38 protein-coding genes, 2 tRNA genes, 1 other RNA gene and 8 pseudogenes (2 of these 49 running past the window's edge) are annotated in these 57,671 nt (G+C 72.4%); 25 read left to right on the top strand and 24 right to left on the bottom strand.

Annotation, left to right across the window (positions count from 1 at the left end; all coding sequences use genetic code 11):
- Together OJ254_RS07800 and OJ254_RS07795 are read left to right on the top strand one after the other, a co-directional pair.
- A pseudogene (locus tag OJ254_RS07800) lies at positions 1–1,926 on the top strand (ABC transporter ATP-binding protein) (its annotated part extends 42 nt beyond the left edge of the window); the annotation flags it as partial.
- A gap of 480 nt (positions 1,927–2,406) precedes the next feature.
- Positions 2,407–3,486, top strand: a pseudogene (locus OJ254_RS07795) (SLC13 family permease); the annotation flags it as partial.
- A 132-nt stretch (positions 3,487–3,618) separates the two neighbouring features.
- Here OJ254_RS07795 and OJ254_RS07790 read toward each other — a convergent pair.
- Positions 3,619–5,043, bottom strand: a complete 1,425-nt coding sequence (locus OJ254_RS07790) for an aminotransferase-like domain-containing protein (protein ID WP_265361760.1) — start codon at positions 5,041–5,043, stop codon at positions 3,619–3,621.
- Between OJ254_RS07790 and OJ254_RS07785 the strand changes: the two are divergent.
- Positions 5,042–6,061: pseudogene (locus tag OJ254_RS07785) on the top strand (aminotransferase class V-fold PLP-dependent enzyme); the annotation flags it as partial. The gene OJ254_RS07790 and the pseudogene OJ254_RS07785 sit on opposite strands and share 2 nt — an antisense overlap.
- Positions 6,062–6,275: 214 nt before the next feature.
- On the top strand, positions 6,276–7,595 hold the full coding sequence (locus OJ254_RS07780; RefSeq protein ID WP_265361759.1) for an MFS transporter: 1,320 nt from the start codon (positions 6,276–6,278) through the stop codon (positions 7,593–7,595).
- A 146-nt stretch (positions 7,596–7,741) separates the two neighbouring features.
- Here OJ254_RS07780 and OJ254_RS07775 read toward each other — a convergent pair whose 3' ends face one another.
- Together OJ254_RS07775 and OJ254_RS07770 are read right to left on the bottom strand one after the other, a co-directional pair.
- Positions 7,742–8,443: a hypothetical protein gene (locus tag OJ254_RS07775; RefSeq protein WP_265361758.1), complete on the bottom strand. Its 702-nt coding sequence runs from the start codon at positions 8,441–8,443 to the stop codon at positions 7,742–7,744.
- A 197-nt stretch (positions 8,444–8,640) separates the two neighbouring features.
- Entirely contained in the window at positions 8,641–9,273 is a 633-nt protein-coding gene (locus tag OJ254_RS07770; protein ID WP_265361757.1) for an RNA polymerase sigma factor, read from the bottom strand.
- Positions 9,274–9,526: 253 nt separating this feature from the next.
- Here OJ254_RS07770 and OJ254_RS07765 point away from each other — a divergent pair, with 253 nt between their 5' ends.
- The 4 genes from OJ254_RS07765 (at position 9,527) to OJ254_RS07750 (ending at position 15,760) form a co-directional block, all read left to right on the top strand.
- Positions 9,527–10,324, top strand: coding sequence for a hypothetical protein (locus OJ254_RS07765; RefSeq protein WP_265361756.1), 798 nt, complete (start codon positions 9,527–9,529; stop codon positions 10,322–10,324).
- Between the two features lie 14 nt (positions 10,325–10,338).
- Positions 10,339–12,756: a glycosyltransferase gene (locus OJ254_RS07760; RefSeq protein ID WP_265361755.1), complete on the top strand. Its 2,418-nt coding sequence runs from the start codon at positions 10,339–10,341 to the stop codon at positions 12,754–12,756.
- Between the two features lie 328 nt (positions 12,757–13,084).
- Positions 13,085–15,217, top strand: coding sequence for a transglycosylase domain-containing protein (locus OJ254_RS07755; RefSeq protein WP_265361754.1), 2,133 nt, complete (start codon positions 13,085–13,087; stop codon positions 15,215–15,217).
- 126 nt (positions 15,218–15,343) lie between these two features.
- Positions 15,344–15,760, top strand: coding sequence for a hypothetical protein (locus OJ254_RS07750; RefSeq protein ID WP_265361753.1), 417 nt, complete (start codon positions 15,344–15,346; stop codon positions 15,758–15,760).
- A gap of 336 nt (positions 15,761–16,096) precedes the next feature.
- Here OJ254_RS07750 and OJ254_RS07745 read toward each other — a convergent pair whose 3' ends face one another.
- The 7 genes and pseudogenes from OJ254_RS07745 to OJ254_RS07720 form a co-directional block, all read right to left on the bottom strand.
- Complete coding sequence (locus OJ254_RS07745) at positions 16,097–16,528, bottom strand: hypothetical protein (protein WP_341483579.1); 432 nt, start codon at positions 16,526–16,528, stop codon at positions 16,097–16,099.
- Positions 16,525–16,884: a hypothetical protein gene (locus OJ254_RS07740; RefSeq protein ID WP_265361752.1), complete on the bottom strand. Its 360-nt coding sequence runs from the start codon at positions 16,882–16,884 to the stop codon at positions 16,525–16,527. Before OJ254_RS07740 ends, OJ254_RS07745 begins: the two co-directional genes overlap by 4 nt.
- Before the next feature lie 124 nt (positions 16,885–17,008).
- A complete protein-coding gene (locus tag OJ254_RS07735) occupies positions 17,009–17,884 on the bottom strand; it encodes a hypothetical protein (protein ID WP_265361751.1) in 876 nt (291 codons plus the stop codon).
- On the bottom strand, positions 17,881–18,651 hold the full coding sequence (locus tag OJ254_RS07730; protein ID WP_265365089.1) for an ABC transporter ATP-binding protein: 771 nt from the start codon (positions 18,649–18,651) through the stop codon (positions 17,881–17,883). The genes OJ254_RS07735 and OJ254_RS07730 overlap by 4 nt, the downstream gene beginning before the upstream one ends.
- A gap of 20 nt (positions 18,652–18,671) precedes the next feature.
- Positions 18,672–19,220, bottom strand: a complete 549-nt coding sequence (locus OJ254_RS30960; protein WP_341483792.1) for a hypothetical protein — start codon at positions 19,218–19,220, stop codon at positions 18,672–18,674.
- Between the two features lie 326 nt (positions 19,221–19,546).
- Positions 19,547–19,600, bottom strand: a pseudogene (locus OJ254_RS30955) (hypothetical protein); the annotation flags it as partial.
- A gap of 71 nt (positions 19,601–19,671) precedes the next feature.
- Complete coding sequence (locus OJ254_RS07720; protein ID WP_265365088.1) at positions 19,672–20,244, bottom strand: RNA polymerase sigma factor; 573 nt, start codon at positions 20,242–20,244, stop codon at positions 19,672–19,674.
- Positions 20,245–20,409: 165 nt separating this feature from the next.
- On the opposite strand from OJ254_RS07720, the pseudogene OJ254_RS07715 reads away from it, so the two are divergent.
- Positions 20,410–20,606 (top strand): annotated as a pseudogene (locus tag OJ254_RS07715) (site-specific integrase); the annotation flags it as partial.
- Between the two features lie 63 nt (positions 20,607–20,669).
- Here OJ254_RS07715 and OJ254_RS07710 read toward each other — a convergent pair.
- Positions 20,670–20,757: transfer RNA gene (locus tag OJ254_RS07710), tRNA-Ser, on the bottom strand.
- 131 nt (positions 20,758–20,888) lie between these two features.
- Between OJ254_RS07710 and ffs the strand changes: the two genes are divergently transcribed.
- The 11 genes and pseudogenes from ffs to OJ254_RS07655 all read left to right on the top strand — a co-directional run bounded on the left by ffs (position 20,889) and on the right by OJ254_RS07655 (position 33,862).
- Positions 20,889–20,987, top strand: an RNA gene (gene ffs, locus OJ254_RS07705) — signal recognition particle sRNA small type.
- Positions 20,988–21,074: 87 nt separating this feature from the next.
- Positions 21,075–23,603 (top strand): annotated as a pseudogene (locus tag OJ254_RS07700) (DNA polymerase III subunit gamma and tau).
- Between the two features lie 310 nt (positions 23,604–23,913).
- Positions 23,914–24,264, top strand: a complete 351-nt coding sequence (locus OJ254_RS07695; protein ID WP_261956522.1) for a YbaB/EbfC family nucleoid-associated protein — start codon at positions 23,914–23,916, stop codon at positions 24,262–24,264.
- 75 nt (positions 24,265–24,339) lie between these two features.
- Positions 24,340–24,939 (top strand): recombination mediator RecR, encoded by a 600-nt coding sequence (gene recR, locus OJ254_RS07690; RefSeq protein WP_006604196.1) that lies wholly within the window; start codon positions 24,340–24,342, stop codon positions 24,937–24,939.
- On the top strand, positions 24,932–25,609 hold the full coding sequence (locus tag OJ254_RS07685) for a DUF5063 domain-containing protein (protein WP_265361750.1): 678 nt from the start codon (positions 24,932–24,934) through the stop codon (positions 25,607–25,609). The genes recR and OJ254_RS07685 overlap by 8 nt, the downstream gene beginning before the upstream one ends.
- 312 nt (positions 25,610–25,921) lie before the next feature.
- Positions 25,922–27,193 (top strand): aspartate kinase, encoded by a 1,272-nt coding sequence (locus tag OJ254_RS07680; RefSeq protein ID WP_030813352.1) that lies wholly within the window; start codon positions 25,922–25,924, stop codon positions 27,191–27,193.
- The gene (locus OJ254_RS07675) at positions 27,190–28,344 is read left to right on the top strand and encodes an aspartate-semialdehyde dehydrogenase (protein ID WP_265361749.1); all 1,155 of its coding nucleotides are present in this window, start codon (positions 27,190–27,192) and stop codon (positions 28,342–28,344) included. Before OJ254_RS07680 ends, OJ254_RS07675 begins: the two co-directional genes overlap by 4 nt.
- A 547-nt stretch (positions 28,345–28,891) precedes the next feature.
- Positions 28,892–29,554: a SigE family RNA polymerase sigma factor gene (locus OJ254_RS07670; protein WP_265361748.1), complete on the top strand. Its 663-nt coding sequence runs from the start codon at positions 28,892–28,894 to the stop codon at positions 29,552–29,554.
- Between the two features lie 973 nt (positions 29,555–30,527).
- Entirely contained in the window at positions 30,528–31,397 is an 870-nt protein-coding gene (locus OJ254_RS07665) for a hypothetical protein (protein ID WP_265361747.1), read from the top strand.
- Between the two features lie 34 nt (positions 31,398–31,431).
- Complete coding sequence (locus OJ254_RS07660; protein ID WP_265361746.1) at positions 31,432–32,328, top strand: SURF1 family protein; 897 nt, start codon at positions 31,432–31,434, stop codon at positions 32,326–32,328.
- A 521-nt stretch (positions 32,329–32,849) separates the two neighbouring features.
- Positions 32,850–33,862: pseudogene (locus OJ254_RS07655) on the top strand (cation diffusion facilitator family transporter).
- 221 nt (positions 33,863–34,083) lie between these two features.
- Here the strand turns inward: OJ254_RS07655 and OJ254_RS07650 are convergent.
- Positions 34,084–35,877, bottom strand: a complete 1,794-nt coding sequence (locus OJ254_RS07650) for a S9 family peptidase (RefSeq protein ID WP_265365087.1) — start codon at positions 35,875–35,877, stop codon at positions 34,084–34,086.
- Positions 35,878–36,123: 246 nt separating this feature from the next.
- On the opposite strand from OJ254_RS07650, the gene OJ254_RS07645 reads away from it, so the two are divergent.
- The gene (locus tag OJ254_RS07645; RefSeq protein WP_265361745.1) at positions 36,124–36,957 is read left to right on the top strand and encodes a class I SAM-dependent methyltransferase; all 834 of its coding nucleotides are present in this window, start codon (positions 36,124–36,126) and stop codon (positions 36,955–36,957) included.
- A gap of 232 nt (positions 36,958–37,189) precedes the next feature.
- Positions 37,190–38,272, top strand: a complete 1,083-nt coding sequence (locus OJ254_RS07640; protein WP_265361744.1) for a hypothetical protein — start codon at positions 37,190–37,192, stop codon at positions 38,270–38,272.
- 115 nt (positions 38,273–38,387) lie between these two features.
- Here OJ254_RS07640 and OJ254_RS07635 read toward each other — a convergent pair whose 3' ends face one another.
- The 3 genes from OJ254_RS07635 to OJ254_RS07625 form a co-directional block, all read right to left on the bottom strand.
- Entirely contained in the window at positions 38,388–39,527 is a 1,140-nt protein-coding gene (locus tag OJ254_RS07635) for a cytochrome P450 family protein (protein ID WP_265361743.1), read from the bottom strand.
- A gap of 256 nt (positions 39,528–39,783) precedes the next feature.
- Positions 39,784–40,485 carry a TetR/AcrR family transcriptional regulator gene (locus OJ254_RS07630; protein ID WP_265361741.1) on the bottom strand — a complete coding sequence of 234 codons (702 nt, stop codon included), beginning with the start codon at positions 40,483–40,485 and terminating at the stop codon, positions 39,784–39,786.
- A gap of 220 nt (positions 40,486–40,705) precedes the next feature.
- Positions 40,706–41,173, bottom strand: coding sequence for a DoxX family protein (locus OJ254_RS07625; protein ID WP_265361740.1), 468 nt, complete (start codon positions 41,171–41,173; stop codon positions 40,706–40,708).
- Between the two features lie 250 nt (positions 41,174–41,423).
- Between OJ254_RS07625 and OJ254_RS07620 the strand changes: the two are divergent.
- Positions 41,424–42,640 (top strand): annotated as a pseudogene (locus tag OJ254_RS07620) (amidohydrolase family protein).
- 94 nt (positions 42,641–42,734) lie between these two features.
- Here OJ254_RS07620 and OJ254_RS07615 read toward each other — a convergent pair.
- The 5 genes from OJ254_RS07615 to OJ254_RS07595 form a co-directional block, all read right to left on the bottom strand.
- A complete protein-coding gene (locus tag OJ254_RS07615) occupies positions 42,735–43,247 on the bottom strand; it encodes a hypothetical protein (RefSeq protein WP_265361739.1) in 513 nt (170 codons plus the stop codon).
- A gap of 246 nt (positions 43,248–43,493) precedes the next feature.
- Positions 43,494–44,255 (bottom strand): glycosyltransferase family 2 protein, encoded by a 762-nt coding sequence (locus OJ254_RS07610; RefSeq protein WP_265361738.1) that lies wholly within the window; start codon positions 44,253–44,255, stop codon positions 43,494–43,496.
- A 5-nt stretch (positions 44,256–44,260) separates the two neighbouring features.
- Positions 44,261–45,049, bottom strand: coding sequence for a GntR family transcriptional regulator (locus tag OJ254_RS07605; protein ID WP_265365086.1), 789 nt, complete (start codon positions 45,047–45,049; stop codon positions 44,261–44,263).
- Positions 45,050–45,363: 314 nt separating this feature from the next.
- A complete protein-coding gene (locus OJ254_RS07600) occupies positions 45,364–49,536 on the bottom strand; it encodes an nSTAND1 domain-containing NTPase (RefSeq protein WP_265361737.1) in 4,173 nt (1,390 codons plus the stop codon).
- 630 nt (positions 49,537–50,166) lie between these two features.
- Positions 50,167–52,536, bottom strand: coding sequence for an LAETG motif-containing sortase-dependent surface protein (locus OJ254_RS07595; RefSeq protein ID WP_265361736.1), 2,370 nt, complete (start codon positions 52,534–52,536; stop codon positions 50,167–50,169).
- A 208-nt stretch (positions 52,537–52,744) separates the two neighbouring features.
- On the opposite strand from OJ254_RS07595, the gene OJ254_RS07590 reads away from it, so the two are divergent.
- Positions 52,745–53,446 (top strand): DUF6333 family protein, encoded by a 702-nt coding sequence (locus OJ254_RS07590; protein ID WP_341483772.1) that lies wholly within the window; start codon positions 52,745–52,747, stop codon positions 53,444–53,446.
- Between the two features lie 533 nt (positions 53,447–53,979).
- Here the strand turns inward: OJ254_RS07590 and OJ254_RS07585 are convergent.
- The 3 genes from OJ254_RS07585 to OJ254_RS07575 all read right to left on the bottom strand — a co-directional run bounded on the left by OJ254_RS07585 (position 53,980) and on the right by OJ254_RS07575 (position 56,039).
- Positions 53,980–54,054: transfer RNA gene (locus OJ254_RS07585), tRNA-Pro, on the bottom strand.
- Between the two features lie 11 nt (positions 54,055–54,065).
- Positions 54,066–54,794: an integral membrane regulator gene (locus OJ254_RS07580; RefSeq protein ID WP_265361735.1), complete on the bottom strand. Its 729-nt coding sequence runs from the start codon at positions 54,792–54,794 to the stop codon at positions 54,066–54,068.
- 318 nt (positions 54,795–55,112) lie between these two features.
- The gene (locus tag OJ254_RS07575) at positions 55,113–56,039 is read right to left on the bottom strand and encodes a metallophosphoesterase (protein WP_265361734.1); all 927 of its coding nucleotides are present in this window, start codon (positions 56,037–56,039) and stop codon (positions 55,113–55,115) included.
- Between the two features lie 217 nt (positions 56,040–56,256).
- Between OJ254_RS07575 and OJ254_RS07570 the strand changes: the two genes are divergently transcribed.
- Entirely contained in the window at positions 56,257–56,721 is a 465-nt protein-coding gene (locus OJ254_RS07570; protein ID WP_265361733.1) for a GatB/YqeY domain-containing protein, read from the top strand.
- Positions 56,722–56,969: 248 nt separating this feature from the next.
- On the opposite strand, the gene OJ254_RS07565 is transcribed toward OJ254_RS07570, so the two are convergent.
- Positions 56,970–57,671, bottom strand: partial view of a transglycosylase domain-containing protein gene (locus tag OJ254_RS07565; RefSeq protein WP_265361732.1) — the 3' portion only. 1,494 nt of this gene lie beyond the right edge of the window; the window shows 702 of its 2,196 coding nt (coding positions 1,495–2,196); its start codon lies off the right edge, out of view; the stop codon is at positions 56,970–56,972.

Genomic DNA, 57,671 nt, shown 5'->3' with positions numbered 1-57,671 from the left:
AAGCCACCGGCCCCGGCGCCGACCGAAGCCTTCGCATCACCACCGGCGGCGTCGGCACCGCCATGGCCCCAACCGGCCCCGGAACGCGCGTCCGTTGAGGGCGGCCCGGAACGGGAACCCCCGGACAGGGAGCCCGCGACCGAAGGACTCGGCCGCGGTCTGTGGGGCCCGCTGGCCGACCCCGCCATCCGCACCCGGCGCGTCGGGCTCAAGGAGTCGCTCCGCCGCTTCTGGCCGCTGACCAAGGGCGACCGGCGCTGGCTGCTCCTGGTCTGCCTGTGCGCCGTCGCCGCCGCGCTCACCGAGACCGCGGCCATCCTCCTCTTCGCCCAACTCACCGACCACGCCCTGCAGAAGGGCTCGGTCAGCGCCTTCTGGCAGCCGGCCGGGCTGTGGCTGACCGTGGCCGTCATCGGCGCGGTGGTGGGCTACCTCGGCAACTCGCTCGCCGCCTGGACCGCCGAGCGTTTCGTGATGCGCCTACGGGCCCGGGTCTTCGCCCATCTCCAGACGCTGCCGCCGCACTTCTTCCAGCGCAACCGGCGCGGTGACCTCGTCGAGCGGCTCACCGGTGACGTCGACGCCATCGAACAGCTGGTGGTCTCCGGGCTCGTCCAGGCGGCCACCGCCCTCTTCGGCGTCATCTTCTACGCCGGCGCGGCCCTCTGGCTGCGCTGGGACCTCGCGCTGGCCACGTTCGTGCTGGCACCGGTGTTCTGGAGCGCCACCCGCCGCTTCACCGGCCGGGTCAAGGAGGTGTCCCGCCGCGAGCGCGCGGCGGACGGCGCGATCACCTCGGTCGTCGAGGAGGGCCTGGTCAACGTCGTGCTCACCCAGGCGTACAACCGCCGGCACGAGGAGGAGAAGCGGCTGGACCGGCAGGCCCGCGCCTGGTTCCGGGCCTCGGTGACCAGCGCCCGCCTCAACGAGCTGTACGAGCAGATCGTCGAGCTGCTCGAAACGCTCTGCGTCCTGGCGATCATCGGCCTCGGCGCGTGGGAGATCTCCGCCGGCCGGATGACCCTGGGCCAGCTGCTCGCCTTCGCCGCGTTCATCGGCTACCTCTACCCGCCCATCCGCTCCCTGGGACAGCTGGGCCTCACCGCAACCGAGGCCACCGCCGGCTCCGAGCGCCTGCTGGAGATCCTCGACGCCCGCCCCGCGGTCACCGACCCGCCGCCGTCCCTCGTCGCCCCGCCGCGCTTCACCCGCGCCCTCGGCGAGGTCGAGGTCCGGCACGTCAACTTCCACTACCCCGACAGCCCCGACGAGGTCCTGCACGACCTCTCCTTCACCGCGGTCCCCGGCGAACTGCTGGTCCTCACCGGCCCCAGCGGCGCCGGCAAGTCCACCCTGGCCGCGCTGCTGCTGCGGTTCTACGACCCGGACACCGGCACCGTCCGCCTCGACGACATCCCCGTCCACCAGATGCCGCTCGCCCAGCTGCGCCGCAACATCACCCTGCTCCCCCAGGACACCCTCGTCCTGCACGACACCATCGAGGAGAACATCGGCTGCGGCCGCCCGCACGCCACCCACCAGGACGTGGTCCGCGCCGCCCGCGCCGCCGACGCCGACACCTTCATCTCCGCCCTCCCGGACGGCTACCGCACGGTCATCGCCCCGGGCACCGCCCGGCTCTCGGGCGGCCAGCTGCAGCGCGTCGCGATCGCCCGCGCCATGCTGCGCGACGCCCCCGTCCTCGTCCTCGACGAGCCCACGACGGGCCTGGACATCCTGGCCACCCAGCGCATTCTCGCCCCCCTGCGGCGCCTCGCGGAGGGCCGCACCACCCTCGTGATCTCCCACGACCTGGACCTCGCCACCGACGCCGACCGCATCCTCGTCCTCGACCAGGGCCGCCTCGTCGAATCCGGCACCCACCCCGAACTGCTGGCCCACAACGGCCTGTACTCCACGCTCTTCCACGCCCACCCGCCGGCCACAACGGGCAGCCGGCGCCGCCGCACCGCCTGGCGGGACAGCCGGGGGCGGGGCCCTGGCACGGCTGAGATGCGGGGGCGGGAGCGGCGCCACGGCGTCAGGAAGCGCCCGCCACCGCGGCGGCGCGGGCGGGGGAGCGGCACAAGGGCGCGGCCGGTGCCGGTGCCGGCGGTAGGGGCAAGGGCGCGGTACGTGCCGGAAGGGGCGGTCGGTTTCGGTGTCGGCACCCCGACCCGGTTCCATGGTTGGCCGCGTCCCCCTCCCGGACCACGGGACGGAGAGGACCCAACGGGCCGACAGGGCCCACCGGGCCGACAGGGCCCACCGGGCCGAGAGGGCCCACCGGGCCGAGAGGGCCCACCGGGCCGAGAGGGCCCACCGGGCCGAGAGGGCCCAGCGGAGCGAGAGGCAGACCACCCCCTGAACAAGCAGTACGCCCTGCCCGCGCTCACCGGCCCGCCCATGCTGCCCGCGCTCCCCGCGGAGATCCTCTCCGTCGCGCTGCTGGTCCTGGTGCTGGTGTGCGCCGTGGCCCGGCCCTTCCGGCTGCCGGAGGCGGCGGTCGCGGTGCCCGCCGCCGTAGTGGTCGTCGGCACCGGGGCGCTCTCCCTGGCCCACGCGCACGAGGAGGCCCGGCGCCTCGGCTCGGTGATCTGGTTCCTCGCGGCCGTACTGGTGCTCGCGCGGCTCTGCGACGACGAAGGGCTGTTCCGCGCGTGCGGGGCCTGGACGGCGAGGGCGGCGGCCGGCCGGCCCCGGCGGCTGCTCGCCGCGGTCTTCGGCCTGGCGTCCGCCATCACCGCGGTGCTCAGCCTCGACGCGACGATCGTGCTGCTCACCCCGGTGGTCCTCGCCACCGCCGCGCGGATGGGCGCCCGCGCCAAGCCGCACGTCTACGCCTGCACCCACCTCTCCAACACCGCGTCGCTCCTGCTGCCCGTCTCCAACCTCACCAACCTGCTCGCCTTCGCCGCCAGCGGCCTGAGCTTCACCCGCTTCGCGGCGCTGATGGCCCTGCCCTGGCTCGCGGCCATCGCCGTCGAGTACGCGGTCTTCCGCCGCTTCTTCGCCACGGACCTCGACGCGGGGGTCACCGACCCGGACGCGGGGGGCACGGACCCGGACGCGGCGGCCACCGCCCTCGACGTGACGGCCACCGACGTCGACGCGGCGGCCACCGCCCCGGGCGCGCAGACCGCCGTGGAACCCCCACTACCGCTGTTCCCGCTGCTCACCGTGGCCGGCACGCTGGCGGGCTTCCTCCTCGCCTCGGCCGTGGGCGTGGACCCGGCCTGGGCGGCGACCGCCGGCGCCCTGCTGCTCGCCGTACGCGCCCTGATACGGCGGCGCACCACCGCCCTCGGCCTCCTCAGGGCCGCCTCGCTGCCGTTCCTCGCCTTCGTCCTCTCCCTGGGACTCGTGGTCCGCGCGGTCGTCGACAACGGCCTGGCCGCCGGCCTGAGCCACCTGGTCCCGGGCGGAACCCCCGGCGGACACCCCACCGCCCTCCCCACCCTCCTGGCGCTCGCCGCACCCGCCTCGGCCTCCTCACGGTGCCCGCCGCGCTCACCCTCACCCTCGCGGTCGTGGCTCTGTGGGGGGCACTGCACTTCTCCTGACCGGGCGGGCCGCGGGAGACCGCAGGAGACCGCAGGTCACCGGCCGTTCCGCGGCTCACCCTTCCTTCGGGCCGAGGTCGGCGAGTGCGGCTCCCAGCCGTCGTGCGCCCTCGGTCAGCTCGGCGTGATCGGCGGTCGCGGCGAAACCGAGACGCAGGTGGGCCGCGGGCGGCTCGGTGGCGAAGTAGCGACTGCCGGCGCTGACGGCGACGCCGCGTTGCCGCGCGGCGCCGGTGAGGACGGTGTCGTCGACGCCCGGTGGCAGGCGAACCCACAGGTGCAGCCCGCCCGTGGGCAACCCGGCCAGGGTCGCACCGGGAACCTCCTGGGCGACCGCGGCGGCCAGTACGGCGCACCGCTCCCGCAGCGCCGTACCGAGAGAGCGGACGTGCCGCTCCCAGGACGGGGAGCTGAGCACCTCCAGCGCGGCCTCCTGGAGCGGGCGGGTGACGAAGAAGTCGTCGACCAGGCGCACCGCCCGCATGCGCTCCATGACCGGTCCGCGGGCCACCAGCGCCCCGATCCGCAGGCTCGGGGCGGCGGGCTTGGTGAGTGAGGTGACGTGCACGACCGTGCCGTCGCGGTCGTCGGCGACCAGCGGCCGCGGCACCGCGCCGCCGTGTCCCAGGTGCCGCGCGAAGTCGTCCTCCAGGACGAACGCGCCCGAGGCGCGCGCCACATCGAGGATCTGGTGGCGCCGTGCGGGCTCCAGCACGGCGCCGGTCGGGTTCTGGAAAGTGGGCTGGCAGTAGAGCAGTCGCGCGCCGGTCATCGCGAACGCGTCGGCCAGCATGTCGGGCCGCAGGCCGTCGGCGTCGAGCGGTACCGGAACCGGCCGCAGCCCCGCGGCGCGGGCGGCGGCCAGCGCCCGGGGATAGGTGGGGGACTCCACCAGGACCGGGCTGCCGGGCCCGGCGATGGCCCGGAACGCGATCGACAGGGCACTCTGTCCGCCGGCGGTGACGAGCACGTCCTCCGGCGCCACGCTGCCGCCGACGATCCCGGCGAACACGGTGCGCAGCGCCGTCAGGCCGCCGGCCGGGGCGCGGTCCCAGGCGTCCGGACGGCGGGCCGCCCGCGCGAGCGCCGCGCTCAGGGCCCGGGTGGGCTGGAGCGAGCGGTGCACGTAGCCGCCGTCCATCGTGATCGTCCCGGCCGGTGGCGGGCCGAGCGGGTCGGCGATCAGGTGGGTGTCGACGGCGCGGTCGGTGAGGGCGACCGTCTGCCAGTCGGTGTCCGGGCCGCCGCCGGCCGCGTCGCGCAGCCGGTGGCGCTGCGCCGCGAACGTCCCGCTGCCCGGACGGGTCACCACCGCGCCCTCGGCGGCCAGCGCGGCGATGGCCCGCGCCACCGTCGCCGGGCCGACCCGGTACTCCTTGATCAGTTCCCGGCTGCTCGGCAGCCGGTCGCCGGGCGACATCCGGGAGACCAGCGTACGGAGACTGTCGGCCAACTCCCCAGAAGTGCTACCGTCATTCATGAGAGATCACAATAGCGCTTCTGGTTCGGGTCAGGAAGCACTTCAGCTCGACGTCGCCGCTCTGCGGGCCGAGACCCCGGGGTGCCGCCGGGTCATCCACTTCAACAACGCGGGCTGCGGACTGATGGCCCTGCCCGTGACGGACGCGATGATCGGCCATCTCAACCTCGAAGCCCGGATCGGTGGTTACGAGGCGTCGGCCGCCCGGGCCGCCGAGGTCCGCGGCTTCTACACGGAGATCGCCGCCCTCATCAACACCGCGCCCGGCAACATCGCCTTCGCGGGCAGCGCCACCCACGCCTACGCCAACGCCCTGTCCTCGATCCCGTTCGAGGCCGGCGACACCATCCTCACCACCCGCGACGACTTCATCTCCAACCAGATCGCCTTCCTCTCCCTGCGCAAGCGGTTCGGCGTACGTATCGTCCACGCGCCCAACGCCCCGGAGGGCGGGGTCGATGTGGCGGCGATGGCCGCGCTGATGCGGACCCACCGCCCCCGCCTGGTGTCCGCCACCCATGTCCCCACCAACTCGGGACTGGTCACACCCATCGCCGAAATCGGCCGCCACTGCCGGGAGTTGGACCTGCTCTACCTGGTCGACGCCTGCCAGTCGGTGGGCCAGTTCGGCCTCGACGTGGCGGAGATCGGTTGCGACCTCCTCACCGCCACCTGCCGCAAGTTCCTCCGCGGCCCGCGCGGCTCCGGATTCCTGTACGTGTCCGACCGCGTCCTGCGCGCCGGCTACGAACCGCTGTTCATCGACATGCACGGCGCCCGCTGGACCGAGCCGGGCGGCTACCGGCCCGTGGAGACGGCGGCCCGGTTCGAGGAGTGGGAGTTCCCGTACGCCACGGTGCTCGGCAGCGCCGCCGCGACGCGCTATGCCCGCAAGGTGGGCATCGAGGCCATCGAGCGGCGCACTCCGGCGCTCGCGGCCCGGCTCCGCGACCGGCTCGCGCCCATCCCCGGGGTGCGCGTGCTCGACCGCGGCCCGCGCCTCGCCGCGCTCGTCACCTTCGGCGTGGCGGGCTGGCAGCCGCAGCCGTTCAAGGCGGCCCTGGACGCCCGCGGCATCAACTCGGCGCTCAGCTTCCGGGAGTTCGCGCAGTTCGACTTCGGGACAAGGACGTCGACTGGTGCCTGCGCCTGTCGCCGCACTACTACAACACCGAGGAGGAAGTGGACCACGTCGCGGACGCGGTCGCGGAGCTCGCCGGCCAGGGACGGCGATGACCGCCACACAGGCCCGCACCGGGGAACCGGCCACGGAAAGCCTCTGGCGCAACGGCGACTTCCTCAGGTTCTGGTGCGGCGAGACCCTCTCGCTCCTCGGTACCCAGGTCACGAACCTCGCGCTGCCGCTGACCGCGCTCAACGCCTTCCACGCCACCGACGAGCAGCTGGGCGTCCTGCGGTTCCTGCAACTCGTCCCGTACCTCGGGCTCGCCCTGGTCTTCGGGGTGTGGGCGGACCGGTCCCGACGGCGCCGCCTCATGCTCGGCGCCAACCTCGTCCGGATGCTCCTGCTGGCCCTCGTCCCCGTTCTGTACTGGACGGACGCGCTCGGCCTGGTCCCGCTGCTGGTGATCGCCTGCACCGTCGGCGTCGCCTCGGTGCTGTTCGACGTGAGCTGGATGTCGTACGTCCCCACGCTCGTACGCGACCCCCGCCACTACGTCGAAGCCGGCGCCAAGATGGGGATGAGCTCATCGGCGGCCGATGTGGCGGGGCCCGGGCTCGCGGGCGTCCTGGTCGGCGCCCTGACCGCACCCGTGGCGCTGATCGTCGACGCGTTCTCCTATCTGGTGTCGCTGATCTCGTTGCTGCTCATCCGCACGCCCGAGCCGCGCCCCGAACCGCCGGCCGCACGACGGCACCTGCCGACCGAACTCCGGGACGGCTTGCGCTGGGTACTGAGGAACCCGGTCCTGCGGTCGCTGGCCCTGATCGGGTTCTGCTGCAACTTCTCCATGATCACCGTGTGGACGATGTTCCTGCTGTACGGAACGCGCGACCTGCACCTGGACTCGACGACTCTCGGCGGCATCCTCGCCACCGCCTCCGTGGGCGGCCTGATCGGCGCGGCGATCTCCCGCAAGGTCATCCGGCGCTTCCGGCTCGGCCTCGTCTACCTCGTCGCCCAGTCCGCCCTCCTCATCGGCCCGGCGCTGATCGCCCTGGCCGCCGGCCCCAGACCGGTGATGCTGGGGATGTTCGTCCTCTCCTTCTTCACCACCTACCTCGGACTCGGCGTCGCCGGCGTCCTCATCGTCAGCCTCCGCCAGGCCAGTACCCCGCCGTCGATGATGGGCCGGATGACGGCGGCCTTCCGCACCCTGCTGTTCGGCGGCGGCGCCCTCGGCGGCCTGGCCGCGGGCCTCCTCTCCGGCCGGATCGGCGCCCACGGCGCACTGGCCGTGGCGGCAACCGCCTCCGCCGCCGTCCTGATCCCCCTCGCCCTGTCCCCGGTGACCCGCCTACGCGACCTGCCACCACCACCGGAAGACCCCGGTGCGCCGCCGCGAGCGGACGAGCGGGCCGCCGGCTGAGAACGAGAACCACGAAGGGCCCGACCGCAAACCGGTCGGGCCCTTGGGCTGCTGCTGGGCAGGCGCGGAGAGCCGCCGTCACCCCGCGATCCGGGCTCCGAACTCCGGCCACCCGCTCGTCGGCAGACCGACCGTTCCCCGGGGGGCTACTGGTGCTTCCCGCCGCCGCTCCCCTCGCTCGGCTGGCCGTTCCCGGTCGGGTTGTGCGTGCTGCCGGGGTTGGCGTCGGGCGTGGCGTTGCCGCCGGCGTTCCTCGCCGCGCCGTTGCCGGCGTTCGCGGCGCCCTTGCCGGGTTTGCCCGTGCCGGCCGGCCCGCTCGGCGCGCCCGTCGCCCGCGTCAGCTGCGCGGAGCAGTACGCGGCGACCTTGTCCTTTCCGCCGGCGGCCGCGACGAGCCGCTTCCAGGCCGTCGCATCGAGGGCTTTGCCGTGCCCTTCGACCTGCTTGTAGGCGCGGCAGTGGGCCTCGGTGTCCCGGGCGCGGGAGAGGCGGTCCGTGGGGCCGGGGCGGCCGGAGGGCGACGGCGAGGCCGTACCGCCCGGCCGGCTCGGGGCCACCGCAGAGGGGTGCGTGCTCCCCCGACCGGTACCGGCACCGTCGGTGGACGAGCCGGCCGAACCGACGGCCGCGACCGCGACACCGCCCAGCGTGAGGCCGGCGAACACCACGCCGAACGTCAACCGTGCCGGGCGCCGGACCCGCCGCTCCTCGCGCGGCCGCCAGTCGTCCCGGCGCCGGGTCCGTGCCCGGCGCCCGTCCGTGCCGTGACCGGCCGCCCGGAAGGCGGCCAGGGCCCGCTGCTCGGCCTCGGGATCGGGGCGGTGCGTGCGTAGGGCGGCGCCCAGCACCGTTTGCAGCGTCGCGGAGTCAGGCGCGTCCGGCGGGCCGGACACGCTGCCGTCAGGGTGCCCATGCCGGTGACGGGCCGGTGCTCCGTCGCCGCTCAGCCGTTCACCCATGTCCGCTTCCGTTCTCGTCCGACCGTTTCGATCCGTCGAGGTGCCGGGCTCGACGCCTTTCGGCCGTCCACTGTCGCCCTCGTCGTTCATTCCGACTTCCCCAGCGTTCGGGAAGCCCCATCCGTCACACCCTCGTCCGCCTCGCCGCCGACACCCAGCTGGCGGGCGAGACGCTTCAGGCCCCGGTGGGCGGCCGTGCGCACCGCTCCCGGGCGCTTGCCGAGGATGCGTGCTGCGGCAGGACCGTCCAGACCCACGACGACCCGCAGGAGCACCGCCTCGGCCTGGTCACGCGGCAGTCGGCGGACCAGCTCCAGGGCGTGCTCGGTGGAGAGGGATTCCAGGGCCTGGTCATGGGTGTCGTGCGGTCCGGGCAGGTTCAGCACGTCCTGTTCGGTCCCGCCGGCCCGGGGCCGCACGCGCTGGCGGCGCAGGTGGTCCAGTGCCCGGTGCCGGGCGATGGCCGCGGTCCAGCCGCGGAACCCGGCCCCGTCCCCCTGGAAGCGTCCGAGGTCGCGGGCTATCTCCAGCCAGGCGTCGGAGGCCACGTCCTCCGCGTCCGCACCGACCAGCCCGTGCAGATAGCCGAGCAGGCCCGGCTGCACGAGCCGGTAGGCCACCGCGAAGGCGGCCTCGTCGCCGTCCTGGGCCTGCGCGACCGCTGTGCCCAATTCCCCGTCGTACGTCTTCGCGCGCCGGGGTTGCCCTGCCTGGCCCAAGACTGTCCTCGTTCGCACCGGGTTCATTGCGGGTCCGTGTCGGCCTCCGTGCTCCGGTCGTCACGGCGGTTCCCATGGTGAACAGCGTCCGCCCTCACAAAAGTGTCACGACGTCCAGGGGTCCTTCACGTCGCTGCAGCGTGGGCAGGGGTGTAACACTTCCGGCCGCGTGCGCTCTCTTCATGCGGGCGACCGCGTCGGTCGGCCAGGACAGGGGACACGACTCGTGCGGTGGACGGACGGAAGCGGAGCGGTGTACGGCGAGGATCCGTACGGCGGCGCCGGCTACAGCTATGCCTATGGCCACGAGCCTGCCTATGGCCACGAGCCCGTCTACGGCCACGAGCCCGCCTACGGGGGCGCGTACGGAGGGGGCGTCACGGGCGTCACCACCGGCACGGCCGCCCCGCCGGCCTGGAACGAGGTAGCGCCCGCGCCGTGGACGCACCGGACGGCGCAGGCCACGACGGCATGGGACGACTACCCGCACGGTGACGTCCTGACGGCCGAGCTCCCGGCGTTCGGCACGGACCAGCTCCCGGTGTCCGACACAGCGCAGTTCCCGGTGTTCGACGCGCCCGATCACCCCGTGCCGGCACCCGACGAGCCCCAGAGCGAGTCGGCGCGGCCCGTCTTCGTCGACTCCTCGGGGCGACGCCAGCGCCGCGTGCTCCGCGCCGCCCGGCTGCTGGTGATCCCCGCCGGCGGCTATGTCGCCGTGCTGATCAGCACGATGCTGGGCGGCCCCAGCATCAGCTCTCCGTTCGTCCCGCACGCGGACTCCGCGCACTCGGCCAGGCCCACGGCGACCGCACCCGACCCCTCGACCGGCACCGGACACCCGGCGCGGAGCGCGAGCCCCACCGCGACGGACTCCGGCACCGCGGGGCGGAAGACCCCCGGCCCCACCGGCCGGCCGACAGCCTCCGCCGGCCCGGTGGCCCCGTCCCGGCCCACGGCCGCGCCGTCCACGACCGCCGCCCCCACCAGGGCCGCCACCCCCGCCCCCAAGGGGCGTGCCCTCGGCTCGTCCCACAAGCCCGTGAAGTGACCCAAGGCCCCGACGTGACCGACCGCCGACACCGCAACGCTCCTGCCCGCCGCCACGGCCGCACCCGCCGGATCACCCCCCGCGCCCACTGGCTCCTGCTGAGCGTGCTCGTGGTGACCCTGTCGACGGCCCTCCTGCTCCAGGGCTACACCCACCACATGTTCAAGATCACCTCGGACGCCGTGACCGGTGCCCGGGGACGGCACGAGGCGGTGCCCGGTCGGGTGACCCACGGCGGCCCCGTGATCGCGGACGCCGCCACCTCCGCGCACACCGCCCGGGTCAAGGACCGCACCCTCGCCCTCACCTTCGACGACGGCCCCGACCCCGTCTGGACGCCGCGCATCCTGGACGTACTGCGCCGCAACCACGTGCACGCGACGTTCTTCGTCGTCGGGACCCAGGTCGTGGCCCACCCGGAGCTGGTCCGCCGGATCGTCGCCGAGGGCCACCAGATCGGCATCCACACCTTCACCCATTCCGACCTGGCCCACCTCGCCCCCTGGCAGCGTTCCCTGGAGCTGCGGGAGACGCAGCTGGCGGTGGCCGGCGCCGCGGGGGTCACCACCGCACTGCTCAGGCCGCCGTACTCCTCGGAGAACGACGCGCTGAACGACGCCGACTGGTCCGTCCTCCGGCAGGCGGACACGGCCGGCTACGTCACGGTGCTCGCCACCCGGGACGCCGAGGACTGGCAGCGCCCCGGAGTGCACCGTGTCCTCGCCCACGCCACACCCCACGGCCACGCCGGGCAGATCGTGTTGATGCACGACGGCGGCGGTGACCGCTCACAGACCGTCGCCGCGCTGGGCGCCCTGATCCCGAGGCTCAAGGCGCAGGGCTTCCGGTTCGCCACGGTCGGCGCCTCGGTCGGCATGGCCGCGCCGGTCCGGCCCGCCGGGCCCGGCGACCATCTGCAAGGCGTGGCCCTCATCGGGCTGCTGCAGGGGGGCGACTGGACCGTGTGGATGCTCGGCGTGCTGATGTACGCGGCCGGAGCGATCAGCGTGCTGCGCGCGGCGGTCGTGCTGATCGCGGCCCGCCGGCACCGGCGGCTGCGGACGGGCCCCCGCGGCCGGTCCTGGGGGCCGCCGGTGACCGAACCGGTCAGCGTCATCGTGCCCGCGTACAACGAGAGCGCCGGGATCGAGGCGGCCGTGCGCTCACTGCTCGCCTCGGACCATCCGGTGGAGATCATCGTGGTGGACGACGGTTCCACCGACGGCACCGCCGACCTGGTGGAGTCGCTCCACCTGCCGGGGGTGCGGGTGATCCGGCAGCAGAACGCGGGCAAGCCCGCCGCGCTCAACACGGGGCTCGCCGCCGCCGCGTGCGAGCTGGTGGTCATGGTCGACGGCGACACGGTCTTCGAATCCGACACCGTCCGCACGATCGTGCAGCCCTTCGCCGATCCCCGGGTGGGCGCCGTCTCGGGCAACGCCAAGGTCGTCAACCGCGGTGGCCTGCTGGGCCGTTGGCAGCACATCGAGTACGTGGTCGGTTTCAACCTCGACCGCCGCCTGTTCGACCTCGCCGAGTGCATGCCGACCGTCCCTGGGGCGGTCGGCGCGTTCCGCCGCCGGGCGCTGCTCGCCCTCGGCGGCGTCAGCGACGTCACCCTCGCCGAGGACACCGACCTCACCATGGCGCTGTGCCGCGCCGGCTGGCGCGTGGTGTACGAGGAGGGCGCGGTGGCCTGGACGGAGGCGCCCGCGTCACTGAACGCCCTGTGGCGGCAGCGGTACCGCTGGTGCTACGGAACCCTGCAGGCGATGTGGAAGCACCGTGGCGCCTTGGTGCAGCGCGGCGCTGCCGGGAAGCTCGGCCGCCGCGGCCTGGTCTACCTCCTCCTCTTCCAGGTCCTGCTGCCCCTGCTCGCCCCCGTCGTGGACATCTTCGCCCTGTACGGGCTGCTCTTCCTCGACCCGGTCCGGATCATCGGGCTCTGGCTGGCCTTCCTGCTGCTGCAACTCCTGATGGGCCGCTACGCGTTCCACCTGGACGGGGAACGGCCCGGCCCGCTGTGGAGCCTGCCGTTGCAGCAGTTGGTCTACCGGCAGCTGATGTACCTGGTGGTGATCCAGTCCGTCTTCACCGCCGTTTCGGGCTCCCGCCTGAGATGGCAGCGGATGGAGCGGTACGGCAGCCTGCGGGCCCCGGCGGGCGCCGAGGCGCCCGGCCACGGTCTGCCCGGGCAGGATCCCGCCCCCGTGCAGCCGGCGCCGTACGAGGCCCTGCCGCAGCCGGCGCCGTACGAGGCCCTGCCGCAGCCGGCGCCGTACGAGGCCCCGCCGCAGCCGGCGCCGTACGACCCCTTCCACCAGCCGGAGGTGTACGCCGACTTCCACCGGCCGGCACCGTACGACCGCTTCCACCGGGCGGAACCCCACGACGTCCCTCCGCAGCCCCCACCTCACCACGGCTACCGGTAACCCCCACCCCCATCGATTTCCGGCAGCCCGCACCACACGACATCACGCACTCGCACCGAGTCGCACCGAGTTCTACCGAGTTCTACCGAGAGGACCGTGATCCGAGCCCATGAGCGGACACCGGCGCCGACCGTCGCAGCAGTCCCGTGGCGGCACGCCTGCCGAGGGCGTCCGCACCACGGGCCACCGCCCCTCGCGGCACCGGCCCCACGGACCGGGCACGTCACGCCGTGCCCGGAGAACGGCGCCGGAGAAGGGGCCGGAGAAGAGACGGTGGATCGACTACCCGCACCGGGGCAGGACGGGCCCGCGCCGCTGGCTGCCGTCGATGCGGCAACTGCTGGCGCTCTTCCTGTTCTTCTTCGGCGGCACGGCGGCGGCCGTCGGCTATGCCTACGCCACGGTCACCATCCCCGACCCCAACCCCTCGACCCTGCTGCAGAACAACGTCTACTACTGGTCGGACGGCAGGGTCCTGGCGACCGACGGCAGCGTGAACCGGCAGAACGTCCCGCTCTCCCAGGTCCCCGCCGACGTGCGGTGGGACTTCATCGCCGCGGAGAACGCCTCCTTCTACACCGACCCGGGCATCGACCCGCAAGGCGTCCTCCGCGCCGTCGTCCACATGGCCGAGGGCGGCACCGTGCAGTCCGGGTCGACGATCACCCAGCAGTTCGTCAAGAACACCTACCTGGACCAGTCGCAGACGGTCTCGCGGAAGATCAGGGAACTGCTGATCTCCACCAAGATCGGCGCCGCCATGAGCAAGCAGCAGATCCTCCAGGGGTATCTGAACACGTGCTTCTTCGGCCGGCAGGCCAACGGCATCCAGGCCGCGGCCCGCATGTACTACGGCCTTCCGGTGCAGAAGCTCAATGCGAGCCAGGGCGCCTTCCTCGCCGCGGCGGTCAACGAGCCGAGCCTCTTCCAGCACGCGGACTCCGACCCCACGGCCCGGGCGAAGGCGCGGGCACGCTGGTCCTGGGTGCTCGACCGGATGGTGAAGATCGGCAAGCTGACGCCGGGCGAGCGGGCACGGTACGCGGCCGCGGGATTCCCGGCACCCAGGAAGTGGACCCTCGGCTCGGGTCTCCCGGGCCAGACCGGCTACCTGGTCCAGCTCGCCCGGTCGTACGCCGAGGCACACGACCCGACGATCACCGACAGCAGCCTGAGCAGGGGCGGTTACCAGATACACACCACCTTCGACAGGAAGCGGACCGCGGAGCTGGCCCGGGCCGTCGCCAAGGTCCGCGCGCAACGCCTCGACCCCGCCCACCGGTCGGTCGACCGGGACGTCCAGGTCGGCGCCGCCTCCGTCGACCCCACGACCGGCAGGATCCTCGCCGTCTACGGCGGCCCCGGCTACGCCCACGCCCACTACTCGGACAACGCCGACACCTCCGGCGTCCCGGTGGGCTCGACGTTCAAACCCGTCGTCCTCGCCGCCGCGCTCCAGCACCGGGCGGTCCTGCGACCCGGCAGGCCCCCGGTGCCGATCACCCCTGCCAGCAAGTTCAACGGTGACGACGGCATCAAGATCAAGGACCGGCAGGGCGACTACGTCACCGACGACAAGGACCCCACCGGCCTCCTCCACCAGCACAACGACACCCCCCGGCGGTGGGGCTACATCTCCCTGCGCAAGGCGATGGAGCAGTCGGTCAACACGCCGTACGTGCAACTGGGGGAGGACGTCGGCCACCGGAACGTGGCGGGGACGGCGCAAGCCCTCGGCCTGCGCCGCAGCAGCCTCGCCGCCCCCAGTGCCGGCTTCTACATCGGTACCTCGACACCGAGCGCCATCCGCATGGCGGGTGCCTACTCGACCTTCGCCGCCTCCGGTATGCGGGCCACCCCCTACTCGGTGACCAAGGTGACCCACAACGGCTCCGCACTGCCCGGCTTCACCGCCCCCGCCCCCGTACGGGCACTGCCGCCGGCCGTCGCCGACAACGTGACCGACGTCCTCCGGGGCGTGATAGCCCGGGGCACCGGCACCAAGGCCAGGGCCCTCGGCAGGACGGCCGCGGGCAAGACCGGTACCACCGACGACTACCACTCGGCCTGGTTCGTCGGCTACACCCGCCAACTGGCCACCTCCGTGGTCCTCTTCCGCGAGGACGCGTCCCACCCCCAGCTCCAGTCCCTGGTGGGCGTCGGCGGCCTGCAAAAGGTGTTCGGCGGCGACATCCCCACCGAGATCTGGACCCGGTACATGAGCGACGCCCTCGCCGGCCTCCCCGACACCCCCTTCCCCGCCCCCGCCCCCCTCGGCCACGGCGCCGACGAGCCGGGCCTCCCCACACCCTCCCCGACCACCACCCCCGCCAGGAAGGGCGGAAAGGCCGGCACGCCCGACAGAACCGGCAAGCACGGCAAGGGAGCGACCACCGCTCCCACCCCCACGCCGTACGCACCGACAACGAGCCCCAAGTGCCGCCACCACAAGTGCCGGTGACCGCGAGCGTGCACTCTCTGGTGCCCGTTTCCACGCCCGGGTGTCAGTGGCTGCTGTTAGCGTCCGGCCGTTCTGGAGGGCTGGATGGGGAGGGATCGCATGGGCGCGTCGGGGTGGAACTATTCCGTGCCGTATCAGGAGGATCTCGTCGGGGCATTCGAGGGGCTGCGACGGACGGTCTTCGAGAAGCGGGAGTACTACTGGGGCCCTGGTGCCGACTGGTGGCCGGAGGAGGAGCGGCTGCCGTGGCCGAAGACCATGGACGAGCTGTGGGAGCACGAACTCGTCCAGCACGACGGGACGCACTCGATCCTCGACATCTTCCGGATCATCGGGCCGGATGAGGAGCCGGACTACGGCACCCTGAAGCAGGTGACCGAGGAGGAGGCGCTGCGTGTCCTGGGCACGCGGAGGCCCACCCGGGCTCACGTGCCGCGCTTCGAGGAATTCGACTACTGGCGCTGGTACGGCCGGTGCGCCGTGCTCCACGACGATGAGGGCGCACCGCAGGAGATCTACTTCTGGGGCTACTCCGGCGACTGAGCCGACCCACCGGACTGCAGCCGGCAAAGTCAGCGGGCGGGCCGTGCAAACGGCCCGCCCTCTGGGCCGCCCCGCGCCATGGAACGGGCCGCCCCGCGCTCTGCGTCTCGACCCGGCCGCTGGTGCGCAGGCGGGGTCAGTCGTGGGGGCTCTCCGGCCACGACCCCCGCACGGCATAGAGCGCTCCGCCCACGAGGAAGGCGCCGGCTGCGACTGCCCATGCGGCGGACTGCGGCCCCGGTTGCACGGGCCAGGCCCAGATCGTGGCGGCCCGGCCGGGGACGCCCTCGCCTGCCAAGGACACCGCGCCGAGATACGCGACCGTCGGCAGCCAGCTCAGCCGGGGCCGATCACCGTGGCGGCCGCCGCAGTGATCCCCACCGCCCCTGCGAGGTTGCGGACCATCACGGGGGCGCCGAACTCCTGCGTGTGCCCTGGCACGGCGAGCGCAAGTGTGCCGGCGGCGAGGGTGGTCAGTGCCAGCAGATGGGCCAGCCGCCGGGGTCGCGCGGGGCGCGCGGCCGTCCGGTCCAGCTCCGCGGAGTGCTGACGCAGGCTGGTGCCGATCGCCGCCGCGGCGAGTATCGGCGCGAGTACCACCAGCGGCACGTGCCGGAACGGGTCGGTGGAGGCGTTCAGCCGGTGCGCGCAGACGGCGGCCAGGAGCGCGGTGCCGAGGAGCGTGGCCACGGTGAGCGGCAGGGCACGCGAGCGGCAGTAGAGGACGAGTCCGTATGTCGGTGAGTAGGCGGCTGTTCTGGGCCTCACAGGGTGGGCACCCCGCTCACGTCGCAGCGGCCGGCGGTCGCGAAGTAGCGGCCGAGCCATGCGCGCCGCTGGTCGTCGCGCATGGCCGACAGGTGGGACAGCGCCCGTGCGCCGGCTTTGGCGTCGGCGGCTGCCGTCGCGTCGCCCCACTCGCGGGCAGTCTCCTGCACGGTCTGCCGTCTGCGCTCACTGAGGCTGTTGGAGACCAGCCAGTCCCGTACGGCGTCGTCGGTCCGCTGGGTCGGGAAAGTGTCGCAGTCGCGCGACGTCAGCGCTGCCGCGGCCTCCCACGCGAACTGCTCCGGTTCGGCCAGCGCGCCACGGACGACGCTCTGACCGAGGTAGAGCGTGGGCAACTCCACCTCGCCGCTGCGGGGGCACGGTGCAGGTCCTCGAAACGGGTGGGGGCGTTCGCCACTCCGTCGAGCCGGCTGGTGATCCCCGACAGGGCGCGCGAGACCTCCGGCAACAGGCCGCGGTTCAACGCGTTGACGCACACGCGCGGAGACGAGTCGTTACACACCTGCGCCTTCCCGGCGGGATCCAGGTGCCACATGTCCTCGCCCGTCCGCATGAGGGCACGGCCGCGGCGGCCGCGACGGCCAGGGCAGGCAGCGCGGCGTACCAGTGACGGCGGGCGGCGTACGAGATGACGGCTGCAGTGGCGAGACCGGCCGTCCACGCTGCCATCGCCAACGGCTGCCACCAGACCGGCAGTGCGTCGCCACCGCCGCCGTGGGTCGTGGCCGGGCTGAGGAAGCGGAGCGCTGACTTCTGGTGTGTGGGCAGCGCGAGTGCCACATAGGCGAAGCCGGCGACGGCCAGCGCGGCCAACCGCCACCGCACGAGCCGTCCGACGACCATTCCACCCGTCGTCATCGCGGCCAGGAACATCGCGTCCGCTGCCGGCAGGGAGGCGTGCGGCCGGCCTGACGAGACGTACGGCCAGGTGGCCGCCAGTGTCCCGGCCGCGACGAGTACGAATCCGGCGAGAACGCCGAGTACCACCGGCGCCGCCGACACCAGGAACTGCGCGAGCGGGCCCCTGGTGCCGGAGACCCGCAGCTCCGTCGTGCGTGACCGGTGCTCCCGGCCGCCCTGCCAACACCCGGCGGCTGCGGCCAGGGGACCGCCGAGCAGGACGGCCGCGCTATGCAGTTGCAGCTGCGTGTGGCCCCAACTTCCCTGCCAATAAGCTGCCTTGGCTGCCAGTGGCGGAGCGAGAGTGAGGAACGCCGCGAGCGCGGCCCAGCGGGCAGGGCCGCTGTGCACCTCGGCGTACAGCGGGTGGTGAGTGCGGCGCTCCGGCTGCGGGGTGCCGGCGACGGACGGCCGGGAAAGGGTCGGCGTGCTCATCGGCGTGCTCCTGCGGTGGTTGCCGCCTCGGCGCGGTGGCCGCGCAGGGCTGCCGTGTAGCCGCGCTCCATGGCGTTGCCGCCGATTGCCGCGCCGTCCACGCTCTCGCCGAGCTCGGCGAGTGAGGTGGGCGTACCGCGATAGGCCACCTGTCCGGATTCGACGAGGGTCACCTCGGTGCACGCCGCGGCCACGTCCTCCACCAGATGGGTGGAGACGACAACCGTGCTCTCGCCGCCCAACTCCTGGAGCAGTGAGCGGAATTCGACCCGCTGTTCAGGGTCCAGTCCGGCGGTCGGTTCGTCGAGCAGCAGCACGGCCGGATCGTTGACGATGGCCTGCGCGATACCGACCCGCCGCACCATGCCGCCCGACAGCGTCTTCACCTTGGCATCGATGCGGTCCGTGAGCCCGACCCGCGCGACGGCACGCTCGACCGCCGCCCCGGCCTCGGCGCCCGGCATCTCCTTCAGCCAGGCCACGTACGCGACGAACTCCCGCACGGTGAAACCGGGGTAATACCCGAAGTCCTGTGGCAGGTAGCCGAGTCTGCGCCGGGCCGCCGCCAGCTCTCGGTGGCCGGACAGGTCGTGACCCAGCAGTTCCACGCGTCCGCCATCAGGGCGGGCGACCGTGGCCAGTACCCGGATCAGGGAGGTCTTGCCGGCGCCGTTCGGGCCGAGCAACCCGTGCACTCCGGGGCCGAAGTCGAGGTCGATGCCGTCAAGGGCGACGGTCCTGCGGTGCCGGACGGTCAGTCCGGTGATGCTTATGGTGGCCGTGGTGGTCACGGATTCTCCAGACGGTCGAAACGCAGGCCCCGGCCGGAGCCCGGGCTGAAGTCGAAGGAACGGCGGCGCAGGGCGAGCACACCCGCGCAGAGCGCGGCGGCCACGGCCCAACCACCTTGTACAGAGCCCCCGGAGAGGTACTGCGCCAGCTGCTCGGCGAGCGCGGTCACCGGGAGAGTCCTGCCGTCACCGCCACTGTCTCCCCCGCCGTCGCCGGACACCGAGAACACGGGCAGCAGTACTGCGAACGTCCAGCCTGCGGCGACGATCCCAGTGGCGGTCCGGCACCCGACGTACGAGCCGAGCGCGAGAGCTCCCAGCGCCAGCGCCAGCGCCGGCAGTAGCCAGGCCGCGGCGCCGGGCATCCCTGGGGGGCCCGGCAAGAAGGCGCCCACTGCCGTGAGCAACGGCAGGCTCACCCCGAGAACAGCGGCGGTCCTGGTAAGGAGAAGACGCAGGCCGCCGGACGGCGTCGTGGCGCTGATCTCGTACATCGGATCGGCACGCGGCCCGTACGAGAGCGCGACGCCGGCGAGCGGCAGCACGGGGGCGAGCGCGAGCAGCAGGGACGCGCGCCGTCGAACCCGGCTCCGTAGGCCAGTCCTGCGGCTGCGGCACACACCAGCAGCAGCGCGACGACCCACGGTCCCCGCAGTGCCGGCCCGGCGGCCCAGAGCGCGCGGCCGAGTCGACGGGTGAGGGAGGGAGAGGGGTGGCGGGCGGCGCCCGTGGCCTCGTGCGCCTCCGCTTCCGCAATCGCGAGCAGCACCGATCCCCGTATCTCTGCCAGTACCGCCGTCGCGCCTCCCGTCGCGCCGACCGCCCTCGACACCGTGGTCGCGCACGGGGTGCATGCCTCCAGATGCCTCTCCAGGGACCACGCGGCGGGCTCGGGGAGGGACCCGTCCGCGTAGCGCGCGCTCATCACCGCGTCCACATGCCATGCCGAGGCGGCGGCATCCCGCCCCCTCCCACCCGGGTGTTCGTCTTTCCACGTCATGCGAGGTCTCCCAACGGCATGCCACCATCGGACAATTGAGACAAGAGGGTGCGGAGTTCGCGGCGGGCCCGCATTGCCCGGGTCTTCACCGTGCCCTCGGGTATCCCGAGCAGAAGCGCGGCTTCGCGTGTGGTGAGCCCGTCGACGACGGTGGCGCGCAACACCTCGCGCAGCTCCGGGGAGATCCGGTCGAGAGCGGTGCCCACTTCCCCGTACTCAAGCCCGGCCAGGACCCGGTCCTCGGCGGACGGCGCGGCCGCCACCGGCTCGTACTCGACCCGCTCGGCCCGTGCCTGGGCTCGCTGCGCGTCCACCAGCCGCCGCGCCGCGATCACCCACAGCCAGCCGCCGCACTCACCGCCCCGGTAGGTACCGGCGGACCGCCACACGGTGACAAAAGTGTCCTGAAGGACCTCGCGCACGGTCTCCGGATCCCCGCACCGCCGTGTCAGCCGCGCGTGCAGCCAACCGGCGTGCCGGTCGTAGAGCGTGGCCAGCGCAGCCTGATTCCCCCGGGTCACGGCACGCAGCAGCACCGCGTCGTCATCCCGGTCTCGGTCTGCCCCCATGGGGCGGAACAGTCTCACGCCCCCTCTATCGCTCGGCGGACCGCACCTGGTTCATGAGGCACGCGGAAAAGGGCGCTGAACGAGGACTTACCTCCGCATCCGGAAGAACCGCCTGCGTCCGAAGTGCGAGCACGGCCGCGGTGACAGACGCGCCCGGAGGCCCGGCTGATGCTGCTGGGCGTCCCGGACCGGGGCGTCGACCAGATCATGGGGTGGGAGCCGGGCGGCGCCGCGAGGATGCGCGCGGTACCTCCACGTGCCGGACCACCTGCTCAAGGAGGTGGCCCAGAAGATCGGAACGGCGATCTGGGGAGCCCCGGAAACAGCCCTTGTGGACAAAGACGCAGGACAACGAGGGCTGAGGAACGTCGAAGGGCCCCACCGCGAACGGTGGGGCCCTTCGACATCGTGCCCGGTGAGAGCACTGGCGGAGGATACGAGATTCGAACTCGTGAGGGGTTGCCCCCAACACGCTTTCCAAGCGTGCGCCCTAGGCCACTAGGCGAATCCTCCGCCGCAAACAATACAAGACGTTGGGGAGTGCTCGCGAACATGATCCGGGGGCGGGGGCCGGGAGGGGGGTGGATGAGGGTCGGCGCGGGGGACGGGTTCGTGGGTTGGGGGTGGGATCCGCTAGGGTGGGTCGCAGCCCCTCACGTGGCGCTATCTGACTGAACTCCCCCAGGGCCGGAAGGCAGCAAGGGTAGGTCGGCTCTGGCGGGTGCGTGGGGGGCGCTTGCGTTTGGGGCGCCTGCGTTTGCGGGGCAGGTCGATCGGGGGAGGGCGATCGGGCCGGTCGATTGTCGGTGGGGGCCGATATCGTCGTAAGCGTGTCGTCCCTTGCGCTGTACCGCCGCTACCGCCCCGAGACCTTCGCCGAGGTCATCGGGCAAGAGCACGTGACCGATCCGCTGCAGCAGGCGCTGCGGAACAACCGCGTCAACCACGCGTATCTGTTCAGCGGTCCGCGCGGCTGCGGCAAGACGACCAGTGCGCGGATCCTGGCCCGGTGCCTCAACTGTGAGGAAGGTCCCACTCCGACGCCCTGCGGGACGTGCCAGTCGTGCGTGGACCTGGCCAGGAACGGGCGGGGCTCGATCGATGTGATCGAGATCGACGCGGCGTCCCATGGTGGTGTCGACGACGCGCGTGAGCTGCGGGAGAAGGCGTTCTTCGGGCCGGCCAGCAGCCGCTACAAGATCTACATCATCGACGAGGCCCACATGGTGACCTCGGCGGGCTTCAACGCGCTGCTGAAGGTCGTCGAGGAGCCGCCGGAGCATCTGAAGTTCATCTTCGCCACGACCGAGCCCGAGAAGGTCATCGGGACGATCCGGTCGCGGACCCATCACTATCCGTTCCGGTTGGTGCCGCCGGGGACGCTGCGCGAGTACCTGGGACAGGTCTGCGGGCAGGAGGACATCCCGGTCGAGGACGGTGTGCTGCCGCTGGTCGTACGGGCCGGGGCCGGGTCCGTGCGGGACTCGATGTCGGTGATGGACCAGCTGCTCGCCGGGGCGGGTGCCGACGGTGTGACGTATGCCATGGCCACGGCCCTGCTCGGGTACACCGACGGCTCGCTGCTGGATTCCGTCGTGGAGGCGTTCGCCGCGGGGGACGGGGCGGCGGCGTTCGAGGTCGTGGACCGGGTCATCGAGGGCGGGAACGACCCCCGGCGGTTCGTGGCCGATCTGCTGGAGCGGCTGCGGGACCTGGTGATCCTCGCGGCGGTGCCGGACGCGGGGGAGAAGGGGCTGATCGACGCCCCCGCGGACGTCGTGGAGCGGATGACGGCGCAGGCCTCGGTGTTCGGGGCGGCGGAGCTGAGCCGCGCCGCCGACCTGGTCAACACGGGGCTGACGGAGATGCGGGGCGCGACCTCGCCGCGGCTCCAGCTGGAGCTGATCTGTGCGCGGGTGCTGCTGCCCGCGGCGTACGACGACGAGCGGTCGGTGCAGGCGCGTCTGGACCGGCTGGAGCGGGGCGCGGGCGCGGCGCTGCTGGGCGGAGCGGGCGCGGGCGGCCCCGGTGGCATGCCCGGCGCCCCCGGTGCGGGTCCCGGAGGTGAGCCGGCGCCCGTCGCGGCGTCCGGTGGCGGGCCCGCGGCCGGGTACGTACCGGGTCCGGAGGCGCATCCGCCGATGCCGGCGCCCGGCGGCCCGTCGGGGCCGGCTGCCGCGCGTGCCGCGGTACGGGGCACGGGGGCGCCCGCCGCTCCCTCGGCTCCTGCTGCCGCCCCCGGCGCCGGTTGCCCCGGCCGCGGGTGGCGTACAGGGCGGCGAGGGCGCGGCCCCGCCGGCCGGTGGGCCGGCCGCCGGCCGTGAGGGTGGTCCGGCGCGGCCCGGGCGTGGCCCGGCGGGACGGGCCGGGGCGGGGCGGGCACGGCTGCCGGCGCCGGTCCTGGTGGCGCCGCCTCCGGTGGTGAGGCGCCCGGTGGCGCGGCCAACGGCAGTGGCGCGGGCAACGGCGGCGAAGCCGGCCAGGGCAGTGGCACCGGTGGTGCGGCGCGGCAGCCCGGGGGCTGGCCGACGGCCGTGGCGCCGGGGCAGGGCGGCGGCCAGGTGCCGGCGCCGCAGGCCGGCAGGACCCCCGCGGGGCCGCCGGCCGCGAGCGGCCCGGCGGGTGGCGCGCCCGGTGGGGCTTCCGGGCCCGGACCGCAGGCCGGTGGGCCGGCTCCGGGGGCGGCGCAGGGTGCCGCCCAGGTGCGCCAGATGTGGCCGGACATCCTGGAGGCGGTGAAGGCCCGCCGGCGCTTCACCTGGATCCTGCTGAGCCAGAACGCCCAGGTCTCCGGCTTCGACGGCACGACCCTGCAGATCGGCTTCCCCAACGCCGGGGCCCGCGACAGCTTCGCCAACGGCGGCAGCGAGGACGTGTTGAAGGACGTCCTGGCCGAGCGGTTCCAGGTGCAGTGGCGGGTCGAGGCGATCGTCGACCCGTCCGGCGGCGCCAATCCGCCGGCCGGTGGCGCACCCCGTAGCGGGGGCGGCGGCTTCGGCGGGGCGCCGGCGCAGCCGTCCGCACCCCAGGCACCGTCCTCGCAGGGCGGCCCGGCGGCGTCCGGCGGGGCGTACGGCCAGGGCGGCGGCCCGGCCGGTGGGCCCGGCGGCGGTGCCGGTGGTGGCGGTCAGGGCGCCCGGATGGCGCGGGAGGCGGTGGCCCCGTCCGCGTCCGCGGGCGGCGCCTCGGGCGCACCCGCCGTGGAGCCCTCGTACACCCCCGAGCCCCCGCCGATGTCGATCGAGTACGACATGCCGGCCGAGGACGACCCCGACCTCGTCGACTCCGCGCTGAGCGGGCACGACCTCATCGTCCGCGAGCTGGGCGCGACGGTGATCGAGGAGTTCACCAACGAGTAGGGCACCCACGGCCCAGGAGTGGTTGACCGACGAGTGGTTCAACAACGAGGGTCCGGCGATGCGTGGGCCGGAAAAGGCCCGGGAGAGGGCAGGGAAAGGGACGGAAATCGGCGGCAGAAACCGCGGGAGAAACGGCGGGGCGCACGGCGGGAAGAGCGGTGCGTAGGGGGCGGTGACGGTGCGTGGCCGGAAGGGCGGGCGTACACCGGACGTACACGTGTGCTCCTCCCTGCGGCGTAGGGCGCCGGGGCGTCGAAACACGTAGGCTCGGGCTACCGCACAATCGTTGTCGTATGGCAGGAGTCACGTCGTGATCCCCGGTGGTCAGCCCAATATGCAGCAGCTGCTCCAGCAGGCCCAGAAGATGCAGCAGGATCTTGCGGCCGCCCAGCAGGAGCTGGCGGAGACGCCCGTGGAGGGTTCCTCGGGCGGCGGCCTGGTCAAGGCGACGGTGACCGGCTCCGGTGAGCTCAAGGGCCTGGTCATCGACCCCAAGGCGGTCGACACCGACTCCGCGGAGGAGACGGCCGAGACGATCGCCGACCTCGTGCTGGCGGCGGTCCGCGACGCCAACGCCAAGGCCCAGCAGCTCCAGCAGCAGAAGCTCGGTCCGCTCGCCCAGGGTCTGGGTGGCGGCGGCATTCCCGGCCTCACTTTCTGAGGAATCCCCGGTCTCCCTTTCTGAGGAGTAGCCAACTAGCGTACGCAGCACGGCAGAAGAGAGAGAAGACGTTCCGTGTATGAAGGCGTGGTCCAGGACCTGATCGACGAGTTGGGCAGGCTGCCCGGCGTCGGTCCCAAGAGCGCGCAGCGGATCGCCTTCCACATCCTTCAGGCCGAGCCGACCGATGTCCGCCGGCTCGCGAACGCGCTGATGGAGGTCAAGGCGAAGGTCCGGTTCTGCAGCGTCTGCGGCAACGTGGCGCAGGAGGAGCAGTGCCGGGTCTGCCTGGACCCGCGGCGTGACCCGGCGGTCATCTGTGTCGTGGAGGAGCCCAAGGACGTCGTGGCGATCGAGCGGACCCGCGAGTTCCGCGGCCGCTACCACGTCCTCGGTGGCGCGATCAGCCCCATCGAGGGCGTCGGCCCCGACGACCTGCGGATTCGGGAACTGCTGGCCAGGCTCGCGGACGGCACCGTCACGGAGCTGATCCTGGCCACCGACCCGAATCTGGAGGGCGAGGCCACGGCCACGTATCTTGCCCGCATGATCAAACCCATGGGTTTGAGGGTGACGCGACTGGCGAGCGGTCTGCCGGTCGGCGGCGATCTGGAGTATGCCGACGAGGTCACGCTCGGGCGGGCCTTCGAAGGGAGGAGACTTCTCGATGTCTGATGCCACGCTGCACAACGCGCGACAGAACCCGGACGACTTCGCCGTTTCGATCTCCGACTCGATCGAGAGCTTCATCGTCGCGGTCACGGAGGTCGCCAAGGGGGACGAGCCGGACAGCGCGGTGCCCTTCCTCCTCCTGGAGGTCTCCCAGCTGCTGCTCACCGGCGGCCGCCTGGGCGCGCACGAGGACATCGTCCCCGAGGAGCGCTACGAGCCGGACACCGGGCCGGAGCCCGATGTGGACGAGCTGCGGGAGCGTTTCGCCGCCCTGCTCGACCCGGTGGACGTGTACTCCGAGGTCTTCGACCCGTACGTGCCGCGCAGCGAGCCGGTGGCCTGCCGGATCTCGGACGATCTGGCGGACATCATCACCGACCTGCGGCACGGGCTGGCGCACTACCGCGCCGGGCGGATCGTCGAGGCGTTGTGGTGGTGGCAGTTCTCCTACCTGACCAACTGGGGCCCGACCGCCTCGGCCGCCCTGCGGGCGCTGCAGTCGCTGGTCGCCCACGTACGCCTGGACCAGCCGCTGGACGAGCTGGACGGGCTGGACACCGACAGCGGCGTCAACGGCGACGGTGACGAGGAGCGGCTCGCGGAGGAGGCCGGGAAGGTCATGGCCGCGGAGATCGCCGGGCCGCTGGGGCTCCGGGAGCTGCGGGGCACCTGAGCCCGCGGGAGCCGGGCCGCCGGGCCGGCGGCTGTGACCTGGGTTACCTTTCCGTGTGTACCGGCCCGTAGCGGGCATGTGCTCGCCGAGCGGGCGCGACGGTGCGCCACGCGGAACCGACCGGCGGGAGATCACGCGGTGGGCCGGGCGTCTCCCGACGTACGGCAGGGACGGTCCGTCTCACGGACGCGTCTCACCATGTGATAACGGCAGGGCGGACTCCGCTTGCTCGTTAGACTGAGCCGACCGCAGTACCCCCATGTCCGGGGGTCCGGGAGGAAACTCCCGAAGAGACAGTTGCGAGGAGCGCACGTGGGCCTTGTCGTGCAGAAGTACGGCGGCTCATCCGTTGCGGATGCCGAGGGCATCAAGCGCGTTGCCAAGCGAATCGTCGAGGCCAAGAAGAACGGCAACCAGGTTGTCGTGGTGGTTTCGGCGATGGGCGACACGACGGACGAGCTGATCGATCTCGCGCAGGAAGTGTCCCCGATTCCGTCGGGGCGCGAGTTCGACATGCTGCTGACCGCCGGAGAGCGGATCTCCATGGCCCTGCTGGCGATGGCGATCAAAAACCTCGGTCACGAGGCGCAGTCCTTCACCGGTAGCCAGGCCGGTGTCATCACCGATTCCGTGCACAACAAGGCGCGGATCATCGATGTCACCCCGGGCCGTATCCAGGCCTCCATCGACGAGGGCAACATCGCCATCGTCGCCGGTTTCCAGGGCGTGTCCCAGGACAAGAAGGACATCACGACGCTGGGGCGCGGTGGCTCGGACACCACCGCGGTGGCGCTGGCCGCCGCGCTGAACGCCGACGTCTGTGAGATCTACACCGATGTGGACGGTGTCTTCACCGCCGACCCGCGGGTCGTCAAGAAGGCCCGGAAGATCGACTGGATCTCCTTCGAGGACATGCTGGAGCTCGCCAGCTCCGGCTCCAAGGTGCTGCTGCACCGCTGCGTCGAGTACGCACGCCGTTACAACATCCCGATCCACGTCCGGTCGTCCTTCTCCGGGCTGCAGGGCACGTGGGTCAGCAACGAACCGCAAGGGGACCAGCCGATGGAGCAGGCAATCATCTCGGGCGTCGCACACGACACCTCCGAGGCGAAGGTCACGGTCGTCGGAGTCCCGGACAAGCCGGGCGAGGCCGCGCGCATCTTCCGTGCGATCGCTGACTCCGAGGTCAACATCGACATGGTCGTGCAGAACGTGTCCGCCGCGTCGACCGGTCTGACCGACATCTCCTTCACCCTTCCCAAGGCCGAGGGCCGCAAGGCCGTGGCGGCCCTGGAGAAGACCCGCGCCGCGGTCGGCTTCGACTCGCTGCGCTACGACGACCAGATCGCCAAGATCTCGCTGGTCGGCGCGGGTATGAAGACCAACCCGGGCGTCACCGCGACGTTCTTCGAGGCGCTGTCGAACGCCGATGTGAACATCGAGCTCATCTCGACCTCCGAGATCCGCATCTCGGTCGTCACCCGCGCCGATGACGTCAACGAGGCCGTGCGCGCCGTGCACACCGCCTTCGGTCTCGACTCGGAGAGCGACGAGGCCGTGGTCTATGGCGGCACCGGTCGATGATCCCGGCCGAAGCGGGCCGTCCGTCCCTCGCTGATACGGCGGGGGCGGAGGCCCGCACGGCCCGTGAGCCGGCCGGCAAGCCGGATCTCGCCGTCGTCGGCGCCACCGGCGCCGTCGGCTCGGTCCTGCTCGGCATCCTGTCCGAGCGGGCCGACATCTGGGGCGAGATCCGGCTGATCGCGTCTCCGCGCTCGGCAGGCCGCAAACTGACCGTACGGGGCGCCGAGGTCGAGGTCGTCGCGCTGAGCGAAGAGGCCTTCGACGGCATCGACGTCGCGATGTTCGACGTCCCGGACGAGGTCGCCGCGCAGTGGGCGCCGGTCGCGGTGTCCAAGGGCGCGGTGGTCATCGACTCCTCGCGCGCGTTCCGGCGGGACCCGGACGTGCCGCTGGTCGTCCCGGAGATCAACGCGCACACGGCCCGGGTGCGCCCGCGCGGCATTCTCGCCGGCCCCGGCTGCACCACCCTCGCGATGATCGTCGCGCTCGGTGCGCTGCACGCCGAGTACGGGCTGAGCGAGCTGATCGTCTCCTCGTACCACGCCGCCTCCGCGGCCGGGCGGGCCGGCGCCGAGACGCTGCGGGCCCAGCTGTCCGCGGTGTCCGGTACGGACCTGGGGGCCACGCCCGGTGACGTACGGCGGGCCGTCGGCGACACCCTGGGGCCGTTCCCGGCGCCGCTCGCGCTCAACGTCGTGCCCTGGGCCGGCACCCTCCAGGAGGACGGCTGGTCCTCGGAGGAGCTCGACGTCCGTCACGAGTCCCGCAAGGTCCTCGGACTGCCGGAGCTGCCGGTCGCCGCGACCTGCGTGCGGGTGCCGGTGCTCACGACCCACTCGCTGACCGTCCACGCCCGTTTCGAGAACGAGGTCACGGTCGGCGGCGCGCACGAGATCCTGGCGGCGGCACCCGGCGTCGTGCTGTGCGACGCCCCCGAGGAGGACGAGTACCCCACCCCGTCCGACGTCGTCGGCACGGACCCCACCTGGGTGGGACGCGTACGGCGCTCCCTGGACGATCCGCGGGCGCTGGAACTGTTCGTGTGCGGCGACAACCTCCGCAAGGGCGCGGCGCTGAACACGGCCCAGATCGGGGAGTTGGTGGCGGCGGAGATGCGGGGGCCGCGGGCGGAGCGCGGGGCGCGGGGGTAGGTGGCACTGGGGCTCGTGCGGGCCCCGTCCGGTGCTTGTGTGGGGCCTCTCCGAGGTGGGCGGCCGTGCGGTGCCTGTGTGGCTGGCTGTGTGGTGCCTGAGGTCTTTGGTTTCTTTGTTTTCTTTGGGTTCTCTGGGTTGGGGCCGGTTCCGGTGGGGGTTGTTGCTCGGTTCTGTGAGGGGTGACTTGGCGGGATTGGCCGTCGCGGGCCGACCGTCTGGGGGATACTTTGAGGGACGTGTGAAGATCCTGTGAGCGAATCGCTGGTCCGTACCTCTTGATCTGGGCTGACGATCTGTTCGACCATTCGCTCCCCGCCACACTGCAACCGGCAGTTCGGCGGGGAGCGTCTTTGTGGCCATCCCGGGGGAGGGGCGGTCCGGGACGCCTGCGGGTCTGCACGTGTGAGACCTCGGGTGTCGGGGCGAACTCATCGGGATAAATGGGGCATTCGGGAAGAGCTGGTACGCATGAGGGCATTTGATGCATCGTCAAAAGCGGTGCCTTGCGCGTACAACCCTTATGGGGGAAGCGTGTCCAACAAGCGTGGCAGAGGTACTCGGTTTCACCATCGCCCCAGCGGGCGCGGCAGGCGCGGCAGTGCGTCCGCAGCGGCCCCGCGCAGCCGGGGGCATGCCAGTGATCGCACCCTGGCCCACCACGCGTCCCGCGCAGATTCCTTCTCAGCGTGGGGACACTGACGACGCGATGGCCGTGGGCACCACAGTCGACCACCTCACCGAGACCTACCGCGCGCACTACCGCTCCCTGCTCGGTCTCGCCGCACTGCTCCTCGACGACACCGCCTCCTGCGAGGACGTCGTACAGGAAGCCTTCATCCGCGTGCACTCCGCGCGCGGCCGGGTGCGCGACCCCGAGAAGACCCTCGCCTACCTCCGGCAGACGGTCGTCAACCTCTCGCGCTCCGCGCTGCGTCGGCGCATCCTCGGCCTCAAGCTGCTCTCCAAGCCGATGCCCGACATGGCCAGTGCGGAGGAGGGCGCGTACGACCTGCTGGAGCGGGACCAGCTGATCAAGGCGATGCGCGGGCTGCAGCGCCGCCAGCGCGAGGTGCTGGTGCTGCGCTATTTCGCCGACATGACCGAGGCACAGGTGGCGCAGACGCTGGGCATATCGCTCGGCTCGGTCAAGGCGTACGGGTCGCGGGGCATCGCGGCGCTCCGCGTCGCGATGGAGACTCCGGCATGAGTGGCAACAGGTTCGGCCGGTACGGGCCGTTTGGCGCGGGTTCTTTGGGGGGCGTGACCGGGTCGTTGGGGTCTTCGGCTGGGTCTGTCGGGTCGGTTGGGCCCATGGGGCCGGTCGGTTCGGTTGGTTCGGTTGGTTCGGTTGGTTCGGTTGGTTCGGTTGGGCCCATGGGGCCGGTTGGTTCGATCGGTTCGGTTGGCTCGGCCGGTTCTGAGGGTGGGCTGGGTGGCGTGCCCGGGGGGCGCGCGGTTCCGGGCTGGGCGGCGGGGCGTGCCGGTGTGGACGACGCCTCGTACCGCACGCGCGGCGCGTCGGCCCATGGGCCGCAGGGGCTGTACCTCGTACGCGAGGCACACGACGGTGGCCGGGCGCGCGGCGGCGGCCGGGCGCACGGCGGCGGTCAGGGCGGCTCCGCGAGTCACGGGAGCCGCGAGAGCCACGAGACCCGGGAGCAGGAGCCTCGCGGAGGGCATGAAGGCCGCGAGCTCTGCGCGAGCCGGGAGACCCGCGAGAGCCATGAGTACGACCGGGGAGTGCGTGATCGCGAGACCCGGGCCCGCGAGGCCGAGGCGGGTGAGACGCGGTCCCGTGGGGGCGAGGCCGGTGCGACCCGCTCCCGTGGGGGCGACCGCGACAACGATGCCCATAGCGGCGGAGCGTTCGACGGTCCTGTCTCCGGGGGCCCGGCCTCCGCGGGGCCGGCCTCTGCGAGCTCTGCCTCCGGGGCAGCGGGGGCGACGGTGACGGGGATGACCACGGCCGTAGCCATCCCACCGGCGGTGGATTCGGTGGCGGCTTCGGCGACGAGGACGATCTGAGGCGCCTCCTGCAGTCCAGCGTCGACGGCCTCGAACCGTCCCCGGACGCCCTGGACCACCTGCGCCGCGCCGTACCGGCCCGCCGCCAGCGCCGTCGGCACGTCGTCGTCGGCGCGGCCGCCGCACTGCTGCTCGGCGGTACGTCGATCCCCGCCATGCTCCACGTCGTCAACCTCGCCGACGGCTCCCCCGACCGGCCCGCCAACGCCGCGAGCAGCCAGCGCGCCCACGACGCCGACGGCGGCACGCACGGCGAGGGCACCGAGCAGGCCGGGCCGCGCCCGACCGACCAGGGCGGCGCCAGGCCGGGCGGGGGCCAACCCGCCGGCAAGGGCAAGGCCGCGGAGAAGAACGGCGCCGGTCATGGCGCGGGTGCCGGCACCCCCGCCCCGGACGAGACCATGGATGTCACCTCGCCGGTCTGCGGGCGTGATCAGCTCGGACAGGGAACGAGCAAGGTCGGCCAGGCGGACGCCGACGGCCGCGTCTACGGTGCGTTCCGGGTGGTCAACACCTCCACCACACCCTGTTCCGTCCAGGGCGGCGGGACCGTCGTCCTGGCTTCCGCGCAGGGGTCCACGAACCCCGACCACATCCACGTCGTCGACCACACCTCGGGTGACGAGGCCACCGGCCTACCTGATCCGGCCACCACCCCCGACCAGCTGGTGCTCAAGCCCGGCGAGGCGTACGAGGTGAAGTTCGCCTGGATCCCGCAGGCCGGCGGCGGCCCCACCGGGTGCGCCAACCCGGGGCCCTCGCCGACTCCCGACCCTCGAAGGACCCGGGGCAGTCCCCGGACGCGGGGGCCACGACGGGCACCGACGGCGGCCAGGCGGGCGGCGACGACGGTACCGGCGGTGGCGGAGCCACGCCCGGAGGGATCGTTCTCAGCCATACGCCGGAGGCCGGCGAGCCCGCCGCCACCGACGCCAAGATCACCGACGCCTGCGCCGGAACGGTTTACCGCACGGAGGCGGTGGCGGCCCAGTAGGGCCCGGCGGGACTCGGCCAGGGGGCGGTGAGGGCCCGCCGCGCGGGCCCCGTACCGTTGACGGGGTGTACCGGTTCCTGCTGACCCCGCGGTGGTGGGGGATCAACGTCTTCGCCGTGCTGGCGATTCCCTTCTGCATCTTCATGGGCAGCTGGCAGCTGAGCCGCTTCGAGGACCGCGTCGACACCCACCGGCAGCAGGAAGACCGCTCGGCCCGGGCGAAGACCGCGGCCGCCCGGCCGCTCGACAGCCTGCTGCCCGTCGACAAGGTCACCTCCGGACGCCAGGCCAGCGCCCGCGGGCACTACGACACCGAGCACCAACTGCTCGTCCCGGCCCGCACGCTGAAGGACAAGCGCGGCGAGTGGCAGGGCTTCTACGTCCTCACCCTCCTGCGCACGGACCACGGCAAGGCGCTCCCGGTCGTACGTGGCTGGCTGCCCGGTGACGCCGATGCGAAGGCCGACGCGGCGAAGGTGCCCGCGCCGCCCAAGGGCGAGGTGACGGTCACCGGCGCGCTGCAGGCCTCCGAGAACCAGGGCACCGACGGCGTCCAGGCGGGCGGCGGACTGCCGCACGGTCAGCTCGGCATGATCAGCGCGGCGTCGCTGGTCAACATCGTGCCGTACGACGTCTACGACGCCTGGATCACGCAGACCGACCCGCCGGCCCCGCTGCACGCGGTCCCCCCGGCCGCCGCCGAGGGCAGCGGCCTGGACCTCAAGGCCTTCCAGAACCTCGGCTACACCGGCGAGTGGTTCGTCTTCGCCGGCTTCGTGGTCTTCATGTGGTTCCGCCTCTTCCGCCGCGAATCCGAAGCCGCGAAGGACGCAGCCCTGGGCCTCCTCCCGGAAACGGGCGAGGCGGGGGTGTTTCGGCGGCTGCGGGGGATGTGTCGGCTGGGGTTTCGGGTGTGGCGGCTGGGACGGCGGAGGCGTCGGCTGGGGCGGCGGACGTGCTGACTGGCCAGGAACGGGGCGGGGCGGCGGGGGTGGGGCGGGGCTGAGGGGCTCGGTAGCTGGTCCCCCTGGGGGGCCGCCCCCCGCCCCCACCCCTCCCACCCCACCCCCGCCCACCTGCAACGGGCACCTGCAACGTCGTTGCACCTGGTCAGAGGGCGTACGACCGTTGTAGCCGCAATGGAATCGGTGTGCCACGGTAGCCCCATGGCAGGCAACCGCACCCCCTCGCACCGCCCTGACCAAGCCCAACCGCACAGCCACGACCACGCGGACCTGGCGCACCCCCGTGACGGCCGTGGCGACGGCCCCGCCGGCCTCGGCGACGGCCCCGTATTTCTCGGCGACGGCCACGGCGACGATCCCGCCGTCCTCGGCGACGGCCCCGCCCACCCCGGTGACGGCCTCGGGGACGGCCCCACGGGCAAGCTCCCGGCCACTCCCACCCCGGCCCCCACGGCCACGGCCCCAGCCACTCCCACCCCGGTCACGACGGCCACGACCACGGCCACTCCCACCCCGGGCTGCCGTCGCAGGCCGGGCGTTGGGGGCGGGTGCGGCATCAGCTTGGTCATCTGCTCACCCCGCACAGCCACCAGGCCGCGGACAAGGTCGATGCCGCGATGGAGACCTCCCGGGAGGGCATGCGCACGCTGTGGCTCTCGCTCGGGATCCTCGGGGGACCGGGCTGGTCCAGGCGGTCGTCGTCGCGATGTCGGGCTCGGTGGCACTGCTCGGTGACACCCTCCACAACGCCGCGGACGCCCTGACCGCAGTGCCGCTCGGCATCGCCTTCGTGCTCGGCCGCCGTGCGGCGAACCGCCGCTACACCTACGGCTACGGGCGCGCCGAGGACCTCGCCGGTATCGCCATCGTTCTCACCATCGCCGCCTCCTCCCTCCTGGCCGCTTACGAGGCCGTTGACCGCCTGCTGCATCCCCGTGACGTGACCCACCTGGGAGCGGTGGCCGTGGCCGCCGTCGTCGGGTTCCTCGGCAACGAGTGGGTGGCCCGCTACCGCATCCGCACCGGCCGCAAGATCGGTTCCGCGGCCCTGGTCGCCGACGGGCTGCACGCCCGCACCGACGGTTTCACCTCCCTCGCCGTCCTCCTCGGTGCCGGAGGCGCAGCTCTCGGCTGGCGCCTCGCCGACCCCCTCATCGGTCTGCTGATCACTGCCGCCATCCTCGTCGTCCTCCGCGACGCGGCCCGCGAGGTCTACCGGCGGCTGATGGACTCCGTCGACCCCGAGCTCCTCGACACCGCGGAGGCCGCCCTGGGCACGGTGGCCGGGGTCCGTGACGTGGGCCAGGTCCGCATGCGCTGGATCGGTCACACGCTGCGTGCCGAGGCCGAGATCGTCGTCGACGCCCAACTGACCGTGGTGCAGGCCCACGCGCTCGCCGTCGCCGCCGAGCACGCACTCATCCACGCCGTCCCCCGGCTCACCGCCGCGACCGTCCACACCGATCACACGACCGAGGGCACCGGGATCACCGATCCGCACGCCGCCCTCTCCCACCACGCGGTGGCCTGAGAGGGGGCCGCGTTACGGAGCGGCGTACGGGGCGGCGTTACGGGCCCGTGTTGCGGAGCCGCGTTATGGGGCCGTGTTGCTGGGCCGCGCCCGCGAGAGCACTGCTCTCCTGTTCTCCGGCTCTCCAGTTCTCTTGCTCTCTTGCTCTTTCGCTCTCCTTCCGGGAGGTCGCCCCTCTTTCCTGTGTCCGTGCTTGTGCTGCCGTGCTGCCGTGCTGCTGCTCAGGCGTTCTCGTGCTTGGTGGCCAAGTAGCGCTGGGTGAAGTCGAGTTCCAGGCGGACCTGCTTGATGCGTTCCTCGACGACGAGGGAGCCGTGGCCCGCGTCGTAGCGGTAGACCTCGTGCGGGTGGCTGCGCTGTTCCAGGCGCTGGACGTAGTTCTCCACCTGCTGGATCGGGCAGCGCGGGTCGTTGACGCCGGCGGAGATGTAGACCGGGGCCCGCACCGCGTCCACGTAGGTCAGCGGGGACGAGGCCTCGAAGCGCTCCGGGACCTCCTCGGGGGTGCCGCCCAGGAGGGTGCGGTCCATGGCCTTGAGGGCTTCCATCTCGTCGTTGTAGGCGGTGACGTAGTCCGCCACCGGTACCGCCGCGAGGCCCAGTGCCCAGGCGTCCGGCTGGGTGCCGACCCCGAGCAGGGTGAGGTAGCCGCCCCAGGAGCCGCCGGCCAGGACCAGCTGCTCCGGGTCCGCCAGGCCGGAGCCGACCGCCCACTCGCGCACCGCGGCGATGTCTTCGAGCTCGATCAGCCCGACGCGGTGCTTGAGCGCGTCCGTCCAGGCGCGGCCGTAGCCCGTCGAGCCGCGGTAGTTGACGCGTACGACCGCGAAGCCGTGATCCACCCACGCCGCCGGGGACGAGGCGAAGGAGTCGCTGTCGTGCCAGGTCGGGCCGCCGTGGATGTCGAACACCGTCGGGAAGGGGCCGTCGCCCGCAGGCTGCTGCACCAGGGCGTGGATACGGCCGCCGGGGCCGTCCACCCAGACGTCCCGCACCGGCACCGATCCCGGCGCCTTCATGCCGGGCGGGTCCAGCACGACGGCACCGCTCGTCGAGCGCACCTCCGGGGGCTGCGCGGCCGACGACCACAGGAACTCGACCGTGCCGTCGGGCCGTGCCGTCGAGCCCGAGACCGTGCCGGCCGGGGTCTCGACCCGGGTCAGTATCGCGCCCGCCGGCTCCGCTCCGAGGTCGTACCGCCACAGCTCGCTCCGGGCCTGGTACTCGTGCTCCACGAGCAGTGCCGAGCCGTCCGGGTACCAGTCGGCGCCGACGTCTCCCGGGAGGTCGATCTCCAGGGCCGTCTCCTTGCCGGTCAGCGGGTCCCAGATCATCGGCTCCCAGCGGCCCCGGCGCTGGTGCCCGACCAGCAGCCGGGAGTCACCGTCCACCGGTGCGAAGCCCAGCACCGACAGGCCCAGCTCCTCGGTGCCGCCGTTGGTGTCGTCCAGCTCGGCGACCGTGGAGCCGTCGGGCCGGACGACGCGGATCGCGGAGTGCATCGCGTCGCCGTGCTCGGTGTGCTCGATGGCGATCAGTGAGCCGTCGTGCGAGAGATCGCCGACGCCCGCCGACTCGCGGTGCCGGTAGATCTCCGCGGGGGACTGTCCCGGGCGTACGACGTGGATGGTCGAGCCGTCGTCGTCCGTGGAGCGGCCGACGATCGCGGTGCCGTCGCGGCCGATGGCCAGGCCTCCCGGGTAGGAGGGGGCGAGTCCGGGGGTGGCCGGCTCGTCCGGCCCGCCGGCGAACGGCTGCCGCATCCAGACGCCGAACTCGTCCCCGTCGGTGTCCGAGAACCACCAGACCCATTCGCCGTCCGGCGAGAGCGTCCCGTCCGTCGTGCCGTTCGGCCGGTCCGTGGCCTGTCGCTGGGCGCCGGTCGCCCGGTCCCAGGTGTACAGCTCGAAGGTGCCGGTGGCGTTCGAGACGAACAGGGAGCGGTCCGGGGCGTCCTCGGCCCAGTCCGGCAGTCCGATCCGCGGGGCGCGGAAGCGCTTCTCCCAGTCGGGCATGTCCGTGGTGTCCCGTTTCGGCGAGGCGGCCGGGTCAGGTGTCGACGTGCCCGGGCCCGTTATGGGGTCGGCCGAGTCCGTCAGCGTCCCGGAGGAGCGGGCGGAGCGGTCGGGGTCGGCCGAGGAAGGGGTCGGGGCGGGCGTGCGGTCGGGTCCTGCGGTCGTCTCGTCAGTCATGCGCCCATTCTGCGCCCGGCGCTCGAAATGCGTTGGCGAGGGCCACAACCCTGTGGATAACTTCGCGATATGCGAAAACACACCGGCCCCGACGACTGGCGGGAGACCAATCGCGCGAGGTGGGACGAGCGGGTGGCCATCCACACCGCGAGCGATTTTTATGACCAGGAGCGCTTCCGCCGGGTCCGGGACGTGATCCGCGACTTCGAGACCGCAGAGGTCGGGGACGTCACCGGCCGGTCCCTGCTCCACCTCCAGTGCCACTTCGGGCAGGACACGCTTTCCTGGGCGCACCGCGGCGCCGCCCGCGTCGTCGGCCTGGACTTCTCCGAACCGGCCGTGGAAGCCGCCCGCGAGCTCGCCGCCGGGCTCGGCTACGGCCCGGACCGTGCGGCCTTCGTCGCCGCCGACGTCTACGACGCCGCCGAGGCCGTCCCCGACGCCTCGTACGACATCGTCTACACCGGAATCGGTGCCCTGAACTGGCTCCCGGACCTGGAGCGCTGGGCCGACACCGCCGCCTCGCTCGTCGCACCCGGAGGCTTCCTCTACCTCGCCGAATTCCACCCGCTGGCCGACGCGCTCGACGACGAGACCGGCGCGCGGATCGTCCACGACTACTTCCGGCGGGACGCCTGGGTCGACGAAGTGCCCGGTACGTACGCGGACTTCGAGGCGCCGACGGTCAACAACCGCAGTGTCGAATGGCAGCATCCGCTGGGCGACGTCGTCTCCGCACTCGCCGGCGCCGGTCTGCGCATCGACTTCCTGCACGAGCACGACATGACCATGTTCCAGCGGTTCGCCGCACTTCGGCGGGGCGACGACGGGTACTACCGCTTTCCCGCCGACCGTCCCCGCGTTCCCCTCATGTACTCGCTGCGGGCCAGTCGTCCTCGTTGAGGTGCGTTCCTACGGGCCCGTTGCCCCGGGGCTCCGGGGGCGGTGCCGTTCGTCCGTACCGCCCCCGGCTAGTGTGGCCGACCGGTCCCGGCCGGTCAGGCGGCAACGACGGGCACCGGCGCAGGCCATCGAAGAACGATGCAGGCCATCGACGAACGATGCAGATCAACGTAGAACAACGCAGAACAACGCAGAACAACGCGGAAACGCCGCAGAACAACGGGGGATTGCCGTGCGGAAGCCGATACGTATCGCGGGCGCCGCGGGTCTCAGCGCGCTCATGCTGCTGGCCGTGGGATGTGGCGGGCCGGGTAGCGGCAAGGCGGCGCCCGGGCCGTCGGAGGCCGTGACGCCCGCCAAGCCGCTGCCGATGAAGGCCACGCCCCGCCAGGCCACCTGGACCGACTCCGACGACAAGGCGCACCCGCTGCGGATCACCCCGACGCGGCTGGCCCGCGGCTCGGACTCCGACCTCTCGCACATCCGGCTGGACGGCGACCTGAAGGGGAAGGTGCCGTACTACCTCACCTTCTCGTACACGAACACCGGCAAGAAGACGGTGAAGAACCTGTCCCCGGAGCGGAACTTCTCCGTCACCGGTGCGGACGGCCAGCCGGCCCAGCCGGTCTCGCTGTTCCAGTCCAACCCGTTGGCCACGAGCTCCGGACTGCCGCCCGAGTGCCGCGAGGGCGGCGCGTCGCAGCTGGCGGCCGGCGCCACCGCCGCGCTCTGCCAGATCTACATGCTCCCCAAGGGGCAGCCGCCGACGACCGTCTCCTACAAGGACGACGGGGGTGACACCCTCATCTGGAAGGTGGGCGAGGGCGGTGCCGAAGGCGGTGCGTCGGACGGGATCCTGCCCGCGGGCAAGCCGGCCGACGGCGTCACGGAGGACGCCGACAAGCGGCCCGTCTCGCTGCGGATCACCCCGAAGAGCGTGCGCGCCGGCTCCATCGCCGACCTGGGCCGTTTCGACCTGGACGCGGACCAGAAGAAGATGGTCCCGTACTACGTCACCATGCAGTACCGGAACAGCGGCAAGTACGACCTGCTGCCCAGCATGAACGACGGGGTGACGCTGCAGACCGCGGCCGGTCAGACCGTGCGGAAGATGGTGCTGATCGACATCGGCGGCCCCGGTGTCAGCCAGTGCCCCGAGGCCGTCCCCGACAAGATGCTGAAGCCGAACGGCGTGGTGACCGAGTGCTCCATCCACCTGCTGCCGAAGGGCGACGCGCCGACAGCGGTGATCTTCAACGGTGAGGGCGAGGGCTCGCACCAGGTCACCTGGCGCGCCTCGGTGGCCGGCAAGTAACCCCACGCACCGGGGAAGTGGCGGGGCGGCCGGCCGGTCGACGATCGGCCGGCCGCCCCCGCTCCCTCCGGGGCCGGGACGAGGTTCCGCCCCGCCCGGAGCGCGGGCTCTCAGCTCAACCGCAGCGGCAGGGACGCCAGCCGCCAACTGCCCGGGATCTGCACGCGTTCCAGGCGCTCCGGTGGGACGGCGAGCGCGACGCCGGGAAGCGTGCGAGCAGCTTCCCGAGGGCGACCTCGGCCTCCTGTTTGGCCAGCGTCGCGCCGAGGCAGTAGTGCGGACCGTGGCCGAAGCCCACGTGGTTCTCGGCGTGGCCCGCGGGATGGCGGGTCAGATCGAGGCGTTCGGGGTCGGTGTAGTGGCGGGGATCGTGGTTCGCCGACACCAGGATGAGCTGCACGGCGTCGCCCTTGCGGATCAGGGTGCCGGCGAGCTCGACGTCCTCGGTGGCGTACCGCAGCTGCGTCATGTGCACCGGCCCGCACCACCGCATCAGCTCATGGACGGCCCGCGGGAGCAGGGCCGGATCGTCCTGGAGCAGGCGGAGTTGGCCGGGGTGGGTGAGCAGCGCCGCCGTGCCGTTGCCTATCAGGTGGGCGGTGGTCTCGTGACCGGCAAGGACGAGAGTGAGGACCATGGTGACCATCTCGACGTCGCTCAGCCGGCCGCCGTCGTCGTCATGGGTGCGGATCAGCTCGCTGAGCAGGTCGTCGGTGAGCGCGCCGCGGCGTTCGCGGATCAGCTCGTGGATGTGGTCGATCATCGCGGGGAACGTGACGCCGAGCCGATCCGGTTGGAGGGAGACGAGGTCGGCACCCCATTGACGCCATTGCGGACGGTCGGCTTCCGGTATGCCGACCAGTTCACAGATGACCGTGATGGGCAGCGGGTACGCGAAGTGCGGGATCAGGTCGACGACGCCGTCCTCGGCGTGCTCGGGGAGCCGGTCCAGCAGGGAGTCCGTTATCTCCGCCACGCGCGGCCGCAGGTTGGTGATCTTGCGTGCGGTGAACGCGCGGGACACCAGGCGGCGGAGCCGGGTGTGGTCCGGGGCGTCGTTGTTGAGGATCGATCCGAGCAGGTAGACGCGCAGGTGCTCGGGGAAGCCGAGCATGTCCAACAGCCGCACCGTGGGCGAGTCCTCGGGCCTGGCGCCCAGGGAGGAGGCGACCGGGTTGTTCGCGAACCGCGGGTCGCGCAGGACCTGCCGGACCTCCTCGAAGCGGGTCACGAACCAGGCGGGCGAGTCGTCCATGAACCTGCCCGCGGACGACCGGCCCCTGCTCGCGCAACGCCCCGTACCCGCCGTAGGGGTCGCTGACCAGCGCGGGATCCATCAGCTGCGGCTCGCCCGGGTGTTTCCCGACGTGCGCGGTGAACGGGGAGCGGGGTAATGCCGACATCTTTCGTTCTCCTCCGGTTGGGAGTGGGCGAGGCGGCCGCGGTCGGTCACCGGCCGCCGTCTCCGGCCGCCGCCGCGCCCGCGGCGGCGGCGTACCCGCCGCTGGGTCTCAGCGACGTACCTGGCGGTCCATCTCGCGGGCGGACGCGTCCGCCAACTGCTCGTAGAGGGCGATGACTTCCGGTACGGCCGCGGTGGCGGCCCGGTGTTCGTGCCCGGGGGCGGTTTCGAGCGTGCTCCGGACGGTCCGGGCCAGGATCTCCGCACGCGTCCCAGGGGTGTCCGGAGCCCGATCGTGGAGCAGCGTCTCCGCGGTGAAGAACCCGGTGGCGATCGCCATCAGCGCGTACTGCTGGTGGCGCACCTCCGTGTCGGTGCGCACCAGACCGTGTGCACGCAAGACCTCAAGGTGGCGTCGCAGGGTCCGGTCGGCCTCGACGATCAGCTCCGCGAACTCCTTCTTGGCGTGGTCATTGAGCCGGCCGAGGACATCGGAGTCATCGGTGTACAGGGCGCGCAGCACGGGCTCGGCGAGGAAGTCCTGGAAGCGCCCGCGCATCATCCGGCTCGGCAGGACCTCCAGCGGATCGGCGCGGAGGCGTTCCACATGCCGTTGCTGGCTGCGGGATTGCGCCTTCAGCATGACGGCGAGAAGCAGGGCATCCTTGGTCTTCCAGTGGAGGTAGACCGTTCCCTTGCCCACCTTGGCGCGCCGGGCGATCTCGTCGATCGTGATCCGCGCGTACCCCCAGGCGAGCAGCAACTCCCCGGCCACCGCCAGGATCCGCTCCCCGCGCTCCGCCCGCTCCACGGCTTCTTCCGCCTCCCCCGCCGGTACGCGGATCCCTTGGGCTCCGCGTCCGTCTCTGCGCCTGTCTCTGCGCCTGACTCCTGGCTCTGACTCCGTGACCAGATATGAAATCTGGTCACGGAGACCAGGCTAGGGACGGCGACGGGGAGGCCGGAAGGCGCTTTCCGGACAGGCGGTCGATGGCGGGGCGGCGGAGGCGGGCCGGCGAGCGTCGCCGGCCTCAGGAAGGCAGGAACAACCCCAAAACCCCGTCGAGCGACCAGCTCTGCCAGCTCATGGTCAGGAGGCCGACGGTCGAGATCAGCGCCATCATCAGGTTCTGGCCCTGTTCCGCCCAGTCGTGGATCATCAGGATCAGGTAGATCAGATTGAGCACAGCGCCGGCGACCAGGGCTATCGGGGTGAGGAAGCCCGTGATCAGTCCGAGGCCGAGGGCCAGTTCGGCGTAGGCGACGAGGTACGCCATCAGGCGGGGGTGCGGCTTCACGAGGCGGTCGAAGCTCTTGCGGACGGCGGGCCAGCGGTGTTCGGCCGCGATGCCGGCCGCCCAGTCGATGCCACCGCCGGCGAACCAGGTCTTCTTGTCCTTGTGGCGCCAGCTCTCCAGCCACCACAGCCCGAGGCCGATCCGGAGGACCGCGCACCACTCGGCGCCGCTGAGCCAGATCGTGTGCGGGGTCGTGCCCATGTCGTCCCTCGATTCGTCCGCGGCGGAGATGTGAACTGATGGAGCGTCAGATGAGTTCGGTGTCCGCAAGTTCAGCGGCTGGCGGCTCATCCCGCAAGTGGGGCGGCTCGGGTCGTAAGGGCCGGCGACCCGGGAGGGGGGAGTTGCCGGGCGCGCCTTGTCGTCGCGAGGGGAGGTCATAGCCTCGGAACTGATGGGTCGTCAGATTCGGGCCCGTAGGGACTCACCGGCGGGCAGTTGGGGGTACAGCGTGATCAGCAACGAGAGCGGCACGGCGGAGCTTCCCAAGGTCATCAGCGTGGACGATCACGTGATCGAACCGGCGCACCTCTTCGAGACCTGGCTTCCGAAGAAGTACCAGGACAGGGGGCCGAAGCCGTTCACCGCCGGCATCGGTGAGCTGGCGTACGTGGGCGGGAAGTACCGGTTCACCACGGACCCGGACGGTCAGATCACGGACTGGTGGGAGTACGACGGGCAGATCTTCCCGTACAAGCGCATCATCGCGGCCGTGGGCTTCTCCCGGGACGAGATGACGCTGGACGGGATCACCCGGGAGCAGATGCGGCGCGGCTGCTGGGACCCCAAGGCGCGGCTCGCGGACATGGACGTCAACCACGTGGAGGCGTCGCTCTGCTTCCCGACGTTCCCGCGCTTCTGCGGCCAGACCTTCGCCGAGGCGCAGGACAAGGAGGTCGGGCTCGCCTGCGTCCGGGCGTACAACGACTGGATGGTGGAGGAGTGGTGCGGGGACAGCGGCGGCCGGCTGATCCCGCTGTGCCTCATCCCGTTGTGGGACATCGACCTGGCGGTCGCGGAGATCCGGCGCAACGCCGCCCGCGGGGTACGGGCGGTGACCTTCAGCGAGATCCCACGTACCTGGGACTGCCGTCGATCCACTCCGGGTACTGGGACCCGTTCTTCGCGGCGTGCGAGGAGACCGGGACGGTGGTGAACATGCACATCGGGTCGTCGTCGCAGATGCCGGCGGCCTCACCGGACGCCCCGCCCGCGGTCCAGGCCGCGCTCTCCTTCAACAACGCGATGGCGTCGATGATGGACTTCCTGTTCAGCGGCGTGCTGGTGAAGTTCCCGCGGCTGAAACTCGCTTACAGCGAGGGCCAGATGGGCTGGATCCCGTACGCACTGGAGCGCGCCGACGACGTCTGGGAGGAGCACCGGGCCTGGGGCGGGGTGAAGGACCTGATCCCCGAGCCGCCCTCGTCGTACTACTACCGGCAGATCTTCTGCTGCTTCTTCCGGGACAGGCACGGGGTCGAGGCGATCGAGACCGTGGGGGTCGACAACGCGACGTTCGAGACGGACTACCCCCACGTCGACTCGACCTGGCCGCACACGAAGCAGGTGGCGGCCGAGCACATGGCGGGGCTGCCGGACGAGGTGACGTACAAGCTCCTGCGGGGGAACGCGATCCGGATGCTGGAGCTCCCCTTCGACCAGGGGTGAGGGGTGTTCCGGAGGGGAGCGGTCCGGCACCGCGGCTCCGGCCCGGGCGCCGGGCCCGGGGCCTCGCGGTGCCGGACGGGCGTCGAGACGCGTCCTACGTCCAGCCGGCGGCCGCGGCGGCGGCGACGGCGTGGGCCTCGGCGGCCTCCGCCTCGGCGTTCAGCGGGTCACTGGCACCCAGGCCGTCCCGCCCGGCGGCCCTTCCCGCGGCCAGGGAGGCCTTGAGGGCGGCGTCGTACGCGGCGTCGCAGAGCTGGTTGACGCCGTGGGAGCGGGCTATCTGGGCGGCGAGGACGGCGGCCGCGGCCGCGTTGCGTGCGTGCCGGGCGTCCGCGGCGGGGTCCGGGCCGCCCGCGGCCAACGCGGCGACCGCGTCGGCGGACAGCCGGAGCGCGTTGGCGGCCTTCGCGGAGGCCGCCGCCGGCACGGCCACCACGGAGTCCGGGGCGGCCGCGAAGCCGGCGAAGCGGCAGGCGGCGGCCGTACGGGCACAGGCGCTGCGGGCGCGTGCGGTGTGCCTGGCCCTGAGGGCGTCCTGCGCGGTGCTTCGCTGTTGTTGCTCGACTCCACCGGTCTGTCGTTGCTCGACTCCACCGGGCTCGGTCATGGCGGTCTCCTTGCCTGCATCGGCTGTCGTCGCCGGCCGCGGACACGGCGTCCGTCGGGGCCGGCCAACGGGTGCCGCGCAGGGTGGCACGCCGGGCACCAACAGGCCAGAGGCATGACTCCGGAACCCTTCGATCGCCTCGCGCCCCCTAGCCGTCGCCCTCGGCCCGCACCTCTCAGTCGCCCGCCCCTCAGCCGTCGGCTCTCGGCCAACGCACCTCAGTCCCCGGCTCTCAGTCACCGCCCCTCAGTCATCGGCCCTCGGATAACGCCAGTCGAGGTGCGCGAGCTCGCGTGCCCGGGCCTCGGCGACCGCCATCCGTGCATGGCGCTCCGCGCTGTCCGTGTGGGACGGCTGGCTGGTCGCCTGGCCGGGCCATTTGCGGTAGAGGAGGCCGATCTCCGAGGAGAACCAGCCGCGGGCGGTGGCGTTCAGGGCGAGCAGCAGGCCGGTGTCCTCCGAGGCGGGCAGGGCCATCCAGCCGCCGAGGGCGAGGAGCAGGTCGCGGCGGACGAAGAGGGACGCCGGGTGGACCTGGGCGCGGAAGTCGTTCGCCTTCCAGAAGTCGAGGACGGCGCCGCGCTCGATCGGGCCCGCCTCGGGGTCGCCGGGGAAACCGGCCGTCGAGCCGTCGGGCAGCAGGTCGAGGACCCGGGACGTCGCCCAGCCGATGCTGCGGTCGCCCTCCAGGGCGGCCAGGTCGCGGGCGAGCGTGCCGGGCGTCAGCTGGTCGTCGGCGTCCAGCACCTTGATGTACTCGCCCTCGGCATGGGCCAGGGCGATGGTGCGGGCGACCCCGGGGCCACCGGCCCGCCCCTGGCGGAAGGTCACCCGCGCGTCGTCGGGCACGTACGGGGCGACCTCGTCGGTGTCACCGTCCTCCTGGACGACCCAGTGCCACTCCCACCCCTGGGGGAGGTCCTGCTCGCGGAGGGACTTGTAGGCCTCCGGGAGGAAAGGGGCCGAGGGGGCGTGGACGGCCGTGACGATGATGACGCGCCGGCGCACGGCACTCACCACCTTTCCAGGGGAGTGGTGAACAGCATTTCCGTGCGGTCGCCGGGCAGGACGACGTGCGAGACGTCAACGATCCGGTCCCGGGTGTCGATCGACGTCTTGCGGAGCACGAGCACCGAGGTCCCGGGCGGGAGCTCCAGCTCCTCCGCCTCCTCGGGCGTCGGCGGGCGGGCGGTGACGCGTTCCTCGATGCGGTCGACCTCGATGCCGACGGTGGAGAGCTGGGCCTGCGAGCCGCCCGGCCAGGGCTCGTTGGCCGCGTCGAGCAGGGCCGGGTTCCCCGCGATCAGATCGCGGACGAGGTAGGACGTCACCAGGCTGAAGGGGGCGCTCTCGGCCGCGCAGCGCGTCCGGTAGAAGCGCGCGAGGAGCGGGGTGCCCTCGGGGAGGCCGAACGCCGCCGCGAGGTCCCCGTCCGCGGTGGTCTCGCGGTACGCCGCGTGGAAGATCAGGTCGTCGACGTCCAGGCCGGTCTCGCGCTCGGTGGCGCCGGTCCGGGCCCGCTCCTCCAGGGACCGGCGGGCGCGGTTCTTCTCCCACTGGTGGCGAAGATTGGTGCGTACGGTCGTGGTGCGGGGGCGCCGGACGAAGTTGCCGCGCCCGTGCTGCTTCTCGATCAGGCCCTCGTCACGCAGGACCCGGAGCGCGTCCCGGACGGTCGGCACGCTGCGGCCGAACTCCTCGGCGAGCTTCGCCTCGGCGGGGAGGCGGTCCCCGGGCATGAGCTGACCTGCGCGGATGGACTGCCGAAGCTGGTCGGCGATCCGCTCGTACGCCACCGCCATCGCCTTCACCGTCCCGTCGCTCGGTGCCGCGGCCAGCGGGCTGATCAACGGGCTGACCGGCCGGACGACACCAGGTTACGACTCATAAAGAGGTGTTGACGAGTTGGCGGGCGCGTCGGGAGCGGCAGGCCTGAACCGGGAGCGGCAGGCGTGAACCGGGAAACGCAGACATGGAAGCGCCCGATCGCTGGCGACGGGGGATGCACCAGCGATCGGGCTGCGGCCAAGAGTAGCAAGGCTGTCAGCACGGCGGGAGTCAACTGCTTAAACGGGACCCGGAGTTGTGAGCGGAGTCACGTCGTCCCAGGTCGTCGTCATGTGCCGCACGGCGGCTCGTACGAGAGATGGGGCAGGTACTCGCGCCATTTCTCCGGCGTCAGGACGCCCCGCGTGGTGGAGCAGATGCGGCGGATCGCCGGGTCGGGGTCCAGGCTCCACAGCCGGACGGTGCCGGCGCCGCTCGACACCGCGAGCAGGTGGCTCTTGGGGCTGAACGACAGGAAATTGCCGGTCTTGGCGTTGGGGCTGGCCGCCTGGCCGATGGGCGTGGCCCGGGACGGGTCCGTGACGTTCCAGAAGCGGACCGAGTTGTCGTCGCCGCCGCTCGCCAGGGTCCGGCCGTCCGGGTTGAAGGTCAGCGACACGACCGCTTCGGTGTGGCCGGTGAGCGGCGGGCCCAGCGGCGTCGCCCGGCGGGGGGCGGTGACGTTCCACAGCCGGACCGTGTCGTCGTCGCCACCGCTGGCCAGCGTGTGGCCGTCCGGAGTGTAGGCGAGCGCGTTGACGGGGCCGAGGTGCCCTCGGAGCGGGGCGCCGGCCGGGGCGGCATGACGCGGGTCGGACACGTCCCACAGCCGGACGGTGCCGTCCGCGCTGCCGCTGGCGAGCGTACGGCCGTCCGGGCTGAAGAGGAGGGAGTTGATGAAGCCCTTGTGGCCGGTGAGCGGGGCGCCGAGCGGAACCACGTGGGACGGGTCGCCGACGTTCCACAACTGGACGGTGCGGTCGTCGTAGGCGGTGGCCATGGTGCGGCCGTCGGGGCTGTACGCCAGGGAGTCGGGGCCCGCGAAGCGGGTGTGCAGGGTGAGGGGCGGCCCGGCCGGGACCGGGTGGGCCGGGTCGGCGACGTTCCACAGATACACCGACCGGTGCCCGGTCCGTACGACCAGGGTGCGGCCGTCGGGGGAGAACGCCATCGAGCGGTGGAAGCCGTCCGCGCGCATGAAGGGTTTGCTCAGGGGCACCGGCCGGCCAGGGGCGTGCACGTTCCACAGCCGGACCCGTCCGTCGAGCGCGGCCGTGGCGAGCACCCGCCCGTCCGAGCGGAACGTCCCGTTCCGGCCGATCATGTCCGACGCCGGTATCGACCACAGACGGACCTTGCCGTCGCCGCTGCCGGTGGCGAGGGTCCGGCCGTCGGGACTGAAGCCGAGGGCGTACATCTCGCCGCTGCCGCCCGCGAGGGGCTCGCCCACCTGCGAGGGGTACGCCGGATCGCTGACGTTCCACAGGCTCGCCGTGCTGTCCGCGCTCGCGGCGGCGAGCATCCCGCCGCCGGGGCTGAAGGCCACGGACCAGATGGGACCGGTGTGGCCGGTGAGCGGCGAGCCGATCGCCTTGGCGCGCTCGGGATCGGACACGTCCCACAGCCGGATGGTGCCGTCCGCGCTGCCGCTGGCGAGGGTGCGGCCGTCGGGGCTGAAGGCCACGGAGTGGACCAGGTCCGTGTGGCCGGTGAGCACCCGGTCGACCGGCCGGGGATGACGCGGGTCGGAGACCTGCCACAGCCGGATGGTCTCGTCGTCGCTGCCCGCCGCGAGCATCCGTCCGTCGCGGCTGAACGCGACGGAGCGTACGGGGGCGGTGTGGCCGGTCAGCGTGGCGAGCGCCTTCGGGCGGCGCGGGTCGCGCATGTCCCACAGCCGGACCGTGCGGTCCTCGCCGACGGAGGCCAGGGTGCGGCCGTCCGGGCTGAAGGCGACCAGGTAGATCGTGCCCTGGTGGCCGGCCAGCGGCGCGCCGAGCCGGGACGGGTGGCGGGGGTCGGTCACGTCCCACAGCCGGATCGTCCCGTCGTCGCCGGCGCTGGCGAGGGTGTGCCCGTCCGGACCGAAGACCGCGCTGCTCACCCAACTCTTGTGGCCGGTCAGGGGCTTGCCGAGCGGCTCGGGGCGGCCCCGGTCGCGCACGTCCCACAGCCGGACGGTGCGGTCGTAGCCGGCGGTGGCCAGGGTGCGCCCGTCGGGGCTGAACGAGGTGAGGTAGACGGCGCCGGTGTGGCCCCGGAGCGGGGTGGCCAGCGGGGCGTTCACGATGGAGAGCAGCCGGTTGTTCGCGCCCTCGTCATGGGGGCGAAGGTGGTGCGCCACCAGGTCGAGTTGGGCCGACAGGGACGGGTCCGTGTACTGGGCGCGATCGGCTTCGGTGAGCACCTGCTGGAACACCGAGTCGTCCCGCTGCTGCCACGCCACCACCGCCGAACCGAGCGCCAGCATCGCCATGACGACCACGGCCGCCACCGCACCACGGCTGAGCCACACCGTGCGCCGGCGCAGCCGGACCGAGGCGGCCAGGAACTCCACCGCGTTGCGGGTCAGAAAGGTGTCGCCGGCGGATTGCGCCCAGTTGCGGGCCTGCTCCAGCCGGGAACCGCGGTAGAGGAGGGACGTGTCGCGGTCCGAGCCCTCCCAGGCCCGGCCGTCCTCCTCCAGGCGCTGGCGCAGCAGATTGCCGTTCCGGTCCTCGTCGATCCAGTCACGCAGCCGCGGCCAGGCGTGCAGCAGCGCCTCATGGGTGATCTCCACGGCCTCCGCGTCGAGCGTCACCAGCCGGGCGTGCACCAGCGCTTCGAGCGATTCCTCCGTTTTGTGCGGATCCGTTGACTCGTCCGCCAGTTGGCGCCGCGTCCCCCGCCTACGGGTGGCCTGGGTGTCCTCGCCCAGCCGGACCAGCCTGAGGAGGAGCAGCCGCGCGGCCGTGCGCGCCGTCGGGTCGAGGCCGGACCAGGCCCGCTCGGCGGTCGCCGCCACCGCTCCCTGGATGCCGCCGGCCGCGCGGTAGCCGGCCAACGTCAGCCGGCCCGCCTTCCGGCGCTGCCAGGTGGCGAGCAGGGCGTGCGAGAGCAGCGGCAGGACACCCGCGTCGTGCGCCCCGTCGGGACCGTTGGCGCTCACCTCCCGGACGATCAGTTCCGCCAGCCCCGGTTCGAGTTCCAGCCCCACGGCCTTGGCCGGCCCGGTCACCGTCTCCCGCAGCTCCGCGCTGGTCAGCGGCCCGAGCACCATGTGCCGGTGCTGCAACGCATCGGCCAGTTCGGGATATCCCAGACATTTCTCGTAGAAGTCGGCACGTATGCCGATGATGACGAGCGCGGGTGCCGGGCCGTCCGGGCGTGGGGATCCCCCCTGTTCGACCGGAGCCGAGAACGTGGGGGAGGGCGTGCACGCGGCGTGGAGCAGCTGGATGAACGTCCGCCTGGCCGCCTCGTCGGAGCAGAGCGTGAACGCCTCCTCGAACTGGTCCACGATCACCACCGGCCGAGCACCGGCCGACGCCCCGCGCCGCGCCCATGCCGACACGGCCTCCCGCACGGCGTGCGCGAAACGGGGGGTGCCGGGTTCCGGCGGGGTGGCGGGCTTGGCGCCGGCGTCCGGCGGGGTGCCGGGGGGCGTGGGAGTGCGAGGAGCCTCCGGAGTGCCGGGCTCTGTTCCCGTGGGCTTGGTCCCCGTGGGCCGGGTCGCCGTCGGCTCCGCCGCCGGGGGCTCCGGCGTGGTGGGGACGACGTCGGCGAGCTCGGGAATCCGGCGGAGCAGCTCCCCGACCGGATCCCCGCCCGGCACGAGTTGCAGCACCTCCCGCGCCCCACCGCCCGGCTCGTCCCCCACGCCGCCGCTCCGCAACGCGGGTACCAATCCGGCGTTCAGCAGCGACGACTTTCCGGCCCCCGAGGCGCCCACGAGCATCACGAGACCGCCCGTCCGCTCCGCCGCGCGGAGCTGGGCGACGAGGGCCTCCGTGCTCCGCTCCCGGCCGAAGAACCACCGGACGTCCTGCGGACGGTACGGGGCCAGGCCGCGGTACGGGCACACACCGGGTACGGGCACGGCCTCGTCCGGCGGGCGTTCCTCGTCCTGCGCGGACGCCGCGGCACGGTCGCCGACCGCCCGCTCCCACAGCCGCTGCCACTGCGCCAGGTCGTACAGACCCGTCGACACCGGAACCGGACGCAAGCGCCGGGCCTGGGGGATCAGGACCTGCAGCACCGCCGCGAGGGCGGCGAACTGCGCGGGCACGTTCTTCGCCCGCCGCCAGTCGCTGATCCGCTGCACGGACACCCGCACCGGCCGCCCACGCTCGTCGACCCGCTGCAGCCGGACGACCGCCTCGGCCACCTTCTTGAGGGGAGGGTTGCCGGCCTCCTTGTACAGCAACGCGAGACGCTCGGCGAAGGCTGAGCGCGCCCCTGAGTCGGAACTCAAGGCCTCCACTCCTTACTTCCCCCGCAGCTGGACATCCGGACCGGAAAACTCACCTTAGCTGGCTGACCTGTGGTTAAGCCCCCGGCCCGACTCCGGAATCTCCTCGCCGGGACCCACGACTGGCAGTATCCCGAACCAGCGGCGCAGCACCCGGGCCTTGCCCGGCCGGGAAAGGCCAGGCCACCGACGCAGTACCCGGAGCACCCGAAGTACTCGGAGTTCCGGACCACTACTGGGACCAGTCGGCGTTCACGGAACACCGGAGTTCTCGGAGCACTGGAGCTCCGGGCGTTCTCGGAGTTCTCGGAGCAACAACTCCTGACGCCTGTTCCCGGCCCCTTCAGCACGAGGACTGAGGAGCCGGCCCGGCCCGGACTGCCGCCGCGCGTCGACCAGGGTCCGGCCCTTCCCGGATCCGCGCCGGTACGGGGGGCGCGGATCACGCCGCCCGCGCTGTTCGGCACCGGTCCCCACGAGGGGAGGGACCGGCGCCGAATGGCGCGGCGTTGCTTTTGCGGGAGTTCGTGGCGGGAGCGCTGGCTGAGCGTGGCGCGGAGCGCCTCCCGGGCGCCGGGAACGGAACGGCCCCGCACCCAGAGGATGCGGGACCGTGGTGCTGGTTCCAGGCGTGGCGCCGGGTCAGCTCTCGGGCGCCGCCTTCCGGCGGCGCATCCACCACATCAGCCCGCCACCGGCAGCGACCAGGGCCGCGGCCGTACCGGCGATGAGGCCGACGGGGGTGTCGGATCCGGTGTGAGCGAGGTCACCGCCCGGGCCGTTCGCCGGCGGCCGGCTTGCCCCGCCGTCACCGGTGGGCGGGGTGCTCGTGCCCGGGTCCGGCGTGTGGGTGGCCGGAGGAGTCGACGGTTCGCCCGGCTTGCCGGTGTGGGTAGGGGTAGGTGTGGGTTTGTCCCCGCTGCCGTCTCCGGTGGCCTTCGCCGCGGTGTTCCCGCCGAGGAACAGGGTGTCCTGGTTCTCGGCGTCGTCGGTCATGGTGTGCACGGACGTCTTCGTGGTGCGCGGAAGGTTCCGGTGCTGGGCCTGAAAACGCAGGCGGGTGATGTTGCGCTTGGGAGACTTGGAGAAGTCGACACCGCCCACGATGTAGATCTGCGTGGTACCGCCGGTGGGGACCTCGTAGCGGAACTCACCCTCCTTGAAGATCTTCACGTACCGGTTGAAGACCCCCTCGCGCGTCCACTTCTGGTTCGGCGCCCGCAGCGGCCACTTCGCCACGTCTCCGGAGTTGATGATCTTGCGGTAGTCGGTGGGCGCCTTGGCGTCCTGCCGGCGGATCCACTCCGCCGCCACCCGGGAGGTGTAGACGCGGCGCAGGTCCGCGTACTGGGGGGCGGTGTTGATGGTCTTCTCGACCGCGGGCACGATCATGCGGTCGATGACGGCCTGGGCCCGCTTGATCGTGGCCTGGTCCGGGTCGCAGATCGGCTCACCGGGGCCCTGGGTGATGGTTTTCTGCGCGGTGGACTTCAGGCCGAGCGGTGCGTCGAGGATGTAGATGCCGCCGTCCTGCTCGCGAACCTTGGCGGGCCTGGGCTCGATCCAGTTGCGCAGGCCCGGCATGCACGGCTTGCCGTTCTCCTTGGGCAGGGCTGCCCAGTACCGCTTCCCCAGGTCCGTCTTGGGGTCCATGGCCTTGTAGAAGTCGTGCTTCATCCGAAGGTCGGCTTCCAACAGCACGCGGCCGGCGTCGGTCTTGCCGAACTTGCTGTCCATGATCTTGTCCGGCTGGTCCGGGTTGAGGTTGACCCAGAACTTCTCCGGGGTCAGGGCCAGCCAGGTGAAGAACGCGTCGGAGATGAGCTGGGCCTTGGCCCTTCCGCCGTAACCGGGGTTGGTCTCCTCGTCGGCCTTCTTGGCGGAGAAGGAATAGTCCATGCCCTGGCCCTTGACGGGCTTTCCGACGTACTTCAGCTCCAGCGTGGTGAAGTCCACGCCGCCCGGTCCGCGGACTCGCTGACCGGAATTGCCGAGTCGACGACCCCGCTCGAACTGCTCCCTGGCCTCCTTGGGCGTGGGAACGGACCGGTTGATCTGGTCGTTGCCGCCACCACGGGACCCGGTGTATTTGCCCGGGTTGGGGTTCATGTACGGGTCGTAGTTGCTGAACCGGCCGGGCTTGTAGCGGGCGTGGTAAGTGGACCGGTGCTCGTAGCGGATGATGCGGGGCCGGCCGTCGGGCCCGTTGCCGAACTCCTTGGCCAGCCTGTCGTACATCTTGCGGGTCTCGTCGGTCTGTTCCTGCCCGAAGATCGGCCGCAGGCGTACCTTCGGGTCCGCCTTGAGGACGGCCCGGTCCTTGGGGCGTTGGCCCCCCGTGTGGTTGCCGCCCGACTTGATCTCGACCCGGTCGCCGGTCTTGTAGTTGACGGCGTCGTACCGGCGGTAGCGCTTGTTGCCGTCCTTGTCGGTGTACTGGACGTCCTCTTCGCAGTACCAGTCCGGCCCGGTCAGCCCGAGGTCCTGTACGACCTTCTTGTGGAAGGCGCGTCCACGGCCGCCGCGGGCAGCCATCTCCAGATAGGACTCGTTGAGCCAATTGTGGAAGCTGCCGAACTTGTTCTTGCCTCCGGCGTCGTCCAGGAACCGCTTGTAGGAGGCCCAGACCTTGCGCGGGTCGCCTTCCTTGTAGCCCTCCGGCCCGTGTTCGAGGGCATTGAGGACCTTCTGCTGTTCGGCAGGGGTGTTCCCTGGCAGGATCACGCCGTCCATGGCCTGGCGCTGGGAGTCGAAGAAGTACTCGTCCCACTCGTTGGAGGGGCGTACCGGCTTGTCCCAGGGGATCTTGTCGATCGGAGTGGGAGGAACGTGCTGGAGGCCGAACATGTCCTCGCACAGTTCCTGCTTCTTCTTCGCCGGCGGCTTCGGCGCCGCGTCCGCGGTGCCCTGAAGGGACGGCAGTCCGGTTAAGGACAGGATGCCGGCACAGGCCAGCGCGATCGCCGTGCGTCCCAGGGCACGCAGACGACGCGGCCGTATCGGATGGGTCACGTGGTTCTCCGTAGGGAGCCCAGAGGTGGGTCTCTGAGTGCGCGGCGTCAGGGGCCCCCGTGGTCGTTGACGCCGCCAAGCCCGCCCACCCTAGGTGACCAACTCACGTACTCCGCAAGGCGATTCGGCGCGGCGTGTCCTGAACTCGCCACCGTGGCAAGGATGTCGGTGGCGGCGGTTACGGTGGCGTGATGAGTGACAATGATTTCTGGAGCTGCCCGCCCGACTCCAGGGTCTGGGGGTCCGGGGACCACACCATCACCCTCGTCCTGCCCCCTTCTCCGACCCTGGACCGGTACGTGCCGCGCATGACCCGGTGCGGGCACGGGAGTTCGCGGAGGCGTTCGGGACCGTCGACGAGGTCCTTGAAGAGGTGCAGTCGGCACCGGCTGCGGAACCGATGGCTTTGGCGACGCGGCAGGACCTGGATTTCATCAGGGTCGGCTGCTGGGGCAATGTGCTCGCGATATCGGATCCGTCCCTGGCGGACAACGGCACTGCCCGCCCGGTGCGGGGCCAGGCCACGGCACTTCGTGACCGGTATCCGGGGGCTCGGATCGTCGGGTCGGCGCATGTCGACTGCGGGGAGACCCACGCCGAGGACGTCATCATCGTGCCCGGCGTTCCGCTGCTGCATTCCGAAGGGTGGCCCGGTGAGGAGCCGTGGACCCTCACAGGTGACCTACAAGCCGTCCTGGACGCCCTCGGCATCACTCCCGAGGTGTTGGAGGAAGAGGACGTCGAGCTGTCAGACGATCCCCGCTACAGCGACTGGGAGGGGCTGTCGCGTCTCGCGTTGGGACGGTACGACCCCTGGGGTCGTGCCGATCTCCTCACGTCGGTGTTCCGGGTCCGGCACACCGAGTCCGCGACGGCCCTGATGGAAGAGATCTGGCTCCCTGACGTGTGAGGGGACCGCCCCTCTCGGGCACAGTGCGCGGCCGCGCTGGTTTTTGCCTGAGCGCACGCGCCTCCCCATGGCGACGGCCTGGAACACGGGTGCATGCTCAGGCCTCGGGCCCCGGCGTTCGCATGCATACGTAACAGCACCATTGCCAAGTGCCTCGTAGAGGACGGTCGTTGGACCGCTGATGCCGGACGAGTCTCGATCAAGTCCGCTGCTCCGGCCCGCACCTTCGGGGAGCCACTCTGCCCCGTGGCCAGGGCCGGGGGAACGGGGAAGTGATGCCGCTGACACCACCAAGGCCGGACCGATGGCGTGGCGTGCACCGCGTCCGGGTGTGGTGAGCCCGGTAGTGTGCCCCACGTCACTGTTCCCGGAGCTCAACGACCTCTTACGGGCGCGGCAGCTTGCGCGTCAGTAGGGGCAGTTCGGGAGCGGTTCCCGAAGTTGGCCCCCACATGGCTCCCCAACGGTCTGCGGGAACAGGTCAGGGGCCCGACCCGCTCAGCGGATCAGGCCCCTGACCTGGTGTTCCTTCAGTCGGGGTGGCGGGATTTGAACCCACGACCTCTTCGTCCCGAACGAAGCGCGCTGCCAAGCTGCGCTACACCCGAAGCAACGAGCTCTACTTTAGCGGACCGATCCCCGTAGGCGAAATCCGGTTCCTGGAGAGACGTGGGGAGGGCCTGACCTGGTCGATCGCGATGGTGATCACGGGGAGCAGGCAGCTCGCCAGGGCGAGGGTGAGGGCGGTGGCGAGGCTGCCCGGGCGGGCGCCGGTCGGGGTGGGGAGGGCGAGGGTGGCGGCGAGGTAGAGGAGGGGGTACGCCGGCCACTGCCAGGCGTGGCGGGGGCGGAAGCCGCGGGGCGTGGTGAGCAGGAGCCAGTCGGCGAGGGCGGCGAGCGGGGTGAGCGTGGTGAGGAGGAAGGGGGAGAGGGGGTGGGCGGGCGTGCCGGGGGCGGGGCTCGGGAGGGCGAAGACGGTGGTGGAGGTGGCGGGGAGGAGGTGGTGGAGGACGGCGACGAGGGTGAGGAAGGAGAGCACGGCACCGGTGAGGCCGGGGCTCAGGGGGCGGCGGCCGGTCCAGGCGCGGTGTGCCGAGGCGGCGGCGACCAGGGCGGCGGCGAGGTTGGCCTGTGCGGTGAAGGAGGCGAGCAGGCGGGCGGGGCCGGGGGTGGCGACGGCCGCCAGGACCAGGCCGGTCAGGGCGGCCGCGGTGATCAGGAGGCGGTAGACGGCGGCCAGTGGGTGGCGGGTCGTGGGGGCGACGGCCGCGGCGGGAGTCCGGGCGGCGGCGCCGGCCGGACCGGTGGCGTGGCGCGTGGACTGCGAGGTCCGGTTGGGGTCGGACATTCCTCCACGTTAGGGGGAGGGGGCCGCAAGGAGGAGGGGGCCCTTCGGCCGGTTTGGCGCGCGGGGAGGGAAGCCGTTCGGATGGTCGACCGGAGGGAGGTCCCGAGGTGGTGCCTTCTGGAGGGAGGTCCCGAGGTGGCTCCCCCTGGAGGGAGCTCCCCGGGTGGTTCCTCCCGGACAGGGTGGCCGGTTTCCTCATCCGGAGGGAGATGAGGCGGTTCGCCCCGCCCCCTCCCGGTGGTCCATCCGTCCGTACGGCCCGTCCGTACGGTCCGGCGGCGGCCGGTCGGGGAAGCCGCCGGGGATCAGCCGTACGCCTCAGTCGCGGGCGGTGAGGGTGAGGAGGGTGGCTTCCGGGGGGCAGGCGAAGCGGACCGGGGTGTAGCGGTTGGTGCCGCAGCCGGCGGAGACGTGGAGGTAGGAGGTGCGGCCGCCCGCGGTGTGGGTGGAGAGGCCCTTGACCCGGTCGGTGTCGATGTCGCAGTTGGTGACGAGCGCCCCGTAGAAGGGGATGCAGAGCTGGCCGCCGTGGGTGTGGCCGGCCAGGATCAGCGGGTAGCCGTCGGCGGCGAAGGCGTCCAGGGAGCGCAGGTACGGGGCGTGGACGACGGCCAGCGAGAGATCGGCGCCGGATTCGGGGCCGCCGGCCACCTCGGCGTACCGGTCGCGCTTGATGTGCGGGTCGTCCAGGCCGGTGAGGGCGATCTCGACGCCCTCCAGCTTGAGGCGGCCGCGGGTGTTGGACAGGCCCACCCAGCCGGCCGCGTCGAAGGCGTCGCGCAGTTCTTCCCACGGGTTGTGGACGGCGCCCACGACGGGAGCGTTGCCGTTGAGGCCGTGGCGGCCCTGGACCCGCTCGATCAGGTAACGGGCCGGGTTGCGGAGCTTGGGGCCGTAGTAGTCGTTCGAGCCGAAGACGTAGGCACCGGGGAACTCCATCAGCGGACCGAGCGCGTCCAGGGTCTCCGGGACGCCCTCGGGGTCGGAGAGGTTGTCACCCGTGTTGATGACGAAGTCGGGGCGCAGCCCGGCCAGCGACTGCAGCCAGCGCTGTTTCTTGCGCTGGCCGCTGACCATGTGGATGTCCGAGACCTGCAGGACGCGCAACGGGCGCATACCGCGCGGCAGTACGGGGACCGTGACCCGCCTCAGGCGGAAGGAGCGGACTTCGTAGCCCGCGGCGTAGGCGAGGCCGGCCGCGCCGACTGCGGTCAGGGTCAGGGGTACTCCGTATCGCGCGCGCATGGTTCCCATCGTTGCAGAGTGGCGAGGGGTCGGTACACCGGGAGGGACGGGCGGGGCGCGGACGGGTGTCGGCGCGGGAGGTGCCGATGCGGGCGGGCGCCGGCGCGTAGGGTTGGGGGCCCGGCGGGCCGGCGGGGGCCGGCAGCGGTCGTGGGCTCGCGGCGGGCGCGGGGAAAAGGCGCGGCGGTTGTCGGTGGGTGGGGGCATACTCGACGGCATGACCACGCTCAAGTCCAAGCTGCAGCACGACCTCACCGAAGCGATCAAGGCGCGCGACGAGCTGCGTTCCTCCACCCTCCGTCTCACGCTGACCGCGATCCAGAAGGAGGAGGTCGCGGGCACGGAGGCGCGCGTGCTGTCCGACGGCGAGGTCGAGAAGATCATCGCGCGGGAGGCGAAGAAGCGCCGGGAGGCCGCGGAGGCGTTCGACCAGGGCGGCCGGAGCGAGTCGGCCGCGCGGGAGCGGGCCGAGGGCGAGCTGCTCGCCGACTACCTCCCCAAGCAGCTGACCGACGAGGAGCTGGAGTCGCTGGTCGCGGCGGCGGTGGCGGAGGCCAAGGGCAGCGGTGCCGAGGGGCCGAAGGCGATGGGCGCGGTCATGAAGATCGTCAACCCGAAGGTGGCCGGGCGCGCCGAGGGCGGCCGGGTGGCCGGAATGGTGAAGAAGCTGCTGGCCGGCTGAGTGTCGGCGGGGACGGAAGTCCTGGACGCCTGAGCGGCCCCGGAGACGGAAGTCCTGGCCGGCCGAGCGGGTCGGACGGAGGTTCTTGCCGGGAGGCACACGGGCGGAGGTCCTCACCCGCGGTGTACGGGCGGAGGTTCCGGACGCCTGCGGACGCCCGCGGTGGAAGACGAGGGGCCGCCCCAGCCGGTGCTGGGGCGGCCCCTCGGTCGTCTTTGGGGCTCAGGAGACGGGCGCCAACCGGGGCGTCACCACCCGCCGTTGCCGCCGCCCAGGATGTCGGGCCAGCCGGGGAGGTGCCAGCCGCCGCCGGGCTTGTTGTCGCCGCCGTGGCCGCGGCCGGGCTTGGGCTTGCCGGGGCCCTTGTCGTCGCCCGAACCCTTGCCCTTGTCGGGGTCGCCGATCGGGACGGTCGGCAGGGCCGGTGCGGGCCGGCCGGCCAGGGCGCCGGTCATCGCGTCGCGCCAGATGGGGCCGGGGGTGTCGGCGCCGTAGACCTTGTCGTGGGGGACGCCGCCGATGGTGATGTTGTACATCTTGCGCTGGTGCTGGGGGTCGCCCACCCAGACGGCGCCGGCCGCGTTCGGGGTGTAGCCGACGAACCAGGCGGCGTAGCGGCTGTCGGTGGTGCCGGTCTTGCCCGCGCTGTCCCGGCCACTGAGACCGGCCTCCTTGCCGGTGCCGTCCTCGACGACGCCCTTGAGGAGGGTGTTGATCGTGTCCGCGGTCTTCTTGGACATCGCCGTACGGCAGCTGGTCTGCGGGACCTTCAGGGACCGGCCGCGGGCGTCGGTGATGGACTCGATGGCGACCGGGGAGCAGTACTCGCCGCCGTTGGCGAAGGCGGCGTAACCGGCTGCCATGGTCAGCGGAGACATTTCCTGCACGCCGAGCGTCATCGACGGAACTTGCTGCAGGGGCTTGCCGTCGGCCCGCTCGATGCCCATCTT

Origin of the sequence: Streptomyces endophytica, from assembly GCF_026153355.1 — a bacterium.
GTDB classification, from domain to species: domain Bacteria; phylum Actinomycetota; class Actinomycetes; order Streptomycetales; family Streptomycetaceae; genus Streptomyces; species Streptomyces endophytica.
Note: the sequence above shows the minus strand (reverse complement) of the source record. Positions and strands in the feature narration are given on the sequence as shown.

What these genes read in the sequence shown, in the direction of transcription:
- OJ254_RS07790 (WP_265361760.1), bottom strand. Translation starts at nt 5,043, where the DNA reads ATGAATGACGGTAGCACTTCTGGGGAGTTGGCCGACAGTCTCCGTACG.
- OJ254_RS07780 (WP_265361759.1), top strand. Translation starts at nt 6,276, where the DNA reads ATGACCGCCACACAGGCCCGCACCGGGGAACCGGCCACGGAAAGCCTC.
- OJ254_RS07755 (WP_265361754.1), top strand. Translation starts at nt 13,085, where the DNA reads ATGCGGCAACTGCTGGCGCTCTTCCTGTTCTTCTTCGGCGGCACGGCG.
- OJ254_RS07735 (WP_265361751.1), bottom strand. Translation starts at nt 17,884, where the DNA reads ATGAGCACGCCGACCCTTTCCCGGCCGTCCGTCGCCGGCACCCCGCAG.
- OJ254_RS07720 (WP_265365088.1), bottom strand. Translation starts at nt 20,244, where the DNA reads ATGGGGGCAGACCGAGACCGGGATGACGACGCGGTGCTGCTGCGTGCC.
- OJ254_RS07685 (WP_265361750.1), top strand. Translation starts at nt 24,932, where the DNA reads ATGTCTGATGCCACGCTGCACAACGCGCGACAGAACCCGGACGACTTC.
- OJ254_RS07675 (WP_265361749.1), top strand. Translation starts at nt 27,190, where the DNA reads ATGATCCCGGCCGAAGCGGGCCGTCCGTCCCTCGCTGATACGGCGGGG.
- OJ254_RS07665 (WP_265361747.1), top strand. Translation starts at nt 30,528, where the DNA reads ATGCTCCACGTCGTCAACCTCGCCGACGGCTCCCCCGACCGGCCCGCC.
- OJ254_RS07650 (WP_265365087.1), bottom strand. Translation starts at nt 35,877, where the DNA reads ATGCCCGACTGGGAGAAGCGCTTCCGCGCCCCGCGGATCGGACTGCCG.
- OJ254_RS07645 (WP_265361745.1), top strand. Translation starts at nt 36,124, where the DNA reads ATGCGAAAACACACCGGCCCCGACGACTGGCGGGAGACCAATCGCGCG.
- OJ254_RS07635 (WP_265361743.1), bottom strand. Translation starts at nt 39,527, where the DNA reads ATGGACGACTCGCCCGCCTGGTTCGTGACCCGCTTCGAGGAGGTCCGG.
- OJ254_RS07625 (WP_265361740.1), bottom strand. Translation starts at nt 41,173, where the DNA reads ATGGGCACGACCCCGCACACGATCTGGCTCAGCGGCGCCGAGTGGTGC.
- OJ254_RS07615 (WP_265361739.1), bottom strand. Translation starts at nt 43,247, where the DNA reads ATGACCGAGCCCGGTGGAGTCGAGCAACGACAGACCGGTGGAGTCGAG.
- OJ254_RS07605 (WP_265365086.1), bottom strand. Translation starts at nt 45,049, where the DNA reads ATGGCGGTGGCGTACGAGCGGATCGCCGACCAGCTTCGGCAGTCCATC.
- OJ254_RS07580 (WP_265361735.1), bottom strand. Translation starts at nt 54,794, where the DNA reads ATGTCCGACCCCAACCGGACCTCGCAGTCCACGCGCCACGCCACCGGT.
- OJ254_RS07575 (WP_265361734.1), bottom strand. Translation starts at nt 56,039, where the DNA reads ATGCGCGCGCGATACGGAGTACCCCTGACCCTGACCGCAGTCGGCGCG.
- OJ254_RS07570 (WP_265361733.1), top strand. Translation starts at nt 56,257, where the DNA reads ATGACCACGCTCAAGTCCAAGCTGCAGCACGACCTCACCGAAGCGATC.